Origin of the sequence: Nocardioides endophyticus (genome assembly GCF_039543845.1) — a bacterium.
Lineage (GTDB): Bacteria > Actinomycetota > Actinomycetes > Propionibacteriales > Nocardioidaceae > Nocardioides > Nocardioides endophyticus.
The window spans coordinates 1-57,671 of the sequence record NZ_BAABKN010000043.1; the positions used below are offsets into that span (position 1 = coordinate 1).

Sequence of the window (57,671 nt, forward strand, 5' to 3'; positions counted from 1 at the left end):
GAGCTGGCCGGGCGCAGGCAACACCGGCGTACCCGCAGGCACGAGCCTGACCCGCTACACCGGTCCGTGCACGATCACCCGGCCGACCACGATCACCGCCGTGGATGCCACCTCCTGCGGCGCGATCCTGGTGCGCTCGCCGGGCGTCGTGATCTCGAAGTCCCTGCTCCCCCGGGTCGACGCCACCGACGGCGGTGACGACGCCGTGACGCTGACCGACTCCACGGTGCGCGGTGGCTCCTGGGTCGACGGCGCGATCTGGGGCTACAACATCACCGCGACCCGGGTCGACGTGACGGGCGGGCAGCACAGCTTCCACTGCGCTGACCACTGCACCGTCACGGACTCGTGGCTGCACGACCAGTACAACCCGGCCGGGCAGAGCTACCACAACAACGCGTTCATCTCGAACGGTGGCAACGCCATGCTGGTCCGCCACAACACGCTCGCGTGCACCCCACAGGTCAACAGCAACAACGGAGGCTGCACCGCAGACCTGTCGTTGTTCGGTGACTTCGAGCCCATCCGCGACGTCCGGATCGAGGGCAACCTGTTCGTGGCCAACTCCACCGGCATCAGCTACTGCCTGCACGCGGGCTACAACCCGGGCAAGCCCTACGGCAGCAACCCCACCGGTGTCCAGGTCGTCGACAACGTGTTCCAGCGCGGCAGCAACGGCAAGTGCGGGGTCTGGGGAGCCGTCACGTCGTTCCTCACCTCGGGCGCCGGCAACGTGTGGTCCGGCAACACCTGGGAGGACGGGACGGCGCTGCGACCCTAGGGCAGGTCCAGCACTTCTGGCACGCGCGGCGGCCAAGCAGACATCGTCGACCAGCTGACGCGAGCGCGGCGCCCCTCCTCCTCAACGTCGTTGAAGGAACCCGCTACGTGATCCGCGTGCGCAGCCTCGGCGCGTCAACCCCAGGCGCGTCTTTCCGCTGCTCCAGGAGCGTCTCGTGGAGTGGTGGACATCCGAGGTCCAGCGCGGCGACGTGAAGGAGGGGGCCATCGGCGGGACCCTTCAGCCCGAACGACCAGTCACCTGGTGGCCAGCCGGATGACATTCATGTTTCGGCGAGCGGGGCCGCCGCGCGGATACGTATTTGTGCCGACGCAACCTGCTGACGCTCGCTTCTAGGTTCCTGGGCAACCGGGCGCTGACCCGGCCTAGAACCGAAGGAGCGCACAGCCGATGGACAACCTGACCGGGCGGGTGGCACTCGTCACTGGCGCCGCGCAAGGGATCGGGCACGCGGTCGCCACCGCGCTGGCCGCTGCTGGGGCCGAGGTCACGGCGACCGATATCCGGGACCAGTCCGACCTGGGCGACCACATCCGGACCCGCTCGCACGACGTTACCGACGATCGACGGTGGCGAGAGATCGTGGCCGAGATCGAGGCCGACCACGGCCGCCTGGACATCTTGGTCAACAACGCCGGGGTGTCCGGGTATGACGACCTCCACGACTTGTCCCTCACGGAGTGGAACCGGATCGTCGGCATCAACCAGACCGGCGTGCTGCTCGGCATGCAGCACGCTCTGCGACTGATGCGGGCCCAGCAATCCGGCTCCATAGTGAACATCTCGTCGATCTGCGGCGCGGTGTCGGTGCCTGGGGTCGCGGCGTACCACGCGTCGAAGCACGCCGTGCTCACGATGACCAAGAACGCCGCGGTCTCCTACGCACGTGAGGGCATCCGTGCGAACGCTGTCCTGCCCGGCTGGATCCGGACGCCGCTCACCCTCGGCCAGACCGGCGAGCTCAACGGCGTGTTCCTCGACGCAACCCCGATGGGTGTGGGCGGCGAGCCGTCCGATGTCGCGGACGCGGTCTGCTTCCTCGTCTCCGACCGGGCCCGCTTCGTCACCGGCGTCGACCTGCCGGTCGACGGCGGCTATCTGGCCCGCTGACCGCCGAGACCACGCACGAACACCCGAGACAGGGAGATCCGAGATGAACCGTCTGACCGACAAGGTGGCCGTCGTCACCGGCGGCGCCATGGGCATCGGCCTGGCGACCGCCCAGCTCTTCGCCGACGAGGGCGCTACCGTCGTCGTCGCCGACCTGACCAAGCCCGACCTCGACGCGCTGGGCCCTACGGTGGAGTACGCCGAGCTCGACGTCACCGACGAGGCGGCGTGGGCCGGTCTGGTAGCCGACGTCACCAGCGAGTACGGCCGCCTCGACGTGCTGGTGAACAACGCCGGCGTCATCGACTACGCCGGGATCGCCGAAGTGACCCCGGAGGACTGGGCCCGGGTGATCGGCGTCGACCAGACCGGGGTGTTCCTCGGGATCCGCGCGGCACTCGGGCCGATGCGGGCGCAGCGCGCCGGGTCGATCATCAACCTGTCCTCGGCCTGGGGGGTCGTCGGCTCGGAGGGCGTCGCCGCCTACCAGGCCGCCAAGGGTGCGGTGCGCGGGCTGACCCGCAACGCCGCGATCACCTACGCCACTGACGGGGTCAGGGTCAACACGGTCATCCCAGGCTGGGTCACCACCCCGCTCACCGACCGCCAGCCGCCGGAGAAGAACGCCGAGGTCATCGCCCTGACCCCGCTGGGCTACGGCGCAGCCCCACGCGACATCGCCTGGGGCTGCGTCTACCTCGCCAGCGACGAGTCCCGCTACGTCACCGGGAGCGAGCTGGTCATCGACGGCGGGCTCCTCGCCCGCTGACCGCGTCCTCGACCACCGCTCGCACCATCCCCGATCCACCCGATTCGAAGGAAATGATCCTCATGTCCCGCACCCTGACCGTCGCCGCCGCGCAGTTCGAGGTGCGCGCGGTCGACTCGTTCGACGCGTTCGCCGACCAGGCCCGTCTCCTGCTCGATGACGCCTCCGGTGCCCGCCTGGTCGTACTTCCGGAGCTCTTCACCGAGGCACTCTTCACCGTCGACCCGCAGTGGCGGTCCCACGAGATCGCCCAGCTGACCCGGATCAGCGACTACACCGGTGACTACGTCGCGCTCTTTTCCGCCGAGGCCGCGCGCCGCGACCAGTGGATCCTCGCCGGCAGTCACCTGGTGGCCACCGAGCGCGGCCACGAGAACGTCGCCCACCTCTTCGGCCCAGCCGGTGAGATCCACTCCCACTCCAAGACCCACATCTTCCCGGCCGAGGCGGACTGGGGCACCGCCGAGGGCGACGAGCTCGCCGTGCACGAGATCGACGGCGTCAAGGTCGGCATCGCCATCTGCTACGAGGCCGAGATCCCCGAGGTCTGCACCGCCCTGACCGCGCTCGGAGCCGAGGTGCTGCTCACCCCGTCGTACACGTTCACGGAGGCCGGCTTCTGGCGGGTGCGGCACTGCGCGGCCGCCCGTGCCATCGAGAACCAGGTGTACGTCGTGCACTGCCCGACGGTCTCCCACCTCGAGGCACCGCTCTCTCCGGGCTGGGCCCGCGCCTCGGTCCTCTCGCCCTGCGATCTGGCCTTCCCCGCGAACGGCGTACTGGTCGAGTCCGCCACCAACACCCAGGACGTCGTCTCCTACGAGCTCGACCTGGACCTGCTGCACGAGAACCGCCGCACTGGCGCCGCAACCACCTTCCGCGACCGCGGTCGACGCAAGGACCTCTACACCAAGTACGACCACGCCTCCCTCTGACCGCCGCATCCGCGAAAGGACCGTGCCATGCCACTCAACCTCCCTGCCGGCAAGAACATCGCCGTCAACATCGGCGCCGACTTCGACGCCCACTCCGTCTGGATGGGCACCTTCGGCAAGACCTCCCCGAGCTACCTCTCCCGGGGCGAGTTCGGAGCAGAGGTCGGTGTGCCCCGCCTGCTCGCGCTCTTCGAGAGGTACGGAGTGCAGGGGACATGGTGCACCCCTGTGCACTCGATGGAGACCTTCCCAGAGGCCTTCCGCACGATCGTCGACGCCGGGCAGGAGATCGCCGCGCACGGCTGCTTCCACGAGTCGGTGCCGAGCCTCGACCAAGAGACCGAAATCCGGCTGATGGAGAAGACCATCGAGGGCCACCTCAAAAACGTCGGCGTGCGCCCCCGCGGTTACCGCTCACCGGCGTGGGACTTCACTGAGCACACGCTCGATCTGCTCGAGAAGGTCGGCTTCGAGTGGGACTCCTCGCTGATGGGCCGCGACTTCCAGCCCTACCACCCGCGACCGGTGGAGGTCCGGTGGGAGGAGGGGTCGGTCTTCGGCCCGCCCAGCCCGCTCCTGGAGTTCCCGGTGTCGTGGTACCTCGACGACTTCCCGGTCGGGGAGTACATCCCCGGCGTCAACCAGGGCCTGGGTTCCAGCGAGGTCATGTTCCAGCGCTTCCAGGACCACTTCGACTACGCCTACGCCCACGAGACCAACCCGGTGCTGGCGATCACGGTTCACCCGCAGACCATCGGCCGCGCCCACCACATCCTCGGGATGGAGCGGTTGCTCGACCACATGGCGGGCCACGAGGGCGTGTGGTTCGCCTCGTTGAGCGACATCTATGACACCTGGACCGACGACTGAACCAGCACCGATCCGCCTCGCTCATCCGCCCAGCCCATCCGCCTCATCATCCGCCTCATCATCCGAAGGAACAGCCATGAAGACACGACACACCCTCGGTGTCGCGGCCCTCGCCGTCACCGCGTGCCTGACCGCCACTGCCTGCTCCACTGGCGTCAGCGACTCAGCCACGGCCTCGGACAAGATCATCGACGCCCCCGTCTCGGACCCGGCGGACCTGAAGATCGCCTACTTCTCGGCCGGCACCAGCAACTCCTACCTCCAGGCATCCATCGACGAGGCCAAGAAGGTGGCCGACGAGATCGGCGCCGACCTCGATGTCTTCGACGGCGAGTTCAACGCCCAGACCCAGTTCGACCAGATGCAGCAGGCCCTGACCAGCGGCAAGTACAACGCCTTCGTCGTCGAGCCGAACGACGGCAACCTCGTCTGCGACATCCTGACCCACGACGCCCCCGACGAGGACGTCCTGGTCTCCGTCTTCAACCTGCCGATCTGCGGGCGAGCCACCAAGCTGGGCGAGGACACCTACCAGCCGGGCACCGTGACGTACGTCGGCGGGCAGACCCTCGACGTCTACCAGGCCTGGGTCCAGGACGTCATCGACGCGCACCCCGACGGCGCCAAGATCGGGCTGATCTCGGGGCCGGACCTGAACGCGAACACGATCTGCTTCCTCGAGGCCGCGAAGGCCTTCGACGACGCCGACGGCTTCGAGGTGGTCGCCCAGCAGGCGACCGACTACACCACGCCCAAGGCGTTCGACGCCGCCCAGACGATGGTGCAGGCCAACCCCGACATGGACATCATCATGTCCAACTTCTCGGGCATGACTCGGGGCGTGGTGGAGGCCGTCGAATCCAAGGACATCGAGATCTACGACTTCGGCGGCGACGAGTGGGCCCTGGGCCAGGTCGAGAGCGGCGGACTCGCTAGCTCGGTGATGATGCTGCCGCGCCAGGAGACTCGCGAGGCCATCGAGGCGGTCGCCGACTACGTCGACGGCAAGGACGTCGCCGCCTTCATCAACCTCACCAAGTCCGACGAGCTGCCGGGGACACCGTTCGCCACCGCTGACAACGTCGGCGACTTCACCGCCGAGTACTGAGTCCGATCCCCGGCCTGGAGGCTGACATGAGCAAGACCCCCGCACACGCGATCGTCTGCCGAGGAGCCCGCAAGGTGTTCAGCGGGGCCGTCGCTGTCCACGGCGCCGACTTGGAGGTGCGCACCGGTGAGGTGCACGCCCTCGTCGGAGAGAACGGCGCCGGCAAGTCCACCCTGCTCGGTCTGGTCAGCGGCCGGCTCGCGGCCGACGGGGGCACCGTCGAAGTGTTCGGGCACCGGACGCACGGGGGCAACCCGCGCGAAAGCCGCGAACGCGGGCTGGTCGCGGTCTACCAGGAGCTCACGATGGTCCCCGGCCTGTCCGCGGAGGCCAATGTGTTCCTCGGGCAGGTCCAGACACGGCGCGGGCTACTGGACCGGCGGCGCATGCGCCGACGGTATCTCGAGCTCTGCGACGAGCTCGACATCCAGATCCCGCCGACCACCCTCGCCCGGGACCTCTCGGTCTCCCAGCAGCAGATGCTCGAGATCATGCGCGGCGTCGAGAGCGACGGCCGGATCCTGGTGCTCGACGAGCCGACCGCGGCCTTGGCCGAGCACGAGCGGGAGACGCTGTACCGGGTGCTGCGCACGCTCACCGCCCGCGGCACCACGATCGTCTTCGTCAGCCACAACCTCGACGAGGTGCTCGCGCTCAGCGACACGATCACGGTCCTGCGAGACGGGCAGGTCGTCCGGAGTGCCGCGCGTGTGGAGTGGACGCGGCCCACCCTCATCGAGCACATGGTCGGCCGCACGGTCGACCAGCTCGCCGAGCGCGGGACCCACGATGCAGGCGAGGAGGTGCTGCACGCCGAGGGGGTGAGCCTGCACGGCGTGCTGCACGACATCGCGGTCACGGTTCGGGCGGGAGAGATCGTCGGGCTCTGGGGCCTCGTCGGCTCCGGTCGGACGACCTTCCTGCGCTCCCTGGCCGGGGCCGAGCCATCCTCAACAGGTCGTCTCCGCCTGCACGGCAAGCAGCTGCCCTGGCCCCGCGCCGTACGCCGGGCCATCGCCGACGGCATCGTGATGGTCCCCGAGTCGCGCAAGCAGGCGCTGGTGATGGGGATGGACGCGACCAGCAACTACTGGCTGGGGCGCACGACCGGGCGCGGTCCCTTCCTCGACCGGAGCCGGGAGCGCACCGAGGCGGGCGACACCGGCGCCTTCTTCGCGTTCCGGCGGGCCCGTCTCGGCGAGCCCGTACGCAACCTCTCGGGCGGCAACCAGCAGAAGGTGCTGCTCGCCAAGTGGGCGGGCCACCGGCCGGCGGTCTTCCTCGTCGACGAGCCAACCCGGGGGATCGATATCGGCGCCAAGGCCGAGGTCCTCTCCTCCCTGGTCGAGCTCGCCCGCGAGGGCGCCGCGGTGGTGGTGACCTCCTCGGAGCTCGAGGAGGTCCTGGCCGTCGCGAACCGCCTTCTCGTCTTCGCCCACGGCCGAGTCGTCCGCGAGATCGCGGCCGACGATCCCGAATTCGCCGTCGACGCCGTCGTGCGTCACGGCTTCAGCACAGGAGCGACCCATGAACCAGCCCACTGACCTCACCCCGGCGCTCGCAACCGGCACCGGAGCAGAGCCCGACAGGGCGGCGCCAGAACCGCAGGTGCTCTCGCGCTTCGCGATGATCGGCGTGCTCGTTGCGCTGGTGGCCCTGGCGACGATCCTCTACCCGGGGTTCCTGTCACCGGAGAACCTTCGCGACATCCTCCTGCAGAACACGGCCGTCGGCATCGTGGCGCTGGGGATGACCTTCGTGATCATCTCGGGCGGCTTCGACCTGTCGGTCGGGGCGACGTACGCCCTCGGCGCCACGGTCTCCGCCGGAGTGACGATCTCGACCGGCTCGCCCAATGTCGGCCTCCTGGCCGCGATCGGCGCCGGAGCGGTCTGCGGCGTCGTCAACGGCCTCCTGGTGGCCCGGCTGAATATCAACCCGTTCGTCGCGACCCTGGGCAGCGCGTCGGTGATCTCCGGTATCGCCTACCTCTATTCCAACTCCGCCCCGTTCATCGTGTCCGACCCGAACTTCAAGGTCCTCGCCCGCTCCAGCATGGCTGGGATCCCGACACCGATCCTGATCCTTGCCGTCACCTTCGTGGTCGGCGGCGTGCTGCTCGCGATGACCCGCTATGGCCGCAACATCTATGCCATCGGTGGCAACCACGAGGCCGCCTGGCTCTCGGGCCTACGGGTCACCGACCTCACCGCCAGTGTCTACGTCATGACCGGGCTGCTCGCCGCCTTCGCCGGCACGCTCGACGCCTCGCGGCTCGGTGTCGGCCAGGCGGACGTGGGGGCCAACATCGCCCTCGACGCGATCGCGATCGTGATCGTCGGAGGCACATCGCTGCGCGGTGGCGAGGGCGCGGTCTGGCGCTCGGCGGTAGGCCTCTTGATCTTCGCGACCCTGACCAACCTCTTCTACAGCCTCAACCTCTCCCAGAACTGGCAGCTGATCGCCAAGGGAACCATCGTGCTCCTCGCCGTCGCCCTGGACTCCTGGTCGCGCAACCGCCGCGCATGACGTTACGGATGCAGCACCCTTGCATCTCAACCTCCCGCGCCGCTCGGAAGCCTGGTTACGCTGGGAACCCGGGCCTAGGTTCTGTCCCACTTCCCTGAGAAGGGATGACCTCATGAGCGGCGCTGCTCCACGACCCACCGCAGTCCACGAGATCGTGCTCGACCACGAGGGCGTCCTCTCGAGCGTGCGCGGGATCGAGTCCGCGGATGTGTCGGGTCGGCTGGACGACCTGGTCGAGCTCGCCCGTCGAGCGGGCCGGCTGGCCGGGCAGCACGAACTCTCGTTCTACTGGCGAGACGAGCGGCGACACCTGGTCTTCGCGACGGTACGCACCCTCGGGCACCAGTCGCGGACCTCCCTGTCCTGGACCGAGGACACGGTCGTGCCCCACACGGTCACGCCGCGCGAGCTCGAGGTGCTCACCCTGCTCGCCGGAGGTCTGAGCAACGCCGACATCGCGAAACGGCTCTGGACGAGCCCGCGCACCGTCACCACGCACGTCGAGCGGATCCTCGCCAAGCTCGGAGTCCGGTCCCGCGCTGCAGCAGCCTCGGTGGCCATCGAGGAGAGCCTCCTGGTGCTGCCGGTGCCGGGCGGCCCCGAAGGCTTCGAGCGACTGCTGATCGGCATCCTCAGCACCTCGGAAACCGAGCACTCCGGACCGTCGACGCCACCGCGGTTGCCGGCCTTCGGAGCCGGGTCACGGGTTCCCGGGGTGCCCGGAACCGGCCGACGATCGGTCCGGCGCCCGATCCTTCTCGGCAGTGCCTTCCCAGTGACCGGGGAGATCGCGGAAGACGGCAAGGAGATGGTGCGGGCCAGCCAGCTGGCCATCGACGAGGTCAACGCCCGAGGCGGGGTCAACGGCCGCCCGGTCGAGCTGGTCAACGTCGACCTGAACATCAAGGACGGCACATCGATCTCGCGTGCCTTCGAGGACCTGGCCGGCCACGACGTGGACGCGATGGTCTCGGGCTACCTCGGCGACCAGGAGGTCGCACACGAGATCGCCGCCGAGCACCGGGCGCCGTACCTCCACGCGGCGACCCTGGACTCGATGGTGCGCCTCGTCCAGGACAACCCCGGGCGCTACGGCAACATCTTCCAGATCTGCCCGAGCGACACGAACTACGGGCCGGGATTCGTGCAGGCGATGACGTTCCTGCGAGACAGCAGACAGCTCCCCCGACGGTCTCGATCGCTGGCGATCGTGCGGGGACGCTGGAAGCTCGGCGACCTCGGGATCGAACGCTCGGTCGAGCTGGCCGAGCGCAGCGGCTGGCGCCTCGACTACGTGGCCGACGACGTGGCCGGGACGGAGGCCTGGCGCGAGCAGGGCAGTCGGGTCGCGGAGCTCGCTCCTGCTGCCGTGATGATCGGCAGCTACTTCGTCGATGAGACGGTTACTTTCATCCGCTCCTTCCGGACCAACCCGTCCCCCACGGTGCTCTACGCTCTCTACGCGCCATCGATTCCGCGCTTCCGGGTCGAGATGGGGCCCGAGGCCGAGGGCCTGCTGTGGGCTACCACGACCGGGACCTACTCGGACCAGGTCGCGAAGCGATTCACGGACCGCTACCGCGATGCCTGGGCGGTCAGCCCTGGACGATCGCACGCGGGGATCGCCTACGACCGGGTGCGGATCTTGGCCAATGCCTGGTCGGCGGCCGACTCCCCACGGGACTTCGCCTCGGTGGCCGACTCGCTGCGCCAGGGGGTGCATCGGGGGGTCAACGGCGCCTACAGCTTCGCCGGGGCGGGCCAGTCCGCGCTCGCCTATCCGCTGTCGACACCCGACCCGTCCATCTCGATGGCCCACCTGGTCTTCCAGATCCAGGACAACCGGCAACGGATCGTACATCCGGCGCCGTACACCGAGGCGACGTTCCGGCGACCGCCGTGGTGGCCCGCCTGACCGGTCCTCAGGAGGCGAGCTCGTCGTCGCTGTCCTTGAGCTGGACCCCGGTGGCTCTGAGCCGTCGGGCTCCGCCGATGAGCGCGGCGAGGGTCCGTGCCGCGGTGGCGTGATCCAGGCCGTGCGGCGGATGGATGTTGGAGACGCAGTTGCGGGCCGAGTCGGGCAGGCCGGGCCGCGGGGCCCAGGTCAGGTAGGCGCCCAGGCTGTCGTGGCTCGACAGGCCCGGCCGCTCGCCCACCAAGACGACCACCATCCGCGCAGCCAGCGCCTCACCCACGTGGTCGCCCAGCGCAACCCGCGCCTGGGTGGCGATCACCGGTGCCGCCAGCGTCGTGCCGGCGTCGAGCAGCGGGAGCAGCTTGCCCACCAGCGGTACGGCGTGCCGGTGCACCGCCTCGGCCGACAGCCCGTCGGCGAGCACAACCGCGAGATCCACCGGCCGGCCTACCCGCTGCAGCGGCTCCGCCGGCCGTCGGCCGAGGTCGGGGCGACTCAGGTAGGTTGCCCGGTCCGGCGCGGCCGAGGGCACCATGATGGGCTCGCCGAGACCGATTCCGTACAGCCCGGCGCGCAGTGCGGCGACGTCGAGCGGTAGGTGGACGGCGTCTCGGGCGATCGCATGGGCGGCGCCCAACCTCAGAACATCGCTGGTGGAGACCGCGTTCCCGCGCCGCGCCAGGCCGATCCGGGCCGGCGTCGTGGCCCGCAGCTGCTCCCAGAAATCACTCACGAGGCCAGCTCGCGCAGCAGCGTGGACGCCGGGTCGACGGAGCGGACCCCTCCTCCGGGCTCGAGCAGGCCGATCCGGTCGAGCCATGCCTCGAACTCGGGCGCGGTGCGGCGGCCGAGCACCTGACGGGCGTAGAGCGCGTCGTGGAAGGAGGTGCTCTGGTAGCCCAGCATCACGTCGTCCGCGCCCGGCACCGCGATCACGAACGTGCAGCCGGCCACTCCCAGCAAGGTCAGCAGCGAGTCCATGTCGTCCTGGTCGGCCTCGGCGTGGTTGGTGTAGCAGACGTCGACGCCCATGGGGACGCCAAGCAGCTTTGCGCAGAAGTGGTCCTCCAGACCGGCCCGGATGATCTGTTTGCCGTCGTAGAGGTACTCCGGGCCGATGAACCCGACCACGGTGTTGACGATGAACGGGTCGAACGCCCGCGCGACGCCGTACGCACGCGCCTCGAGGGTCTGCTGGTCGACCGGACGCCCGCCCGTACCGAGGTGGGCACCTGCGCTGAGGGCCGACCCTTGACCGGTCTCGAAGTACATCACCTGGTCGCCGACCGTCCCCCTGCCAAGGGAGACCGCCGCCTCCCGGGCATCGGCAAGCATCGACAGCTCCACCCCGAAACCAGCGTTGCCTCCCTGGGTCCCGGCGATCGACTGGAAGACGAGGTCGACGGGCGCACGGCGGGCGATCAGGTCCAGTGTGGTGGTGACGTGGGTGAGGACGCAGGACTGGGTAGGGATGTCGTAGCGCTGGCGCACCTCGTCGACCAGGTGCAGCAGGCGGCCGACCGTGCGCGGGTTGTCGGAGGCGGGGTTGATGCCGATGACGGCGTCGCCGCAGCCCAGCAGCAGCCCGTCGAGGATCGCCGAGGCCACGCCCGCGTGGTCATCGGTGGGGTGGTTGGGCTGGAGTCGGGTCGACAGCCGGCCGGGGAGGCCCAGGGTGGTCCGGAAGCCGGTCACCACCCGGGTCGCGGCCGCCACGGCGATCAGGTCCTGGTTGCGCATCAGCTTCGACACCGCCGCGACCATCTCAGGGGTCAGCCCGGGCGCCAGGGCCGTGAGCCGAGTCGGTGCCTCCGGCCCCGAGGCCACCTCGAGCAACCAGTCCCGGAAACCGCCGACGGTCAGATGCCGCACCGGGGCGAAGGCCGCGACGTCGTGCTGCTCAAGAATGAGCCGGGTGACGTCGTCAGTCTCCGCCGGCACGAGTTGCTCGTCGAGGAAGACCGCCAGGGGCACGTCTGCCAGCGCCCAGCGCGCCACCGCCCGCTCGGCGTCCGAGGCGGCCGCACACCCCGCCAGTAGGTCACCCGAGCGCAGTGGCGACGCCTTTGCCATGAGGTCAACCAGACCGCGGAACTCGTACGTGCTACCATGCAGCTGCTGGGTGTACCTCACAGTGCCTCCCGGCGACGTCGGAGGCACGACCGTATGTCGGCCCCTCATTCGGCCGCGTCCGTAGTACGACGTACGCCCGCAACTCCCAAGTCGCGCTCCGCGAATCGATCACTGGAGTCTGCACTGCGGCCTGATCGCGACACCATGTAGGCAGTTCGGTCGCCATAGAACGGCTGAGCACCTCTTCATCACGAGTCCGTCGGCGACTAGTGGACGCTGACCTCCGTGAGGATCGCGACCTGAACATCGTGACGGTCGCCGCGTGGGGCGCACTAGGTCGAGCGCCTCGCGCGCGTGGGAGTGGCTGAGCGCCCACGATGCGGCCCGGTGCTCTCTTGCAGAAGGTCGTGCTGCCTGACGAGCCGAAGCCGAGAGCAACCCTTGGTCCCAGTTCAGGCGGCGTTCTGCTGCTTGGCGGTCACGAAGGCGGCGAGGCTGCCGAGGGTCTCGAAGACCTCGCCGGTGAACTCGCTGTCGTCGATCGCGATCCCGAAGCGCTCCTCGATCACGACGACGAGCTCGACGAGCGCGAGGGAGTCGAGCTCGGGGATGCCACCCAGCAGCTCGGTGCCCGCGGAGAGGTCGGCGCGGCGCTCCTCGATGCCGAGCGTGGTCACGACGACGTCGATGAGGTCGGTCACGGTGGTGTCGATGGTCTCCATGGGTTCTCCTTCTGAGGTGGTCACACGAGGACCTCGGCCGGGTGGGGATGGCCGAGGAAGGCGGTCGGGCTGGCGGTGAGTCCGTAGGCGCCGGCCTGGAAGATCACGACGAGGTCGTCGACCTCGATCTCCGGCAGCGGCAGCTTCGACCCCATCAGGTCCAGCGGCGTGCACAGGGAGCCGACGACGGTCACCGGCTCGACGTCCTCCGTCGCGACGTCGAGCGCGCCGAGCCGGTTGCCGACGACGAGCGGGTAGTTGCGCCGGATCACCTGCCCGAGGTTCCCGGACGCGGCGAGCTGGTGATGCATGCCGCCGTCGACGACCGCGAACCGCTGCCCGCGCGAGACCTTGGTGTCGACGACGCGGGTGACGTAGACGCCGCACTCCCCCACGACGTACCTCCCGAGCTCCACGATCGTGCGGGCCTGGGGCAGCGCGGGACGCAGGCGCTCATCGAGCAGGCGGCCGAGGTTGTCCCCCAGCCGAGCGATGTCGAGCGGCTGGTCCTTCTCGAAGTAGGGGATGCCGAATCCGCCGCCCAGGTTGACGTAGCGGACCGGTGCCGGCGCGAGCTCGGCCAATCGCAGCACGAGGTCGACCGTGCGCTGCTGGGCCTCGGCGAGGATGTCGGCGTCCAGGTTCTGCGACCCGGCGAAGACGTGGAAGCCGGCCAGGTCGATGTCGCGTCCCGCGAGCGCCGCCATCAGGTCCGGCACCTGCTCGGCGTCCACGCCGAACTGCTGCGGGCCGCCGCCCATCCGCATGCCGGACCCCTGGACCGCGAAGTCCGGGTTGACCCGGATCGCCGCGACCGGCCGGACGCCGACCGTCTCTCCGGCCGCCAGCAGCCGCTCGGCCTCGCCCCGGGACTCGACCTCGACCACGACCCCGGCGGCCGCGGCCTGGCGCAGCTCGCCCTCCGTCTTGCCGGGCCCGGCGAAGCTGATCGAGGCCGGGTCGGTGCCGGTGTCGAGCGCCACGCGCATCTCGCCCGCGGAGGCGACGTCGAGGGAGTCGACCAGCCCGGCGAGGTGCTGGACCACCGCCGGCATCGGGTTGGCCTTCACGGCGTACCCGAGGTGGAGGCCCGTGGGCAGCGCGGCGCGCAGGGCCTCCACCCGGGCAGTCAGGAGGCGTCGGTCGTAGGCGAAGAACGGCGTGGACCCGACGCTCGCGGCCAGCCGCTCGAGCGGCATCCCGCCGACGACGAGCTGGCCGTCCTTGACCCCGAAGGCCTCGACGTGGCGCTCGGCCCTCATCGGTCCAGCTCCGATCGGATCAGGGCCCGGTCGAACTTGCCGTTCGGCGAGCGCGGCAGCTCGCGCCGCACGACGACCTCGGCCGGGACCATGAACGTCGGGACCGCCCGGCGGTACGCCGCCTGCAGCGCCATCGGCTCGAACATCTCGGGATCCGAGGGCGCGACCACCAGCACGATCCGCTGGCCGAGCCGGTCGTCGGCGACCCCGACGGCGACCGCGTCGCGGACCAGCCCGGACTCGTAGGCGACCTCCTCGATCTCGGTGGGGCTGACCCGGTATCCCGACGTCTTGAGCATGTCGTCGCGACGCCCGACGAAGTAGAGGAAGCCCTCCTCATCGGCCCGGACGGTGTCCCCGGACCACACGGCGAGCTCAGGCTGCCGCCACGCCGGTTGTGCGCCCGGCGCCGGGCGGAACCGGGCCGCTGTCTGCTCGGGGGCGTTCCAGTAGCCCATCGCGACGAGCGGCCCGCGGTGCACGAGCTCGCCCTCCTCGCCCGGGTCGCACGCCGAGCCGTCGGGTCGGACGACGAGCACCTCGGCGTCCGGGATCGCCTTGCCGATCGAGTCTGGTCGCCGGTCCACCTCGACGGGGTCCAGGTAGGTCGAGCGGAACGCCTCGGTGAGGCCGTACATCAAGTACGGCGCGGCCTGCGGGAAGATCTCCCGCAGTCGACTGAGAGTCGCCTGCGGCATCCGGCCACCGGTGTTGGCGAAGTAGCGCAGCGAGTGCCGCGCCTCGTCGGGCCAGTCGGCCTCGGTGAGCTGGATCCACAGCGGCGGCACACAGGTCAGCGCGGTGACGCCGTGGCGGGCGCACAGGCGCGGCACCTCCGCGGGGAACAGGTAGTTCATCAACACCACGTGGGCGCCCACGTGGAAGGAGGTCGTCAGCTGGCTCAGACCCGCGTCGAAGCTGATCGGGAGAGCCGCGAGGACCACGTCGTCCGGAGTGTTCTCGAGGTAGCTGCTGACGCTGTCGGCACCGACCAGCAGGTTGCGGTGGCTGAGCACCACGCCCTTCGGCCGTCCCGTGCTGCCGGACGTGTAGAGGATCGCTGCCGGGTCGAGGTCGACACCGGGAACCGGCACCGGAGGCCCGGCGGCCGCGAGCAGGTCGTCGTAGCGGCACAGCTCGACGCCCTCCACCTCGGGCCCCTCGCCGGCGCCGACGAGCACCACGGCGACCAGCTGCTTGGCGTCGCCGAGCAGGTCCGCGAGCAGCGCCCACCGCTGGGCAGTGGTCACCAGCACCCGCACCTCGCAGTCGAGCAGCACGTGGGACGCCTGCTCCGGCTTGAGCACGGGGTTGACCGGCACGAACAGCCCGCCGGCCGCCGACGAGCCGAAGATCACGGTGACCGCCTCGATCCGCTTCTCCAGGTAGATCGCCACCCGGTCGCCGCGGCGTACGCCGAGCTGCTGCAGGCCGCCGGCCACGGCGGCGGTCGCCGACCACAGCTGCCCGTAGTCGACGGTGGTGTCCTGGTAGCTCAGGGCGGGCGCGTCGCCGCGCTTTCGGGCCTGCTCGCTGAGCAGGTGGTGGAGATGGGTCCTCATCGGTCTGCCTTCCTCATGGGGCCGTTCACCAGGGCACATTCGTGAGCTCGCTGTACAGGTCGTCGATGTCCTCCGGCGCCGCCCCGGCGCCGCGGTACATCTTGGGTCGAGGAGCGGAGAGGCGGCGCGAGAGCCGCGGGGCGTGCTGGATCACGCGGAGCTCGGCGAGCAGCACGACCACCCCGTGGCGCAGCAGGTGCCGCGAGATCGCGCCCAGGTGGCCACGGAGCAGGTCCGGGTCGCTGACGTGGAGCAAGGTCGCGAAGCCGCGGTGTCCCTTGCGGCGCACCTTCCGGAACATGACGTAGCAGTGGGCGCCGCCGACCGCGAGCACCACGTGCTGGGCCGCCGCCGCTTCGCGGTGGTCGCGGTAGATCTCGCGGTCACGACCGTCGAGCATCGCGTCGATCTGGCTCGGCCTGGTCACGACCCGGACGCCAGGAGCCGGCAGCGGGACGCACGGCACCACGACCGTGGTGGTGTCGAGGTCGGTGAAGCCGAGGCGCCGGTTCAGCTCGGGCACGCTGCCGCTCGGGGAGAGGTCGGTGAAGACGACGTCCTTGCGGGCGAGCTGGGCGCGCAGCAGGCGCACACCGTGGGCACGGTGGCTCTCGAGGACGCACCACGCTGCCAGGTTGCAGACGTGGCGCCGCTCCCCACCGACCATCCGCTCGGAGTGGAGCGCCAGGTAGACCCCGACCACCCGATCGCCCTCCGCGAGCAGGAAGCCGTGGTCGTCGACCGGCGCCTGCCAGGACGGTACGGCGGCGCTCGCCCAGGTCTCGGCGGACACGCGCGGGTCCAGGTGCTCGTGCAGGAACCGGCCCACGCGGTCGAGGTCGCTGTCCGCGATCGGCGCGACGACGGTGCGAGGTGCCGGTGCTTCCTGCTTCACTGGCATCGCACAACCAGGATCGGAGCCCGCATGACGACTCGCACGGTCAACCTCTGCTTCCACGGGATCGGCGCGCCCGACCGGGACCTCGAGCCCGGGGAGGCGCCGTACTGGATCTCCGCCGACCTCTTCCACGCGGTGCTCGACACGGTCGTGGGCCGAGACGACGTCCGTCTCAGCTTCGACGACAGCAACAGCTCCGACCTCGAGATCGGCCTGCCCGCCCTGCTCGACCGCGGGCTGCGCGGGACCTTCTTCGTGCTCGCGGGGCGCTTCGACTCCCGTGGCAGCCTCGACGAGGACCAGGTCCGCCTGCTCGCGGAGAGCGGGATGGACATCGGGACGCACGGCATGGACCACCTGCCCTGGCGCGGCCTGGACGAGGCCGCCCGGCGCCGGGAGCTGGTCGAGGCCCGCGACGCGATCGCAGCCGTCGTCGGCCGGCCGGTCGACGAGGCCGCACTCCCGCTCGGCCGCTACGACCGCTCCCTCCTGCGCGAGCTCCGCGCGCTCGGCTACGCCAAGGTGCACACCAGCGACCGCGCGCACGCCAGGGCCAGTTCCTGGCTGCAGCCGAGGTTCAGCCTGGTCGGCACCGACACCGTGACGGGGGTGCAGGAGGAGGTACTCGGCCGGCAGCCGGTACGCCGGCGCGCCGAGCGTGCCGTCATCGGGTTGGCGAAGCGCCTGCGCTGACGGGGTCATACCCGCTCCAGCCACTCGGGGCCGCGTGGCGCGGCCAGCAGGGACGGTCGCACGAGGACGCTGACGGCGCTGCGTGCGATCGCGTGGCCCAGCACCGAGCGAGAACCCTCGCGGAGCACGGCGGCGAGCCAGAAGAGTGCCCCGCCCAGCGCCGAGTGACGGCGACGGAAGAGCCGCAGGCGGTTGGCGACGAGCAGCGACCACAGCCGGGGCGAGCTGGCCGAGGCGCCTTCGAGGTGCACCGCCCGGGCGGTGGGGACGTAGCGGATGTCGAAACCCAGGTCGCGCGCGCGCAGGTGGTAGTCGGTCTCCTCCGAGTAGAGGAAGAAGGACTCGTCCCAGCCTCCGCAGGCAGTCCAGCACGTGCCGTCGATGAGCTGGGTCGAGCCCTCGGCCCAGTCCGGGCTGCCGGCCACGTCGTACCTCTCCGGGTCGGAGACGACCTCGCCGAGTGCGGCGATCCGGCCGGCGCGGGTGGCGCCGAGCAGCGCGTCGGCGTATGCCCGGACCAGGGTCGGCTCCCGCCGCATCGAGAGGATCAGCTCACCGTGCGAGTCCTCGAGGCGGGGTACGCAGATCCCCGCGCGCGTCGTCCGCAGGACCCGCAGGAGCTCCGGCACACAGCCGGCGGTGAGCCGCACGTCCGGGTTCAGTACCAGGACGGCGCTGAACTCGCCCGCCGACCGAACGGCCGCGTTGATGCCGGCGGCGTAGCCGGCGTTGCGGCCCATCTCCAGCACGACGGCCTGGGGTGCGCGGCTGCGCAGGAGGGTCACGGTGTCGTCGGCGGAGTCGTTGTCGGCCACGACCAGGGTCCAGTCGAGGCCCTCGAGTCCGAGCGGCAACGACTCCAGGAGACCGGGTAGCACCGCGGCGCTGTTGAAGGTGACGACCACGACGGCCACGCGCTCACGCACCGCGCACCTCCTGGAGCTCGAGCCGGCGCGGGAGGGCGGGAGCCGTGACCGCCCGGTCCTCGTGGGAGAGCCGGGCCGCGGCACCGGCCATGCCGACGAGCAGGAACGTGAGGCCGGCGGCCTGTGCGAACCCCCAGGCGTCGAAGGTCACCGACGCCGCGAGCATGCCGGCGATCGCAGCCGCTATCGCGAGCGAGACGTGCGAGTCGCGGGGATCGAGCGCTCGGCGCCGGGCCCCGAGCGCGCTGCCGACCGAGCCGATGTAGAGCAGCAGCACGGCGACGAGGCCCACGGCGCCGAGCTCGACGAGCACCATCAGCATCTGGTTGTCGAGGATCCGGTAGTAGCCAGGCACGAAGGTGAACAGGCCCCGGCCGAACCACGGCTGGTCCTGGTAGAGCGACATCACGACCCCGTAGTCGTCCGTGCGGCCGGTGACGCTGGGGTCGGTGGCGATGCCGCGGAAGAGCGAGTAGATGGTGCCGACCAGGCCGGGCACGGCGACCCGCAACGCGACCACGGTGAGGGGTCCGACGACGAGCGCCTTGCGGCGTACGGCGGGAGGCCAGTAGCAGAACATGATGATCAGGGAGAGCCCGATGGCGAGGATGCCCGAGCGGGACACAGCGAGCGGCATCGCGAAACCCAGGATGAGCACGGGCAGCAGGTCGCGGCGGCGGCGCCGGTGGATCGCGAGGTGCAGCGCCAGCGGGAGCACGCACGCGACCACGACGGCGAACTCGATGGGGTGCGAGGCCGTGCTGGACACCCGCTCGAGGACCGATCGGGTCAGCGAGGCACCGACGACAGCGTTGGCGCTGAGACCCGGGACCTTGATGTAGGCGGCCAGGTTGGTGCCTGTGTAGAACTGGTAGATGCCCACGGCGGAGTAGACGGCGGTGGTCCAGCACAGCATCCGGACGAGCACGTCGAGGTCGCGCCAGCTGCGCAGACCGTCGATGGTCAGCAACGCGATCCCGAGCCAGGCACCGAAGCTGAGCAGTCCCCGGTCGGCGGCGGTGACCATGGCCACGTGGACCTGGCTGACGGTCGGGAACACCAGCGTCCAGACGTCGTCGGTGCCCTGGCGCATGTTGGACGGGGCGTACCACCCGCCGAGCATCCCCGAGACGTACGCCGCGAGCACCGCGACCGTGACCCCGCCCAGCAGCAGCCGCACCGGCGAGACGCGGCGCGGGGTGAAGCTGCCGAGCCGAGCCGCGCACCACCAGAGCAGCGCGCCCAGGCCCACCATGTTGGCGAGCGTCCCGGGTGCACCCAGCGGCCGGAAGATCAGCTGGGCGGGGACGACCAGGAGCAGCACCACGTAGGCGCTGACGAAGGTCAGCGCCGGAAGGTGCGGGAGGCCCGCGAACCAGTCCCTAGCGCGCCGCATCCCGGGCCTTCCCTGGTCGACGGTCGTCGTCGACGTCGACGTCGACGTCGCTCACCGAGCGGGCCAGCTTGAGCCGGTGGTGCTCCTCGGTCTCGGCGGGGTCCGGCTCGACCTGCTCCGCCGTACGCCGCCGACGGAAGCGGCGGGCGATGCGATCCACGAGGAAGACGATCAGGATCGTGGCGACGAGGCCGCCACCTCCGATCACCGCGCAGGCCCTGATCTTGGCGCCCGGGACCGCCTCGGCCGGGCGGCTCGAGTCGCTGCGGCGCGAGTAGACGCGCTGGGTCTCCGGCACCTCGAGGCCGCGCTGCAGGGTGTCGAGCTGCTGGGTGACCCGGCGGATCACCTCATCGCGGGTCGCCGCGGCCTCTTCGGGAGCGATGTCCTTGACGGTGACCAGCAGCAGCGGGCCGGTGTCCGGGCTGACGCCGATCGCGTAGTCCGACGTGAAGCCGGCCTTCTCGACCTCGCGGTGCACCGGCTTGGAGTTGAGCTCCGACGCGGTGATGGTGGCCATCGTCGTCAGGCCCGGTTGGAGGTTGAGGTACGGGTTGCTCGGCGTGCCCTTGCCGGTGGCCGTGGGCGGCAGGAGCAGCAGCACCTCGCCGCTCGCCTGGTACTGCGTCGGGACCTCCTTGACCGCGAGGAAGAGTCCCCCGGTCACGGCGATCCCGCAGATCAGCACCACGTACCAACGACGGACCAGGACAGCGAGTGCCTCAGTGAAGTACACCGTCCTCACCTCCTCTTCCGACCTGGATCGAGGCCGCGAGCGCGACCCTGTCTTCGCGGACGCCCGAGACTCGGGTCTCGGGAGGTAGCGGCCGCAGTGCGTTGAACGGGACAGCCCGACCACTCAGCCAGGCGGGTGGCAGCCGGTCGACGGCGACTCCGGTCAGCAACCAGACGTCGGACTCGTGGATCCCGACGACCGCGTCGTCGCCGACCACGCCGGCGGCGCCGAGCCCGGCGAGGTCGTCGATCGTCAGGTTCGTGCACAGCAAGGGCCCCGGAGTCTCGGACCTCAGGTGCGCGAGCAGCTCGGCGGGGTGGTGGACGGCGACGAGCTCGAACGGCGCTCCTCGTCGCGTCAGCTCGAGCGGGTCGCCGGCGACGGCGGAGAACGCGCCGGTGCGGTCGACGTTGACGACCCGGAAGCGCTCACCGGGCACGAGGACCACGTCGTCCACGTCGAGCCTCACGTCGGCGAGGACGGGTCGGCCGGCGCCGGCCCGGTGCCGGGCCCGGCGCGCGGTCAGGGACTCGGCCAGGCCGCGACGGCGCCACCCGTGCCGCCGTACGACCGTCGACGAGCGCAGCCAGCCCGACTCCGCACCGACGACACCGCAGGTAGTCCGCACGGGCACCGCTGCCGGGTGCAGCTCGGCGACCCGGTGGTGCGCCTCGGCGAGCCGGGCGAGGTTGACGGTCAGGCTGTTGTGGGTGATCGCCAGGTCCACGGCACCTACCCGCAGGCCGAGCTCGCGCAGGCGTACGCCGTACTCGACCGCATAGGCGTGCCAGGCCAGGTCGGCATCCTCGGCGAGCGACTCCCGGAGCACGAGCTCGCGCCGTGCCAGGAACAGCACCTCGTCCAAGCTGTCGACCTCCACGGGCTCGACCGCACTGGCCCCGATCAGCTGGACCCGGTCGCGGAGCAGTCCGACGACCGCACCGCCGGCGTCGATCCCGGCCGCACCCAACATGCCCCAGTCCCCGGGGCCCGACCCGAGCTCGTCGGCGACCTCCAGCAGGCGCGACATCGAGTGCAGGTAGACGTCCTGGTGGACGAAGCCGACGACGTCGTGCCGGGCGAGGCGGGCACCGTGGTTGAGGGCAGCGCCGGCCGTGGCGAACCGCTGGCCGGTGTTGTCGACCGCGATCAGCTCGATCCGCTCCGGGTCCGCCCGGGCGACCGAGCGGTCGAGGCACTCCTCACGCACGGCCTGGTTGTTGAAGACGCAGACGAGCGAGATGCTCATCGGGCCACCACCTTCTGGAGAGTTCGTTCGAAGTCGGCGCCCGAGAACTCCGACAGGACGCGGCGCCGGGCCAGGTCGCCCAGCTCCCGGCGGGCCACGGGGTCCAGCACGAGCCGACGGATCGCGTCCGCGAGACCGGCCACGTCGCCCGGCCGCACCACGACACCGGCGTCGCCGATCTGGTCGGGCACCCCACCGACGCCGAAGGCCACGACCGGGACGCCGAGGAGCATCGACTCGAGCACGACCAGCGGGAACGGGTCGTCACGCGAGGGCAGGGTGGCGATGTCGAAGGACGCCATCGCCGGGTAGGGGTTGTCGCTCGGACCGGCGAACCGGATGCGCGAGTCGAGCTGGGCGGTGGGCACCGGGCCGTCGCCCACCCAGACGAAGCGGACGGAGGCGTCCGGTAGCTCCGCGAGCACCTCACGAGCGGCGCGCAGCCAGAGGTCGACGCCCTTGCGGTGCTCCACGCTCCCGCAGCAGCCGACGACGACCTCGCCGATGGAGGGCGCGGCCCCGGCTCGTCCGGCCAAGCCGAACACCCGGTCCTCGTCCGGCACCGAGACCAGGAGCGCGACCTGCTCCTCGGGCCGGCCGGCCAGCCGCACCAGGTCGGCGTGCACGCTGGGCGAGCAGGCGACGAGCTCGACGTCGTCCGGGATCCGCCGCACCCCGGCGCCGGCCAGGAGGTCCGTCAGCACGGCGGCCGACTCGTGGACGTGCAGGATCGTCCGGCGCCGCGGCCACCACCGGGCGGCGCGCACGTACGCCCCGGCGGCACCGGAGTTGACGTAGACCAGGTCAGCTCGGTGCCGGAGCAGATCGACCCACGCACCCACGACGTCGAGCTCGCGTCCGACGTGGTGCAGCCATCGCGACCCGGTCAGGCGGCGGCGCACCCGCGGCAGCACCGCGACCGACGTCGGCGCGAGCGCGGCGAACTCCGGGAGGAGAGGGCCCGGTCGGCAGGACAGCACCGAGACGGCGTGCCCTTCGCGAGCCAGCGCCCGGACCACCATCTGCGCCACCCGGGGCGCACCGCTGCGCGACGCCTCGTGGGTCACGACGAGGACCCGCATGGGAGAGATCCCGCCGCGGCTCACGAGGGGGCTCCCGTCAGGACGCCGTCGCCGGTGCGGACCGGCGAGCGGCCGAACGCCGCTCGGTAGGGGCGGATCATCGACCGGGTCAGCACGGCGTACGCCGCGACCGCGAGGGCGCCACCGACGACCATCACTGCCGCGGGGCGGTCGAGCAGCAGCCGGCAGCCGAGCGCGCACCCGCCGGCGACCAGGGCGGCGGTGACCGGCCCGACGACGGCGCGCGGCAGTCCGCGCAGGTCCAGGCCGGTCGAGCGGTGTACGGCGACGACGTACAGCGGCATGGTCACGACCACGATCGTCACGACGTGCGCCCAGGCCGCACCGACCAGGCCGTCCACGCGGATGCCGACGACCATCGCCGGGACCAGCACCGCGACCCAGACCGCCTGGATGCCCAGCAGCTTCCCGGTGGCGCCGACCGCGACGAGCACGTTGGCGAACAGCAACGAGACGGAGAAGAGCGCGCCGTACGCCGCGAGGACGGAGAGCACCGGAGCCGCGTCGAGCCACGTGGGGCCGAAGACGGTCTCCACCAGCGGACGGGCCAGCACGACTGTGACGACGCAGATCGGGGCCGTCACCAGGGCGACCAGGCGCACGGCCGACTCCAGGGCCGACCCGAACAGCTCGGCGTCGCCGAGCACCCGCCCGAACGACGGGACGACGACACCGTTCAGCACCGAGCTGAGGACCGTCGTCGACCAGCCCGCCACGGTGAAGGCGATCATGTAGACGCCGACCTGGGTCTCGGTCAGCAGCCGGCCGATGATCACGTAGTCGGCGTTCAGCAGCGACCAGTTGACCAGGTTGGCGAGGGACAGCGGGAGCCCGAACACCAGGAGCGGCACGACGACGGCGGGGCGCCAGCCCGGCCGGTAGCGACGGTGCAGGCAGGCCACCATCACCGCGCCGGTGACGATCTGGCCGAGCACCCGCGACCAGGCGAACGACGTGGCGCCCCCGCCGTCCAGCGCGAGGCCGATGAGCAGCGCGTTGGCCGGCAGGAAGCCCGCCGCGGTGGCCAGGAAGATCCGGTCCTGCCGGAACTCGCGGGTGAGCTGCGCACCCGGGACCGCGAAGAAGCCGGTCAGGACGAGGCAGATCGACAGGACCCGGATGGGGTCGGCCGCGGCCGGCACGCCGATCAGGGTCGCCACCGGATCGGCGAGGGCCACCATGGCCGCGCCGAGCAGGAGGCTGACGACGATGGACAGCGTCGTCACGGTCGGCGCGATGTCCTCCGGCTCGTGTGCCGAGCGGGCGACCGCGGACCCCATGCCGAGCTCCGCCAGGCTGCCGACGACGACGTGCACCGCCAGCGCGACCGCGAAGACCCCGAAGTCCGCAGGCGAGAGGATCCGGGCGATCGCGGCGGTGACCACGATCCCGGCGATGCGCACGACGATGTTGCCGGCCGCGGCCCAGACGGCCCCGGTCCCGGCCCGTCTCGCCAAAGAGACGGTGTCGTCGGTCAGCTCGGCCACCGGACCGCCTCCACGAGGACGTCCGCGACGCGCTCCTGCTGCTCGGCGGTGATGCCCGGGAACATCGGCAGCGAGAGGATCTCCCCGGAGGCCCGCTCGGCGACCGGGAACTCGCCCAGGCGGTGGCCCAGGTGAGCGAACGCGGGCATCCGGTGGATCGGCGCCGGGTAGTGGATCCCGGTGCCGATGCCGGCGGTCTGCAGCCGGTCGAGCACGCTGTCGCGGTCTCGCACCCGGACGACGTAGAGGTGGTGGACGTGCTCGTTGCCGGGCAGCGTCCGCGGGGTCCGGATGCCGACGACGCCGGCGAGCAGCTCGTCGTACCTCTCGGCCGCGCAACGGCGCTCGAGGTTCCAGCGGTCGAGGAGCGGGAGCTTGGCGGACAGGACCGCGGCCTGCAGCCCGTCCAGTCGCGAGTTGCGGCCGATCTCGAGATGTTCGTAGCGGACGATGCCACCGTGGTTGCGCAGCGCCCTCGCCTGGTCGGCGACCACGGCCGAGTGGGTCATCAGCGCCCCGGCGTCGCCGTACGCCCCGAGGTTCTTGCCTGGGTAGAAGCTGGTCGCGGCGACATCGCCGAGAGCGCCGGCGCGCACGCCTCGACGGGTGGCGCCCTGGGCCTGGGCGGCGTCCTCCACGACGAGGACGCCGGCGCCCAGCGCGTCGCGGAGCTCCTCGACCGGCGCGATCTGGCCATAGAGGTGGACGGCGATGACCGCGCGGGTACGCCGGGTCGCTCGGTCCGCCACGGACTCCGGCGAGATGAGGAAGTCGTCGTCGCAGTCGGCGAGCACCAGGTCGGCCCCGACGCGCACCACCGCCTCGGCGGTGGCGACGAAGGTGTTCGCCGGCACGATCACCTCGTCGCCCGGCCCGATGCCGGCACTGGCCAGCGCGATCTCCAGCGCGTCGGTGCCGTTGCCGACCCCGACCACCTCCGAGACGCCGCAGTACGCCGCGAAGGCCTCCTCGAACCGCGTCACCTCGGGTCCGAGCACGAAGCCGTTGGTGCTCAGCACGCGCTCGAAGCCGGCGGCGACGGCGTCGGCGACCTGGGCGTTCTGCAGCGCGAGGTCGACGAAGGGGACGGCGGCGACGGTGACGTCGGTGGCGGTGTCGGTCACGGGGGTGCTCCTCGCGGTAGGCATCGGGTCGAAGGTCTGCTCGGCGGTGCTGCTCGTCGTCGCGGTCATCAGGTCCCCACCAGTCGCCAGCGACGCGACCGCGCCGACCACCGCAGTGCATGGGAGCGGGTCAGCACCCGGTGCTCCAGACCGGCAGCCGGTCCGGAGGGGTCCCGGTGGAGAGCCCGCCAGCCACGGGTCCCGGTGACCGGCGGGTACGCCGTGCGGGCGAGCTCGGACAGCCCGGCGACGGTTGCCGCGTCGCCGGAGGCCCTGGCCAGCCGCGCCTCGCGCACGGCCTCGGTGGCGATCGCCCGAGACGCGGTCAGCTGCAGGTCGGTGCGTCCGGGGCTGGCCGCGAACAGCTCCTCGAAGGCCGCGCGCACGTTGCGCTGGTTGGCCAGCACGCCGGCGAAGTCGGTCGTCGTCATGTTCTGCCCGTGCACCCGGTAGAGGGCCTGGTGCGCGCCGTTGACCCGGCCCACGTCACCGCGTTGCGCGGCCTGCATCCACAGCAGCAGGTCCGCGGCGAAAGGGTGACGGGCGTCGTACCCCCCGATCTCGTCCATCACCGAGCGCCGCAGCACGACCTCCGGGTTGACGATCGGGTTGCGTGCGGTGGCGCAGACCCGGCGCAGCCAGGAGTCGCCCGACCACAGCGACCAGCCCGTGACGCGGGCGCTCGGAGTCGGCGGGGTCCCGGTGAAGCTCACGGGCAGCCCGTAGGCGAGGGCCACGGAGGGATGACGCTCGAGCAGCGCGACCGAGCGGGACAGCGAGTCGGGCGTCAGCAGGTCGTCGGCCGAGAGGAGGACGACGTAGTCGCCGCGGACCTCCGCGAGGCCGTCGTTGTACGTCGCGATGTGTCCCTTGTTCTGCGGGTGGGTCAGCACCCGGACGCGCGCGTCCGCGGCGGCGAGACGTCGCGCGACGTCGGCGCTGTCGTCGGTCGATGCGTCGTCGACGACGAGCACCTCCATGTCCAGCCCGCTCTGGTCGAGCGCCGACGACACCGCGTCGGGAAGGAAGTGGCCGTAGTTGTAGCAGGGCACGACGACCGACACGGTCGGTCGGGTCCGCAGGGGCACCGGTCGGGTGAGTCGCACGTCAGGCCCCTTCCATCCGGTACGCCGTCGCGATCGGCCGGGCCGGGACACCGACCCAGGTGGCACCGGGCGGCAGCGGCTCCAGGAGGGCGGCACCCATGCCGAGGGTCGCCTCCGCGCCGACCTCGCCGCCCTCGCGGACGCACGAGTTCATGCCGAGGTAGGCGCCCTCGTCGACCCGAACGCTGCCGCCGAGACTGACGCCCGCGCAGAGGGTCACGTAGTCGGCGACGACGTCGTCGTGGGTCAGCGTGGCCTGGGGCATCGCGACCACGTGGCGGCCGACGGAGACGTTCGCGGTGGCGACGACCCCGGCCAGCACGATGCTGCCGCGGCCGACCGTGGCGCCGCTGATCGCCGCTGCGGGGTGGATCACCCGGCAGTAGCGGTCCTCTCCGACGCCGAGGCCCGCCAGGCGCTCGACCAGCGACCGACGCGTCGCGCCGCGGCCCGCGCAGACGACGACGTCGTGCTCCGGGTAGCGCGCGACGTCCTCGACACCGCCGACGACCTCCACGCCGTCGAGCGCAGTGCCCCAGCGCGCGCTGTCGTCGTCGAGCAGCCGGACGTCGTCGTACCGCCCGACGGCCCGCTCGACCGCGATGGCCTCGCGCGCCAGTCCACTGGCGGCGACGAGCACGAGCCCCCTGGCCCACCTGATGTGTGGCACGTTCCTATCCCCCACTAGTGATCTGCGTGTCGCGGGTGGGCGGCTCCCCCGGCGGGCGCCGCCTACCCGTCTCGGTCATGGCGTCGCGTACTTGAACACCACATCCACGAAGTAGTTCGTGCTGTTCCACGAGCTCGTCAGGTTGCCGATGTCGGAGCCGTACCGGTAGCGACCGTTGTCCCCGGCCGGCGCCGTGAGCGGGCCGGCGGTCCAGGCCTGGTTGAAGAAGGCACCGCTCACCGAGTAGTGACCGTTGGGCGCCAGGTAGGAGACCATGTAGGTCCGGCCGGCGACGACCTGTACCGGCGTCGCGAGTTGCGCCGTCTGCCAGCCGCTGGCGGTCTCGTTGGTGAAGACGACGTCCGGTCCGATCTGGTCCCCGTCGCTCGTCCACAGCGCACCCAGGTGGGTGCCGGTGTTGCCGGGTCCCTTGTAGAAGCGGATCGCGGTGATCGTGCCGTCCACGGACGGGGTGAACCTGGTGCCGAGCTGCACTGCGGAGCTGTCGTCGGCGGCGGCCGTCGCTGGGGTCACCCCGTCGAACAGCGACGCGTTCGCGGTGGTCGTCTGCGCCGGCGCCGTGTGGAAGCTCCAGCTCTGGTTGGGCAGCGTCGCCCCGTTGGCGCCCGTGATGCCCGTGATCGTGACCTGGACGTCCGCGTCCGCCGGCAGGCTGCCGGTCGGAGTGAACGTCAGCGTCTTCTGGTCGCCGGAGAGCGCTGCGCTGCCGGCGACCGGCGAGCCACCGCTCGAGGCGGTCATCGCCCATCCCGACTGCAGCGCTGCCGTGAAGGTCATCGCCGGCTTCGTCGTACGGGGCACGTCCGTGGCCCCGGAGACAGGCGTCCTCGAGCTCACCGCGACGGTCGGCGCGTCAGCGACGAACCGCACGTCCACGAAGTAGTTCGAGGCGGCGTGCGAGTACGTCGGGAACCCGCCGCCGCTGCCGTACAGGTAGCGGCCGTTGTTGGTGGCGGGCGACGTGAGGTCGCCGGACACCCACGGGCTGGTGAAGAAGTTCTGGCTGAAGGAGTAGTGCCCGTTCGGCGCCAGGTAGGACACGACGTACTGCGACCCGCCGTTCACGGCCAGGGGGGTCGCCAGGTTGGCGGTCTGCCAGCCCGACGCGGTCTCCCCGGTGAACGTCACCGTCGCCAGTCGCTGGCCGGACGCCGACCACACCGATCCCGTGTGGGTGCCGGTGTTGCCGCCCCACTTGAAGAAGCGGATCGCGGTGACGGTCCCGTCCTTCGCGGGCGTGAACGCTGCCCCGAGCTCGACTGCCGAGCCGTCGTCGGTCGCCTCCACGTTCTGCGGCAGCTCGGAGCCGAACATCGTCTGAGGTGCGTCGACGGTGTCGGCATCGACGGTGCGGAAGGTCCAGGTCGTGGTCGGCAACGTCGCGCCGGCCGTCGACTTCACTCCCGTGAGGCTGACCGTCACGAGGGCGTTGCGCGGGAGGGCCGCTGCCGGGGTGAAGGTCAATCGCTTCCCGTCGCCGCTGAGCGCGACAGAGCCCGTGACCGGAGTGCCGCCGACGGACGCCGTCATGCTGTAGCCCGACTGCAGCGGGCTCGTGAACCACGCCCGGATCGTCGAGCTCCGAAGCACGTCCACGGCACCCGGCGCGGGGTCCTGGGCGGCGACGGCGATCGTCGGCGCCGGCGGCTGGAAGACCGGGTCCACCAGGTAGTTGCTGGCGGAGCGGGTCAGCGGTGCGCCGCTGCCGTAGGTGTACATCCCGGCATCGGAGCCGACCTTCAGCGGCGAGCGCGACAGGTTGCCGGCCGCGAACGCGTTGGGCGTCGCAGACCACCGGCCGAGCGGCGCGCGGTAGGACGCGATGTACTCGACGTTCTTGGCGATCGTGACGGGGGTCGCGAACGTCAGGGTCTGCCACCCGCTCGTCGACTCGTTCGTGAACGTGCCGGTGGCGAGCTGACCGCCGTCGGCCGTCCAGAGCGTGCCGGTGTGGGTGCCGATGTTGTTGGTGCCCTTGTAGAACCGGATGCCGGTGATGGTGCCGTCCTGCTCGGAGCTGAACCGCACCCCGAGGGTGACCGGGTCGTCCTCGGCCGCCTCCAGCATCGTCGGCACCGTCACGTCGTCGAAGAGCGTGCACGGGCAGACTCCCGGCGCTGCCGGGGGCTTCGCGGTCGTGAAGGACCAAGTCTTCGCGCTGTTGACCCCGTTGCCGAGGCTGTCGGTCCCGGAGACCGTCGCCGTGTAGCCGACGAACCCGCTGAGGGCCGCTGTCGGAGTGAAGGTGATGACCCGCGTCGTCGTGTTGTACGACGTGGTGCCGGGCACGGTCGCTCCTGCCTGGTCCTTGAGGACCAGGCCCTGCGAGCCGGCCGCGATCGGCTTGGAGAACTTCGCCGACACCGTCGTGGTCGACGGGACGCTCGAGGAGCCCGGGAGCGGCCAGCGGTCGGTCACGGTGAGGGGCGAGGTGTCGGTCGTCGTGAAGGCGACGTCGACGAAGTAGTTCGAGCCCTGGTAGCTGAGGTTCGGGAAGGTGCCCGTGTTGCCGTAGACGCCGCCGGGCTGGCTGCCGAAGCCGCCGGCCACCGAGAGCGGGGTCGCGTTGATGCCCTGGCTCGAGAACTCGAACTGGTCCATCGCGTAGTGCCCGTTGGGAGCGGTGTACGACGCCACGTAGGTCTGTCCCGCGGAGACAGCCACCGGGTTGGAGAAGCTCGCCGTCTGCCAGCCGCTCGCCGTCTCGTTCGTGAAGGTCACGGTGGCGAGCTTCTGGCCGCCTGCACTCCAGAGCGAGCCGACATGGCTGCCGGAGTTGCCGGTGCCCTTGTAGAAGCGGACGCCGGTCACGAAGCCGTCGGTCTGCGGCGAGAAGCGCAGGCCGAGCTCGACCGCACCAGCGTCGGTCACCGCCGTCGTCCCGGGCGTGGTCGCACCGAAGACGCTGCACGGGCAGTTGACGGTCAGGGCGCGCGTCACCGTGGCACCGATGTTGGCGCTGTCGTCCATGGCCCGCACCTTCAGCGGCGTGCTGCCGATGCCGTTCTGGACGTAGGTGTAGCTCCAACTGGTGGTGCCGTTGGCCGGGTGCCAGGTGGCGCCGTCGTCGGTCGAGACCTCGACGCCGGCGACCCGGCCGCCGCCGGTGTCGGTGGCGGTGCCGGTCGCCGTCACGGACGCGCCGTTCGCGACCGTCGCGCTCGCGGCCGGCGACGAGATGGTGACCGTCGGTCCGGCGGTGTCGGTGGACTTGGCGGTTGCGAAGAGACCGCTCATCAGGGTCGTCGGCTGCGCCGACATGTCCGCCATCAGGTTGACCATCGACTGCTGCATGCGGATGTCCGCGGGCTCGGGGTCGTACGGGCTGTCGTGCACCTCGTCGAGGCCCCACGTCCACTGGATCGACCCCGCACTGAAGACGAGCGCGCCACTGCTGGCGCGGTACATCGTGAGGTGATGGGTCGTCGTGCCGGGGATCAGGTAGTTGCCGAAGTCCTGCAGCAGCTGCGGCGTCGGACCGACGGTCGTCGACAGCCGGACCAGTCCGGCGGGCCGGAAGCCGTTGTCGACGTCTTCGTTCGACTCGTAGCCGACGGTGTGCGGCGCGAGCGTCGCCGTACCGCTGCTCATGCTGGCGAGGCTCGTGTTGCGCCACAGGCGGTACTTGCCCTCGGCGGCGGACACGGTCAGGGCGAGATCATCGTCGTTGACCATGTACATGGTGCCGGTCAGGGCGTTCTCCGGAACGCCGCCGCCCTGACTCCTCGGGGCGAACCTCGGATCACGCCAGGTGCCGGTCCACTCGGCAGACGGGTCGATCTTGGCGTTCGCCCAGGTCTCCTTGTACGACACGAGCGTCCGGTACGCCGTCTGGCTGGCGTCGGCCGAGGCCTCCCAGCGGGTCCGCCAGTACATCTCGTTGCCGCTGAGGAAGGCCAGGTTGACGCCGGCGTCGCGGGCGGCCTCGACGTTCGCCCGGGCGGCGCCGCTCCAGTACTCGTCGTGGCCCACGGACAGGAAGGTCTTGTGGTTGCGCAGGAGCGCGCCGTTGCGGGCCGTGTCGACACCCGAGATGTAGCTGATGTCGTAGCCGTTGCGCTCCATGAAGCGGACCGCCGGGTACTCGTTGGACATGAAGAAGTCACGCCCACCGGTGCCGCTGCGGGTGAGCACCGGGCGGTTGTAGCTGATCTTGTACGCGCGCCCGTGGTCGGCACCGACGTAGAAGTCCGACCCGCCGTAGTCGTTGTAGGCCTGCCAGGTGGTGTCGGAGGTCTGGAAGACCACGGCCGACGTGCTGCTGTCGTCGCGGACCACGAAGGTGATGTGGCTCGACGCCTGTTCGTCGGCGCGGTAGAGGCGCGCGATGTAGACCCCGGACACCGCGGTGCTCGGCACGTTCCACGACGCCGAGACGCCCCAGTTGCCGCAGTCGTAGAGCTCGGTGTTCACGTCGGTGATGCACTGCGGCTGCCGCTGCGGGAGCGTGGCCGACGGCGTCACGTTCTGGATGAACCGGGCACCGTCACCGCCGTAGTAGCCCAGGCGGAAGATCTGGACGGTGTAGCTGCGCGCGTCGGTGTCGATCTTGAAGTCGATCTTCTGCCCCACGTTGACGCTCATCTGCGTCGCGAAGCCCTGGATCGACGCGTCACCGGCCCGGTCGATGTCCCACTCGTCCTGGGGCGTGCCCGGCTTGCTGTTCTCGCAGGAGATCTTGTTCCCTTGTGCGCCGCACGGGTCGATGGCGCCGTACGCCGGCAGGTCGAGGCCGGGCATGGCCGCGAGTGCCAGCACGGCGGCGATCACGGACAGCAGCGAGACCACCGTGCGCTGGGAGCGACGACGACAGATCAGCGTGGACATCATGAATCCTCACTCGGGCGGCGAGCCGCCCCGGCTTGTTGGACCCCGAGATCCAGGAAGAAGGACCGGCTAGGCACGAGAGCTCTCGTCCCTGAGCCAGCTCGTGAAGTCACCCGCACGAACCGCGCGGCGAGCGCCGATCCGCGCTAGCAAGGTGACACCGAGGAAGATCGGCAGCTGGGCGGCCAGCCGCGGGCTGCGGCGAGCGGTCCGGCCGACCTCGGCGAGCGGCACACCGCCGCCAGCACGCAGACCCAGCGACGCGGCCTGGGTGTTGCCCGTGGCGACCCGGACCCGCCGTCGGAGCAGGTCGCGCAGGGTCCGCGGCGGCCGGACGGTCACGACGGCCTCGTCGACGATCCGGTACTCGCCCGCCGCGAACACCGTGTCGACCCCGAGGTCGTCGTTGAGCATGGTGGGCAGCTCGGAGACTCGGCGCTGCCCCTCGACCGAGAGGGCGAACGCCCCACGCCCGAAGAGGCCGGACCGTACCCGGGGCAGCTGCTCCCAGAACCCGTAGTACCACCGGACCGTCCGCGCGCAACCGGCCGTCGGCTGCACCCGCCGCGGTCCGGCGGCCAGGAGCCCGTCCTGGTCGATCGCCCGGACCAGGGCGACCACGTCGCGGCCGGTCAGCTCGACGTCGGCGTCCAGGTGGATCCGAGGGAAGAGCGACGCGGCGGCGTTGCCGACCCTGACGGCCTCCGCCTTGGACGGCTGGGGAATCTCGATCACGCGAGCCAGCGGCGCAATCGTGCGCGCCACGACGGCGGTGTCGTCGGTGCACCCGTTGCACACCACGACGACCTCGAACGCATCGGGACGGACCCCGCGGGCGAGAGCCACGAGCGTCCGAGCGATCACCGCCGCCTCGTCGTGCGCGGGGATCACCACGCTCGCGATCGGCCCGGTGCCCCCCACGGTGGGGCCCTCGGTGTCAGTCACCATCTCTGCTGCTCCTCGACCGGCCCACGTCACCGTGTGCCACACCCTGAGATGCCGTCCGGCATCCTGCTTCGAGAATGCGCGCGTGCTCCGTCTGGGACCGGAGAGCGCGGGTCCAATGCCTCAATTTGGGGACGCCCATTTCGAGCCGTGCCCTAGCCCGCGACCGCGACGGCCGGGTGCCGCCAGCCGCTCGGGGCCAGGGGCTGCAGCTCCCCCGCCTGGCGCAGGCTGCGCCCGGCGGCCTCGAGGACGTCCAGGATGCGCAGTCCGGCGGTGCCGTCGGTGCGAGGTTGACGGGCGCCGCGGATGCTCGCGGCGAACTCCTCCACCATCGAGCGGAGGGCCTCCTTCTCGTCGAGCGCGGGCGACCAGGTGTCTCCCACCCGGTAGGCGATCGTCCGAGCCGTGCGCTCGTCGCCGCTCGACGGCCGGTCGATCAGGTCGACACCGCGGTCGAAGACGCTCACGCGTTGGACCAGGTTGAGATCGTCCCAGACCAGCGTGCGCTCCGTGCCGCCGATGACCATCTGGCGGATCTTGGTCGGGCTCATCCAGTTGACGTGGACGTGCGCGAGCGCCCCGCCGACGAGGGGGAGCGACAGGTAGCCCACACAGGACTTGCCGGCCCCCAGGGGATCGGCTCCCTGGGCCGAGACCCCGAGCGGCTGCAGGCCTCCGGGAAGTACGAAGTCGAAGACGGAGAGGTCGTGGGGGGCCAGGTCCCACAGCACGTCCACGTCGGGCTGGACCAGCCCGAGGTTGATCCGCACCGAGTCGATGAAGAGGATCTCCCCGAGCGCGCCGTCCGCGACCAGCTCCCGGATCTTCGAGACCGCCGGCGTGTAGCAGTACGTGTGGTCGCACATGAGGACCAGGCGGTTCTCCTGCGCGAGCGCGACCATCTCCCGGCCTCGCTCGGAGGTGTCGGCGAGGGGCTTCTCGACCAGGACGTGCTTGCCTGCACGGAGGGCGGCGAGGGCGATGCCGTGATGGGTCCGGGCCGGGGTGGCGATGGCGATGGCGTCGACGTCGTCGTCCGCGAGCAGCATGTCGAGGCTGGACTCGATCCGGACCCCGGGCATCTGCTGGGTCACGCGCCGGGCACGCTCGACGTCGAGGTCGCAGACCGCGACGAGCTCCCAGTCGTCACTGGCGGCGAAGTTGCGCACGAGGTTGGGACCCCAGTAGCCGGCACCGACGACGGCGACCCGCAGGCGATCTGTGGACACGATGAAACCTCCGGATTGGGTTGTTCAAAGACACGAGGTGGTGAGAGGCACTGGTGGTCAGAGGCACTTGGCGAGGGCCGCCACGACCTGGTCCTGCTCGTCGTCGGTGAGCCCGACGAACATCGGCAGCAGGATCGTGCTCGCGGCGGCGGACTCTGTGGCCGGCAGCGACGGGCTCGCGATGTCGCGGTACGCCGGCTGGTCGTGGATCGCGAAGATGCGACGGGTGGAGACGCCGAGCTCCAGCATCGAGCGCATCACGTCCTCCTGGGTGCGCGACGTCCGCAGGCGGACGTTGTAGGACTGGTAGACGTGCTCGAACCCGGCGGGTTCGTACGGCGTCTCGACGCGGTCCTCGGTGGCCAGCAGCTCGTCGTACCGGCGCCCTAGCCGCCGGCGCTCGGCGACGATCTCGTCGACCCGCCCCATCTGCACGACGCCGACGGCGGCCTGGATGTCGGTCATCTTGTAGTTGAAGCCGACCTCGGGATAGGTCTCGAGGATGATCTTCGCGGCGCGGTCGCGATCAGCGGTCGACACCGAGGCGGCGTGCGCGCGGAGGAGGCGGATGTGCGCGGCGACGTCGTCGTCGTCGGTGGTGACCATCCCTCCTTCTCCGGTGGTGAGGATCTTGCGCGCGTCGAAGGAGAAGCAGGTGATGTCGGAGATCGCACCGAGGCGCCGACCGTGGATCGCCGCACCCAACGAGGGCGCGGCGTCCTCGACCACGGACAGTCCGTGCCGGGCGGCGATCGACATCAGTGGCAGCAGGTCCGCCGGAAGCCCGATCTGACTCACCGGCAGGATCGCCTTGGTGCGCGGGGTGATCGCGGCCTCGACCAGGTCGGGGTCGATGTTGTAGGTCAACGGGTCGATGTCGACGAAGACCGGGGTCGCTCCGGCGTAGCGGATCGAGTTGGCGGTCGCGATGAAGGAGAACGACGGGCAGATGACCTCGTCGCCCGGACCGACGCCGGCCGCCAGCAGACCCAGGTGCAGGCCGGTCGTGCAGCTGCTCACGGCGATGGCGTGCCTGGCGCCGACGTAGTCGGCGACGAGCGACTCGAACTCGGTCGTGCGTGGTCCGTTCATCACCCAGCCGCTGCGGACGACGTCGGCGGCCGCCGACGCCTCGGCCTCGCCCAGGGTGAGCCTCGTGATCGGGATCATGAGCGCACCGCCTCGGCGGGCTCGGTGCGGCCGGACCACACCGGGCCGAAGTCGGGGTTGTCCAGGTAGTCGCGGAGCGTAGGTGCCCCCGCGTCCTTGGCCGATGTCACGGGCGCGTCCACCGGCCAGTCGATCGCGAGCAGAGGGTCGTCGTACCGCAGCGCCCGCTCGGCGACGCTGTCGTGGAACTGGGTGCACTTGTACTGCACCTCCGCGACGTCGGCGGTGACCGCGAACCCGTGTGCGAACGACGGAGGGATCAGGAGCTGACGGCGGTTCTCGGCACTCAGGGTGACCCCGATCCACTGCCCGAAGGTCGGCGAGGTGACCTCGATGTCGACGACGACGTCGAAGATCTCGCCGACCGTGCACCGCACCAACCGCCACTGCTCGCTCGCCGGCGCCTGGTAGTGCAGGCCACGGACGACGCCGCGGCGCGACCGCGAGTGGTTGTCCTGGACGAAGTGCAGGTCGATCCCCTGCTGGGCGAAGGTGCGTTGGCTGTGGGACTCGTAGAAGAATCCCCGGTCGTCCTCGAACGCCTCGTAGTCGATGACCCGGACGCCGGGGAGGGCCGCCTCGGAGACCGTGGTCCTCATCGGACCCAGTTCCTGTCCTCGATGGCCGCCAGCATCTCCTGCGGCGACTCCGGCCTGTTGGCGAACCACCAGACCAGCTCGGCGATGCCGTCCTCCAGCCGGACCTCCGGCCGGAAGCCCGTCAGCGTGCGCATCAGGGTGTCGTCAACGAGGAGCCGGCGTACGTCGCCCGGACGGTCCTCGAGCCGCTCGACGCCCCCGCAGTCCGGGCCGACCGCCCAGTGGATGGCGGTGACCAGATCGTTGATCGTGGTCTCCGCCCCCGAGCCCAGGTTGACCGTCTTGCCGACCGCGGCCTCGCACGACGCCAGCGCGATCAGCCCGCGGGCGGTGTCGGAGACGTGCATGAAGTCCCGGGTCTGCTCACCGTCACCGAAGACGATCGCCGGCCGGCCGCACAGGGACCGCACGATCGTCCGCGGGATCACCTCGCCGCTGTCGCCCTCGAAGTGGCTGCGGGGCCCGTAGGTGTTGAACGGGCGGGCGACGATCACCGGCAGCTCGTAGGTCCGCCAGTGTGCCCGTGCGTAGGCCTCACCGGCGAGCTTCGACCCGCCGTACACCGTCTCGGGCCAGGTCGGGTGCAGCTCGTCCATCGGCGTCGTCTGCGCGGTGCCGAACACCTCGCTGGAGCTGACGTGCACGAACCGACGCACCCCTGCCGTCAGCGCTGCCTGGAGCAGCAGCAGAGTGCCCTCCGCGTTGACCGAGTGGTTCTCGACCGGGTCGTGCAGGCTGTGCCGAACCCCGAGGCACGCCAGGTGGAAGACGACGTCGACGCCGTCCAGGACCGCCCGCATCGCCGCGCGGTCACGGATGTCGGCGACCACCACGTCGGTGCGTGGGTCGGCGAGGGCCGCCGCGAGGTTCTCCCGCCGGCCGTTGACGAAGTTGTCGACCACTCTCACCTCGCGGACCCCGGCGGACAGAAGCCCGTCGACGAGGTGGCTGCCGATGAAGCCGGCACCGCCAGTCACTAGTACCGTCGAGTCCTGCAGGCCGCCGTTGTCGTGCACGAAGTACCCCCGAATGAATGCTGTGTCGCCCCTGGTGGGCACGCCGAGGATGTCCAGATCCGGTGGGTGCGGACGACTGCCCGGCGCCCGGTTCCCCAATATTGGCGAGGGGCACGGGTGTTTGCGGGTCGTGGGCGGGGGCCATCCTCACCACGTCCGACCCCCGAAGTGAACGAGTTCCCATGCCCTACCCGACGTCCCAACGTCCTGCCCTGCCCAACTCCCCGATCCGACGCCTTGGGGCCGTTGCCCTCGCCGCGATCGCGGCGATCACGGTCCTCCCCGCCGCTCTCACCGCGGCCCCCGCGTCGGCGCGTCCCGCCGTCATCGAGGCCCGGACGACACCGGCCACGGCCGCTGCTACGCCCGAACGCAAGGCCAAGAAGGCCTGGCCGGGTCCCAGCAACACGGGTGTGCCCGCGAGGATCAAGCTCCGTGCCTACACCGGCCCGTGCACGATCTCCCGTCCGACGACGATCTCCGGCGTCGACGCCACCGGTCGCTGCGACGCGATCCTGGTCCGAGCACCCGGCGTCGAGATCCAGGACTCACTGCTTCCCCGCGTGGACGCCACCGACGGTGGCGCCAGCTCCGTGACCCTGATCCGGTCGACCGTCCTCGGTGGCACGTGGAGCGACGGCGCCATCTGGGGCTACAACATCACCGCACGCCGGGTCGAGGTGACGGGCGCTCAGCACAGCTTCCACTGCGCCAGCAACTGCCGCGTGATCCGCTCGTGGCTGCACGCGCAGTACAACCCGGCCGGCCAGAGCTACCACAACAACGCCTTCATCTCGAACGGCGGCAGCAAGATGGTGCTCCGGGGCAACCGGCTGGCGTGCACGCCCCAGGTCAACAGCACCGACGGCGGCTGCACCGCCGACCTGTCCCTCTTCGGCGACTTCGACCCGATCAGTCGGGTGCGCGTCATCCACAACCTGTTCGTCGCGAACTCGGCCGGGATCTCCTACTGCATGCACGCGGGCTACAACCCCGACAAGCCGCACGGCGAGAACCCGACGCACATCATCGTGAAGGACAACGTCTTCCAGCGCGGGACCAACCGCAAGTGCGGTGTCTGGGGCCCGGTGACGTCGTTCGCGCGCAGTGGCGTCGGCAACGAGTGGTCCGGCAACCGCTGGCAGGGCGACGGCAACGCCGTGCGCGCCCGGTGATCGGCGCCGACGACGCGAGGAGCCGGGTCTGAGGAACCGGGTCTAGGAACCGTCGGCGACCGCGACGATCGACTTGGTCACGCCGAGCGCGCGTTCCCGCAGGACCTGGGACCCGGGGAAGTAGGCCCGGAGCTCCGCAACGCCGATCAGCTCGGTCCACTGCACCTCCGACATGGCCTGCGCTGCGGAGTCCGGCTTCGTGTGCGCCATCGGCCACACCGCCGCGACCCGTGCGCGCAGGCCCATCGGCAGGAACTGCAGGCCCGGGAAGAGCCAGTGCGGCTCCACCGGGAAGTAGCGGTACGGCGTCTGCACCCAGTGGCGCGGAGCCAGCTCCCGGACCTCGGCGGCCAGGGCCGCCCGCTGAGCGTGTCCCCCGACGTGCTCGATCAACGAGTTCGAGAAGACCAGGTCGTACCGCTGCGAGCGTCCTGCCCTCGCGAGTGCCGCCCCGGCCGCGCACGCATCGCCGGTGACCGGCACGATCCACGGCTCGTCGGCCTCACCCGGCTCGAACAGGTTCACCACCGTCACGCGGGCGGGGCGGACCGGGGCACGTCGCCACGCCTCGGCCGTGCCGCCGAGGTCGACCACCTCCATGCGTGCGAGGTCGGGAAAGCGCGCGGCGACGAGGTCCCAGCGCCGGGCGCGGTGCCGCGCACCCACCGACGTCGGCGAGTCGACCAGCATCCGCCGGAGCCGTCCCGACCCGATCGATGCAACCGTCACGTGAAACCCCCTTGTTGGCGGGGATCGGCGGTCCGACCCCCGGCCCGACCGATCCCCGCACTCCGAGCATCGCCATCGGCGGCGGGCGTACCGCGATCTGGCTAAAGGGTTCCCCCAACCTGGGTATCCGCGGGCGACGATCCCCGGCGCAGCACCGGCCCGGCGCTTCATGGGGCCATGAGCGTGACACCGGACGACGACGCGCACACCGGTCGCCACAACGTCCGCAATGCCTTGATCGGGCTGCTGGTCTGCTGCGCGGTGCTCGCGGCGGTGCCGGCCGGAGCGATCCTCTACCTGGAGCACCGCCTCTCGGAGAACGTCACGCGCATCCCGGGGGTGTTCGACGGCCTCGACGACCGGCCGAGCCGACCGGCCGGACCGGCCGGTGACGCCCTGAACGTGCTCGTCGTCGGCACCGACCGGCGTTCGGACGTTCCCACGACCGGGAGCGACGCGCGAGCGGCGTCGTGGATCCCGGGGGCGCAGCGCAGCGACGCGCTGATGATCCTCCACATCTCGGCGGACCGGCGTTCCGCGGCGATCATCTCGATCCCGCGGGACACGTGGGTCAACGTGCCGGGCTACGGCATGCACAAGATCAACGCAGCCTTCTCCTTCGCCGGGCCCTCACTGACGATCGCGACGGTGGAGCTGCTCACCAACGTGCGCATCGACCACCTCGCCGTCATCGACTGGTCCGGCTTCGAGGCACTGATCGACGCCGCTGACGGCATCACCGTGACCGTGCCGGCCACGGTGACGGACTCGGTACGAGGCATCACCTGGACCGCGGGCGAGCACCACCTGAACGGCGGGCAGGCGCTCGACTACGTGAGCCAGAGGCACGGGCTCCCGCTCGGCGACCTGGACCGGATCGAGCGTCAGCAGGTCGTGCTGCGCACCCTCATGGAGGACACGCTGCACCAGGAGATGCGCAAGGACCCCCGCATGCTCTATGGCTTCCTCGACACCGTCAGCCAGCACCTGTCCCTCGACAGCGGCTGGTCGACGAAGGAGCTGGTCGCGTTGGTGGTCTCGATGCGCAGCTTCGAGACGGCAAACCTCCGCTACCTGACGATGCCCGTCGCAGGCTTCGGCACCGAGGGAGCCGAGAGCGTGGTGTACGGCGCGCGCCGCCAGGCTCGCGGGCTGTGGGGCGCCGTGATCGCGGACGAGGTCGAGGCCTGGGCCGCGCGGCACCAGGATCGGCTGACGCCGCCCACCGTGAGCTAGTGTCGCGCGCACGAGTCCGTCCTGACTATTGGGTATCCGTGCCCGCCCCCGACCACTCTCGCGGCTTCGGACCCTCTAATGAGCACCATGTCGATCACATCGTCACCTCGGGTGCAGGCTTCGGCCGACGTCGACCACCGCGCGACGGTGGGCCAGGACACCGTCGTGTGGCATCTCGCCCAGGTCCGGGAGAACGCCATCGTCGGCGACAGCTGCGTGATCGGCCGCGGTGCCTACATCGGCCCGGGTGTGGTGATCGGCGACCGCTGCAAGATCCAGAATCATGCACTCGTCTACGAACCCGCGTTCGTCGAGAACGGCGCGTTCATCGGTCCCGCGGTCGTGTTCACCAACGACTACTTCCCCCGGGCCGTACGGCCCGACGGTCAACCGAAGTCGGCCGAGGACTGGGAACCGGTCGGCGTCCACGTCGGCGAGGGAGCATCGATCGGCGCCCGAGCCGTCTGCATCGCGCCGGTCAGTATCGGCCGCTGGGCGATGGTGGCCGCGGGTGCCGTGGTGACGCGCGACGTCCCCGACTTCGCGCTGGTCGCGGGCGTGCCTGCTCGCCAGGTCCACTGGGTCGGGCGAGCCGGCGTACCCCTCGAGCGGGTGGCGGGCGGGACCTTCCGGTGTCCCACCACCGGCCACCGCTACTTCGAGTGGAAGGGCCGACTGAGGGAGGACGTGCTCACGGAGGCGGCCGCCCTCACCGAGCTCGAGGATGCCCCCGGCCGGAGCGCGCGGCGATGACCGACGCCCGCTCCCGGCAGACCCGCTGAACTGGCTCGCCAGCCGACCGCACCTCCCACATCTGGTCCACGCCGACCCGACGGTCCACCCCCACGCCCCCACAGGGTGCCGCTGTTGTCGGGCAGGACACGCGCCTCGGCCCGGCACCGAGCGCGTTGGGAGGCGATCGGCTGGCGAGCCGCTCGTCGCAGGGCTCGCCGGACCACCGCCCCCAAATTGCGGTATCCGTGCCCCGAAAACGTGACGCCGCGCATCGGGGGCCGAGCAAGGTGCTCGTGTGATGGGGGAGACGATGAACACGAAAGACTCGCTGACACACGACCAGAGTGGGACTGCCATTGCCATGGCGCCATCTCGGCCAACCGCTGCCGCACGGACCGGCCGCAACCGCTCGCGGCTGCGGGTGCTGATCCTCGACGACCACGCACTGTTCGCCGAGTGTCTCGACCTCGCGCTCACGACCAGTGGGCACGACGTGCAGAAGGCGGAGCTGCCGATGAACCCCGCCAGATCGGCGAGGTTGCTCGCGAGCGTCGTACGGTCCCGACCCGACGTGGTCGTCCTCGACCTCGACCTCGGGGCCTTCGGCGACGGCGCCCGGCTGATCCCGTCGCTCGTCCAGAGCGGTGCCGCCGTCGTCGTCGTCACCGCTGACGAGGACCACGCCCGGTGGGGCGAGTGCATGCGCTACGGCGCGCGCAAGGTGATGAGCAAGTCGGCGCCGCTCAATGAGATCGTCGCGACGCTGCGACGCCTGGGGGACGGCCTGACGGTCCTGAAGCCCATGGAGCGCGAGGAGCTGCTCCAGCGGTGGCACGAGAACCGGGTGCAGGAGCAGGCCCTGCGCGCCCGGTTCAACCAGCTGACCGTCCGTGAGTCCGAGGTCCTGGGACACCTGACGCACGGTCGCACGGTTCGCGACATCGCCACGTCCTCGGTGGTCTCGGAGGCGACGGTCCGGACCCAGGTGAAGTCGATCCTGTCCAAGCTCGGCGTCTCGTCCCAGATCGCCGCGGTCGCCGTGGCACACCAGGTCGACTGGCGGTCACCGGTCGACTGACGCCCGCGGCGCGAGCTAGTCGAGCCCGTGCCGCCGGACGAACTCCACGATCTGCTCGGCCAGCTCCGGGCGACACACGATCAGGTCGGGCAGGTAGACATCGTCCTGGTTGTACTCCAGTGGCGAGCCGTCGACCCGTGAGGTGAACAGCCCTGCGGCTCGGGCGACCGCGACCGGCGCGGCCGAGTCCCACTCGTACTGGCCGCCGGCGTGCACGTAGGCGTCGGTGAGGTCGCGCGCCACCGAGATGACCTTGACGCCGGCCGAGCCCATCGGGACCAGCTCGGCGTCGATCTCCTTGGCCAGCGCGTGCACGAACTCGGGCGGACGGCTGCGGGAGACCGCGATCCGGGGCCGCGCCGCGGTGCTCGGTGGTACGACGGGTGGCCGGCCGGTGTCGAACGTCTCGCCCTGGGCGGGCAGGGCGACGGCACCGGCGGTCAGGTCGCCGTCCTGCCACAGCGCGACGTGGACGGCCCAGTCGTCGCGCGGCACCTCGGAGAACTCCCGAGTGCCGTCGAGCGGGTCGACGATCCAGACCCGGCTGTTGGTCAGCCGCGCCTTGTCGTCCTTGCCCTCCTCGGACAGGACGGCGTCCGCTGGCCGGTGCTCGGCGATCAGGCCCATCAACAGCTCGTGGGCCGCGCGGTCGCCGGCGTCCTTGAGCTCGCGACCCTCCAGCCCTTCGCGGCGTACCTCGAGCAGGCGCTCCCCCGCGACGGTGGCCAGCCAGGCGGCGAGCACGTGGTCGTCGGTGGCGGCAGCAGCGGGCGGGGTTCCGGGTGCGAAGTTCACGCGGGCCACCCTAGCGATCAGGAGTTGAACTTCTGCTGGGTGCGCTCGAGGCCGTCGGAGATCAGCGTCTCCACGGCGTCCGCGGCCGTGTCGACCTGGAACGGCAGGATCTTCTTCTCGGCGGACGAGTAGTTGGACAGCACGAAGTCGGCGACGTCCTGGCGACCCGGCGGGCGGCCGATGCCGACGCGCACCCGGTGGAAGTCACCGGTTCCGAGCGACGAGCGCATCGAGCGCAAGCCGTTGTGGCCGTTGTCGCCACCGCCGAGCTTGACGCGCATGGTGTCGAACGGGATGTCGAGCTCGTCGTGGATCGCCACGACCTGCTCCGTCGGGACCTTGTAGAACGAGGCGAGCTGCTTGACCGGCCCGCCGAGCTCGTTCATGTAGCAGCGCGCCTTCATCAGGACGACGCGTGGGGCGTCGGCGCCCGGGGCACCGAGCCGGCCCTCGACGACGTCGGCGCGACCGGACTTGTGGGCGCGGAACGGCGAGCCCATCCGCGAGGCGAGCTCGTCGACGACGAGGTAGCCGATGTTGTGCCGATGGCCGGCATAGGTCGGGCCGGGATTCCCGAGCCCGACCACCAGCCACACGGGCGTGGTGGAGTCGGTCATGGAATCCCGGCCCTTTCTGTCGAACAGGTGGCCCAGCAACGGGCCGAGCATCACTCGGCGGCGGGGGCCTCGGTGCTGTCCTCGGCGCCGACCTCGTCGACGTCCTTGTCGGTCTCGTCGCGCTCGATGCCGGCCTCGGCCTCGGCCTCCTCCAGCTCGGCCTCCAGCGACGCCTGCGACTGCATCTCCGTGATGTTCACGATCAGCGTGTCGGCGTCGAGCAGCAGGGTGCTGCCCGAGGGGAGCTTGAGGTCGGACGCGTGGATCTGGGTGCCGGCGGCAGCGCCCTCGATGTCGACCTCGATGAACTCGGGGATGTGGGTGGCCTCGGCCTCGAGCTGGATGGTCGAGGTCTCGGTGACGACCAGGGTCTCGCGGGCGGCCTCGCCGTTCAGGTGCACGGGCACCTCGACCGTGACCTTCTCACCCTTGACGACGGCGACGAAGTCGACGTGCTCGAGGTGGCGCTTGATCGGGTCGACCTGGACCTGCTTGGTCAGCGCGAGCTGGGTCTTGCCGTCGATCTCGAGCTCGAGCAGCGCGTTCGCGCCGCCGTGCTTGAGGGCCATCATGGTGTCGTGGCCCGGGAGGGTCACGTGGATCGGGTCGTTGCCGTGGCCGTAGATGACCGCGGGCACCTTGTGCTCGCGACGGATGCGGCGGGCGGCACCCTTGCCGAACTCGGTGCGGGTCTCGGCCTGGATCTTCTCGCTCATGCGCTGCTCTCCTCGTACGTGCTGGCTGTTTCTGAGTCCTGGGGCCTCGGCTCGACGCTCTGCAATCGTCGGGGGCGCATCCGGAGGATCAGCCAGCCCTGTCGATCACGGAGAGCCGGGAACTCTCCCTCGCCGAGGCAACCGCACTAGCCTAACGGCGCTGCGCGCTCAGGGCGAATCCGTACTGTCGGACCCGTGGCTCTCACCTTGGTCGAGGCGCGCATCCGCGCCGCCCAGCTCTCCGAGGTCTCGTACGACGTCGCGCTGGACCTCCGCGACCCGACGTCCTCCACCTTCGGCTCGCGGACCACGGTGCGGTTCCGTTCGAGCGCTCCCGGCACCTTCCTCGAGCTCGCGGCGGCCAGCGACCTGTCCGTCGTCGTCAACGGCGAGACCGTGCACCGGTCGTACGCCGACGGGCGGATCCACCTCACGGAGCTGCACACCGGACTCGGCCCCGACGGCGTCAACGAGGTCGTCGTGGAGGCCCGGCTGCCCTACGTCAGCGACGGCGACGGCATGCACCGGACCGTCGACCCGGCCGACGGCGAGACCTACGTCGGCGCCTACCTCGGCATGGACGTCGCCCAGAAGGTCTTCGCGTGCTTCGACCAGAACGACCTCAAGGCGCCGATCACGACGTCGGTGCAGGCCGTGCCTGCCTGGACCGTGCTGGCCAACGGTCTCCCCGTCGAGGGCGAGGCCGGTGGGGGCGGCCACTGGCGCTTCGCCACCACGCCACCGATCCCGGTCGCCCTCCTCGTCGTCGTCGCCGGCCCGTGGGCGTCGCAGCGGTGGGAGCACGCCGGACTCCCGTTCGGGTGGCACGCGCGTGCCTCCCTCGCCGGCGAGCTCGAGCGGGACTTCGCGGAGCTGCGTCGCATCACCGTCGACTGCTACGACCACTTCGCGGCGATGTTCGACGAGCCGTATGCCTTCGACTCCTACGACCAGGTCTTCGTGCCGGGTCTCAACTGGGGAGCCCAGGAGATGCCGGGCTGCGTCACCTATCGCGACGAGCTCCTCCCCCGCGGTGCCGTCCCGGGACCCGTGCGGGACCTTCGGGCGTCGGTGATCGCGCACGAGATGTCGCACATGTGGTTCGGCGACCTGATGACGATGACCTGGTGGGAGGACACCTGGCTCCAGGAGTCGTTCGCCGACTACATGGGCTACCGGGTGGCGGGCGACGCCGCCGGCTTCGCCGGATCGCTGGTCGGGCACGAGGTCGGCCGCAAGCCGTCGGCGTACGACGCGGACGAGCGTCGCTCCACCCATCCCGTGGCCCCGACACCCGAGGACGTGCCCGACGTCGACTCGGCCGCGACGATCTTCGACTCGATCTCCTACAGCAAGGGCAACTCGGTGCTCCGGCAGCTGGCGACCTGGCTCGGCGACGACATCTTCCTGCGGGGTGTGAACACGCACCTGTCCCGGCACCGCTTCGCCAACGCGACTCTCGCCGACTTCGTCGACGCCCTCGACGAGGCCGCCGACCGCGACGTCCGTACCTGGGTCGAGCAGTGGTTGCGCAGCACGGGCTTCGACACCCTGCGCGTCGACCTCGACGGCGACGTCCCGGTGCTGCACCGCGTCGGCACGCGTCCGCACCGGGTCCGCGTGACGGCGTACGACAACGCCTGGGTCGCCGTCGGGTCCGAACTCGTCGACGTCGCCGACGAGCCGGTCCCGCTGCCGGCGTACGCCGGTCGGGTCGTGGTGCCCAACTCCCACGGCGAGACCTTCGCCCGGATCGTGCTCGACGAACGTTCCTGGGCGGCGGTCGACGCCGGGCTGTGCCGGATCGAGGACGACCTCGTGCGGGCCGTCCTCTGGACGATGCTCGTCGACCGGGTGCACACCCGCGAGCTCGACGCCGCGGCGTTCGCGGACCTCGTCGATCGGCACCTGCCAGGCGAGCGCAGCGCCACCATCGTGACTGCGGTGCTGACCCGTACCGTGACCCGGGTGCTGCCGCTGCGCACTCCAGGCGCGGCAGCACCCGACCTCGTCGAGCAGTTGGCCGCGGCCTGCGGCACCGGCCTGCTGCACGCGACCTCGCCCGAGCTGGCGCTCACGTTCGCGGACGGGTTCGCCACCGGGTCCCACGACGTCGCGACGCTGCAGGGCTGGGTGGCGGCCAACGCCGTCGGGAGCCTCCCGCTGCCCCCGACGCTACGCTGGCGCGCCGTACGCCGCCTGGCCGAGCTGGGCGCGTGGGACGCCGAGGCGATCGAGGCCGAGCGCGTCAGGGAGCCCGGGTCGGACGCCGAGGTCGGCGCCGCTGCGGCGCTGGCGGCCCGCCCGAGCGAGGCCGCCAAGCAGGCAGCGTGGTCGGCCGCCGGTGACCCCGCGGTCGACAACCGGACCTTCGAAGCGCTGATGGCCGGGCTCTGGTCGCCCGAGCAGCCCGACCTGCTCGCGCCGTACGTCGAGCGCTACCTGCGCGACGCCCCGGTCTGGGCCGCTCGCGGGCAGGCCTTCGCTCTCGTGGTCGGTCGTGCACGACCGGCGCTCGCCCTCACCGACGACCAGGTCGCCCGGCTCGACGAGGCACTCACCGCCGAGCTGCCGACCGTGCTGCGTCGGCAGTGGGAGGACTGGCGCGACGACCTGGGACGCGACGACTGACGTCGGCGTCATCAGTCGACGTACTCAGTCGATCGCAGCAGCGCCACCGCCGCGAGCTGGGACCGCACGCCGAGCTTGTGGAGGACCGCGCGCACCTGGCTGCGGACCGTGGACTCAGAGAGGCCGAGCCGGGTCGCGATGGAGCGGACGGGGACGCCGCTACTCAGGAGGTCCAGGACCTGCAGCTCACGCGGCGTCAGACGGTTGAGCCGGCGTTGCAGGCCCGCGACCCGCTCCTGGGCCACCTGCCAGTCGCCCAGGAGTCGATCGAGCTCGTCTGCGCACGGGGCGGCCAGGCCCTCCGAGAGCATCACGATGAGCGACTCGATCTCGTCCAGCCCGGTCAGGTTGGGACGGACCGAAGCGGCACCCGCCTCGCGGAGCCCGCCCCAGGACGCTCCGCGCGGCACGCCGGTGAGCACCACCCACGGGCCGTCCCACTCGCTGATCAGCGCGGCCGCGCCCGCCATCCGGATCGGCGTGTCCGCGTCGTAGATGAGCAGCGCGACGTCCGGACCGACCCGAGCGAGCTGACGGTGGACCGGATCGTCTCGCGACAGACCGGGCCAGGTCAGGATCGTGACGTCGATCCGCCGACTCACGAGCGCCGCACGGACCGCCTCCGCGATCAGCGACAGGTCCGACGCGAGCGCGACCTGCACTTGACGCCTCGCGTCGGTCCGAAGCGACGACTCAGGGACTTCGCCCGAGCTCGAGGTCGTGACCGTCATCGCTGGCGATTGTCCGGCTACGGCTGCGTACGGCGGGGGCCGCGACCTCCGATCTCCCCTACATTCGGGACGACAGCACTGCCCCGAGGCACCGCGCCGACCCCTGCCGCTCACCGTTTCCGTCCCCAAATTGTGGTATGACCACTCGATCCGGCTGCGAGGGTGCGATCGGGCCCCGGATATTGCTGTTTGTGCCATCCTGGCGAGCAGATCGCGGGAAGGTCTGAACTCGGTCGCACCTTGTCGTTGATCCGCGAGCGGGAAGGGGAACGCGCCAAGCGCCGGGGAGACGCCGATGCCGCAACTACAGGCAACGCTCAGAACGACCGACGGCCGACAACTCGGCCTGCCGACCGCCACCATGATCGTCGTGCTCCTCGTCCTGCTCGGGCAGGACGTCGCCGGACCGGAGCTCGGACTCGCGGCGGTGGCGGTCATGAGCGCGCTGTTCGCCGACATCGGGGTGCTGTGCGCCGGCATCCTCCTCTACGCCCACTGGAGGGTCGGCCTGGCTTCGACCACCGCCTGGCTGGTGACGGCCGTGGTCGCGTTCTCGTTGCAGGGACTCCACTGGTTCGTGCTGACGCTCGGCACGGGTCCGCCGCTCGCCGAGCACGCGGCCTGGGTCGCCGGCTACCAGATCGTCGCGACCCTGGGGCTGTGCCTGCTCGTCACCCAGTCGGAGGAGCTTCCCGGGGGACGGGACCCGCTCGTCCTCGGCCTGCTCGTGGGGCTGCTCGTCACGACCGGGCGCATGCTCCTGCTCGAGCTGCCGCTGTCCGCCCCGCCCCGGGGCGCGTACGTCGCGGCGGGTGTCGGTCTGACTCTGATCTGCGTCGTGAACGCCGTCGCGCTGGCGCGCTCCCGCGCCTTCTCGCCCTGGCTCCGCCGCCGACTGTGCGCTGCGACCATCCTGCTCGGCCTGGGTCAGGCGGCCGCGTTCCCCGAGCAGGCGCCGGCCTGGCTGACGATCGTCAGCATCGCCACCAACCTCGTGGGCGCCGCCGTCCTCGTGGCGGCCGCCTTCATGCTGGCCCGCCGCTCGGCCCAGAACGAGGAGGAGGCGATCGCGGTCCTGCACCGTCGTCTGGAGGTGGCCGAGATGGACCACCACGACGACCAGGCCAGGCTCCACGAGGTGCGCGCGACGGTCGCCGGCCTGTCCTCGGCCACGCGCCTCCTGCACCATCACTCGAGCATCAGCGAGCTGCGTCGATCCCAGCTCGAGCAGATGATGGAGGCCGAGTTGGACCGGATGACGAGACTGATCTGCGGTCGACCGACGACGCCGCCGGGCCCGGTCGACCTCGACCGCGTGCTCGAGCCCGTCGTCGTACGCCACCGCGCGGCCGGCCGCCGGATCGACTGGGAGCCCACCGGGGCGACGGCTCTCGGCCGCGCCGACGACATCGCCGAGATCGTGAGCATCCTTCTCGCCAACGCGCAACGGCACGCCGCCAGCAGCAGGGTGGAGCTCCTGGTCCGTACGGCGCACGGCTCGGTCGAGGTCGTCGTCGGCGACGCGGGTCCAGGCGTCGACCGCCAGCTGCGACGCGCGATCTTCGAGTGGGGCGGGCGCAGTCCGTCCTCGAGCGGGGAGGGCGTCGGCCTGGCGTCCGCCCGGCTCCTGAGTCTGGATCTCGGTGGATACTTGAAGCTCGACGACCGAGCCGGGCCCGGTGCGACGTTCGTCCTCGGCTTGCCGATGGCAGAGGAGGCCCTGCGTGACCGCGCCCGCACCGCGTAGACAGCTCAAGGTCCTGATCATCGAGGACCACGCCCTGTTTGCGGAGTCTCTCGAGCTCGCCCTCAATCTGGACGGTTACGACGTCCGGAGGCTGCCCATCCCGGAGGGGGGCGGCACCCAGACCCTGCTGTCGTCCGTCATGCGGCTGCGCCCCCGCATCGTCCTGCTCGACCTCGACCTCGGCCGGTTCGGTGACGGGGTCCGGCTGATCACGCCGATGGTCAGGGCCGGCACCAACGTCGTCGTGGTGACAGCCTCGACCGACCGAGCGCGCTGGGGAGAAGCCCTGCGCAACGGCGCGCGCAAGGTGCTGAGCAAGTCCCAGCCACTCAACGAGATCCTCTCGACCGTGCGCCGGATCAACCAGGGCTTCCCGGTGATCGACGTCGAGGAGCGCGAGGCGCTCATCGCCCTGTGGCACGAGCAGACGAAGGAGCGGGGCGCCCTGCAGTCCCGCCTCGCTCTGCTGACCCCCCGCGAGGAGGTCGTGCTCGGCGAGCTGATGCAGGGCCACACGGTGAGCGACATCGCGGCCGGCAGCGTCGTGTCGGCGGCCACCGTGCGCACGCAGGTGAAGTCGATCCTGGCCAAGCTGGAGGTCTCCTCGCAGCTCGCGGCCGTCGGCCTCGCCAACCAGGCGTCGTGGCGCCCGCCCGCCGAGCGCAAGCCCTCGCATCCGTCCAACTGAGCGGGACGGCATTGCGCTTCTGCCGCTATTGCCCCATATGAGGCATGCCACCGGCGTCGTACGTCCCTAGATTCTTGGCACCATCTGGATTCGTCGGCGTCGGCCGACCCGAGGCCGAGGAGCGGTGGCGTTGGCATCGTTGACACCCTGGGTGACGCGGACGGCAGGAGCGCTCCCGGAGAACGGGCCTGAGCCGCTCCAGCTGGTGACGCTGTCTCCGGCCGGGATCGACGATGACAACGCGGCCCGTCGCACGTTCGGAAGGATCCCGGGGGCGCTGAGCTCTCCCCGGATCCGGCTCGCGGCCGCAGACCTCCTGGTCACGGGCTCGCTTCTCGCCGTAGTGGTCGGCCAGGGCGGGGTCGCGTCGGTCGGCCCGACGACGGTCGTCCTCATCGCCGCCGTCTGGTGCGCCGCACTCGGCGCCTCGGGCGGCTGGTCCGCCAACGCCCACGCCGTGAGCCCCCGCGTCGTGCTCCGAGCCGTCGTAGGCGTCGGCCTCCTGTGCTGGACGGCCGATGCCGCGTTCGACCTCCCGGTGACGGCCGGGCAGCTGGTCGCCCTGACCGCAGCCCTGGCGGTGGCCGCACTCCTCCCCCGGCTGGCCCTTCTCACCGCGATCCGCACCCGGCCCCCGGTCCGGCTCGCACTCGCAGGCGACGGCCACGACGTACGCCGGCTGCTGGGCGACCTCGACCGCGGACCCGAGTCACGCTGGCAGGTCACGGCGATCTGCGCCGATGACGAGGACGCCGACGCACACGCAGCGGCGCGGGAGCACGCAGTACCGATCTACGGGGACGTCGACGAGGTCGTGGCAGCCGCGGCGGCCACCGGCGCGACGGCGATCCTGCTGGCACCGGGCCGGATGCTCTGCCCGGCGACGGCACGCCGACTGTCGTGGCTCGCCCACGACGCCGGCCTCGACGTCTTCCTGGGCACCGGCCTGCTCGACGTCGCAGCGACCAGAGCCACGCTCGTCCCGGGAGGCGACCTCGGCCTCGTCCACCTGCGGCCGACGACCGCTCCGTCCCTCGCCCGCCTGGTCAAGGCGGTCACCGAGCGCTTCCTGACCGCTCTCGCGCTGCTGGCCTTCCTCCCGCTGCTCGTGGCGATCGTCGTGGCGATCCGCGTCGACTCGCGCGGCGGTTCCCTGTTCCGCCAGACCCGAGTCGGTCGAGACGGCACGACCTTCACGATGTACAAGTTCCGCACGATGGAGGTCGACGCCGAGAGTCGCGTCGACTCGCTCGCCGATGCCAACGAGAGCGACGGCGTGCTCTTCAAGATGCGCCGCGATCCGCGCATCACCCGCGTCGGCGGCGTGCTGCGGCGCTACTCCCTCGATGAGCTCCCTCAGCTGGTGAACGTGCTCATGGGCCAGATGTCGCTGGTCGGCCCGCGCCCCGCGCTGCCCCAGGAGGTCGAGCGGTACGACGTCGACCCGCGCCACCGCCTCGCCGTCAAACCCGGCCTGACCGGTCTCTGGCAGGTCTCTGGACGCTCGGACCTGTCGTGGGAGGAGTCCGTTCGCCTGGACCTCCACTATGTCGACAACTGGTCGCTCGCGATGGACGCGGACATCGTGCTGCGCACCGTGAGAGCCGTCCTGAGCCATCGGGGCGCGTACTGACCTGACAGTGGTCCGGACCTTTCCCTGACCCGATCGGGCCAGGTTCCGTAGTCCCTTGTAGTCATCTTGCTCTGGGGCCATGGCGAGCCGGAAATATCGGTGCTCGACTCGATGTCCTCACCCACGAGTCAGGGGACGCGAATGAGTGAGTCTGCTCTAGCACCACGCCCGGCCAATGCCCGCGGTCGACACAACCGCAGCGCCCGCGCTGTCGATCGCGCCGCGGGGCGCAAGCGCCGACCACGCGTGGCCGTCGTCGAACGGCACGCGCTGGTCGCCGAGGCGATCGGACTGACGCTGGCCGGCACCTTCGAGGCGATCCCGGTCCCCCTTCAGTCCTTCACGACGACGGCCGCCGCACGAGACGCGGTCCTCCGGTCCCGGGCCGACGTCGCCGTCCTCATCCTGTCGCCGGGCGGCGTCGTCGACACGCTGACCCTGGTCGAGCAGCTCAGCGCGCACGGCGTCAGCGTGCTGGTGTCCGGCGACGAGCTCGACCGGGAGAGCGCCGAGCGCTACCTCTGCGCCGGCGCGGCCGCGTTCTGGCACACCGGAGGGGTCGCCGACGTCGTCCGGGCGGTCACGCGCGAGGCAGAGCGACGCGCGCAGCAGCTGCTCTCCGGGGGCACCCGGCCCACGCACGCTCCGCGCACGACCCCACCGGACGTCGACCGGCACGGCGATGACCGCCGCACCCGCCGTGATCTCACGAACCTCACGCCCGCGGAGGCGAGGATCCTCTGGGCCCTGATGCGGGGACGGTCGGCCGACGACATCGCGCGCGACCATGTCGTGTCGATCGCGACCGTCCGCACCCAGATCAAACAGGTGCTCGGGAAGCTCGGCGCCACATCACAGCTCTCGGCCGTCGCACTCGCGTGGCGGGTCGACTGGACCCCCGGTGGGGACCTCGGGAAGCTGTGACCCGCTCCAGCGTCAGACTCAGGTGTGCCCGTCGAACATCGAGGTGACCGAGCCGTCCTCGAACACCTCACGGATCGCCCGCGACACGAGCGGCGCGATCGACAGGCAGGTGAGCTTGTCGAACTCCCGGTCCGGCGACAGGGGCAGCGTGTTGGTCACGACGACCTCGATGGCCGGGCAGTTCTTGAGCCGGTCGACCGCGGGGTCGGACAGGATCGCGTGGGTCGCGGCGATGACGACGCCTGCGGCCCCGTCGGCCATCAGCGCGTCGGCGGCGTTCGCGATCGTGCCGCCGGTGTCGATCATGTCGTCGACCAGCACGCACATCCGGCCGGTGACGTCACCGACCACCCGGTTGGCCACGGTCTCGTTGGGCCGGTCGGTGCGACGGGACTTGTGGATGAAGGCCAGCGGGGCGCCGCCGAGGCGGGCTGACCAGCGCTCAGCCACCTTGATCCGACCGGCGTCCGGGGAGACGATCGCGAGCGGCTGGTTGCCGTACTTCACCTTGATGTGGTCGGCCAGGATCGGCAGCGCCATCAGGTGGTCGACCGGGCCGTCGAAGAAGCCCTGCACCTGGTCGGCGTGGAGGTCGACGGCGATCAGCCGGTCGGCGCCCGCGGTCTTGAACAGGTCGGCCATCAGGCGGGCCGAGATCGGCTCACGGCCGCGGTGCTTCTTGTCCTGGCGGGCGTAGCCGTAGAACGGCATGACCACCGTGATCCGCTTGGCGCTCGCCCGCTTCAGGGCGTCGACCATGATCAGGTGCTCCATGATCCACTCGTTGATCGGAGCCGTGTGACTCTGGATCACGAAGGCGTCGCAGCCGCGGACGGACTCCTCGTAGCGGACGTAGATCTCCGAGTTCGCGAACTCGTACGCCGACGTCGGCACCAGGTCGGTGCCGAGCAGGGTGGCGACCTCCTCGGCCAGCACAGGGTGGGCCCGGCCACTGAAGACCATCAGGTTCTTCTCGGTGGTCTTCTTCATTCCGGTCACGGCTTGTTGCTCCTCGGTCGCCGGAGTGGTGTCAGTCTGATTCTGCCACGCGCCGCGCATCGTCTGGACCACTGCCCAGACCGTCTGCCAGCGCGGCCTCGGCGGCCTCCGCCTGGGCCGTGCCCGGACGCTTCGTGAGTGCCCATCCCTCGATATCGCGCTGTGGCCCGCTCGACACGGCGAGGGCGCCCGGAGGGACGTCGTGGCGTACGACGGTGCCGGCGCCGGTCGCGGCCCCGTCGCCGATCTCCACCGGCGCGACGAACGTGTTGTTGGAGGCGGTCCGCGCGTGCTTGCCGATCTTCGTGCGGTGCTTCCGCACCCCGTCGTAGTTGGCGAAGATCGTGCCCGCTCCGATGTTGGTGCCCTCGCCGATCTCGGCGTCCCCGACGTACGACAGGTGCGGGACCTTCGCGCCGTCGCCGATCACGGCGTTCTTGGTCTCGACGAAGCCGCCGATCTTGCCGCGGGCGCCGAGGACGGTGCCGGGGCGCAGGTAGGAGAACGGCCCGACAGTGGCGTCCCCGCCGATCACGGCGAGCTCACCCTGGGTGCGGACCACGCGGGCGCGCGGGCCGACCTCGCAGTCCTTGAGCGTGGTGTCCGGGCCCACGACGGCGTCCTCGCCCACGACGGTCGCCCCGAGCAGCTGGGTGCCGGGCAGGATCGTCACGTCGGCGCCGAGCACGACGTCGGCGTCGATCCAGGTGGTCGCCGGGTCCATCACCGTGACGCCCTCGCGCATCCAACCCTCGACGATCCGGCGGTTGAGCTCGGCGCCGATGCGGGCGAGCTGGACCCGGTCGTTGACGCCCTCGGTCTGCATGACGTCGTCGATCGCGTACGCGCCGACCGTGAGGCCGTCCTCGCGGGCGATCGCGATCGTGTCGGTGAGGTAGTACTCGCCCTTGGCGTTGTCGTTGCCGATCCGCGGCAGGGCCCTGCGGAGGAACTCGGCGTCGAAGGCCAGGATCCCGGAGTTGATCTCGCGCACCTCGCGCTGCTCGGCGGTCGCGTCCTTCTCCTCGACGATCGCCTCGACGTCGCCCTCGTCGTTGCGGAGCACCCGGCCGTAGCCGAAGGGGTCGGTCACGATGCCGCTCAGGATGCTGACCGCACGCTGCGCGGCCTCGTGCTCGTCCGCGAAGTCGCGCAGGGATTCGCCGCGGAGCAGGGGCGTGTCGCCGTACGCGACCACGACGGTGCCGGTCATCCCGGCAGCGGCCTCGACCGCCATCTGTACGGCGTGCCCGGTGCCGTGCTGCTCCTCCTGCACGGCGAGCACCACGTCGGGGAACGACTCGTGGATGTGCGCGCCGACCGCCTCACGCTGGTGGCCCACGACGGCCACGACCTGCTTCGGGTCGAGCGCCTGGGCGGCGACCAGGACGTGCCCGATCATGCTGCGGCCCCCGATCGGGTGCAGCACCTTCATGGTCTTCGACTTCATGCGGGTGCCGCCACCCGCGGCCAGCACGATGACCGTCAGCTCCTTGCTCATGCTCCCCGGGTAGGAGTCGAACCTACGTCGCTAGTCCTGATTCAAAGTCAGGCGGGCCCTGCCGGCAGACCAACCGGGGATTACGTCCCCTCGAGGGACGCCGACAGCCTAGAGCCCTCCAGCGGACGTCATACGAATCGAGGGTCTGGAGCCACCATTCGTATGACGTCCCACACGGGCTCAGAAGCTGGCACGGTACTGCGCCAGCACCTCGCGGACGCGCTCCTCGTCACGGTCGTCGACCAGCACGAGCAGCTCGGCGACGACGTCGGTGAGCTCGGCGATGCGCCGGTTGAGCTGCCGGCTCTCCTGGATCTCCTCCTCGAGCGCGGCCAGCCGGGCGTGCACGCCGAAGGGCCGGCCCCGCAGCCGCCGGTAGCGATCCCGCACGACCCGGGCACGGGTCCGGGCGCGAGCGAGGAGCGGACTGGTCTTGACTTCGCTGTTCACGACTTCCTCTGTACGTCGGGGCCCACCGGGCGGGTCCAGCGGACCCGCATCCGGCAGACAGTGGGGTCCAGGTTGCCCAGGACGTCGGTGCCGGCCCGGAGACGTTGACGCTCCACCACGCCGCCGGCCGCCTCGATCTCGCGGCGTACGACGGCCGGGTCCAGCCTCCGGACCAGTCCAACGGGCGCCGGGGGCGGGGCGTCGTCGCCGACGTCGGCGCTGAACTCGAGGAACAGGTTGCCGCCGCCGCGCAGCGCCATCCGGCACAGCAGCCACAGCTGGTCGCGCGCGCGATCGTCGAGGCAGCCCACCAGGTGCCGCGCCGTCAGGTGGTGCGGGTCCCGAGCGAGCTCGGCGCCGGAGACGAGCACGGTGCGCAGCTCGTTGAGGATCAGCGCGCGCACCTGGACGTGCAGCCGTCGCCGGCGCGCGTTGCGGATCACGGTCGCGCGCGCAGCGCGGGAGAAGTCGAAGGCGACGACAGGGCGCCCTCGGCGCGCGAACCAGAGCGCGTCCCGGCCGGTACCGCAGCCGAGGTCGGCCACCGCCGCACCCCGGGGCAGCTGCCGGTCGACCCACTTCGCGAAGCCCGACCGGCGGCCTCCCGAGAGAGCGCGCCCGGCGCCCTGGTGGAACTCGGTCCAGCGCCCCATGTCGGTGCGGAACCCACGCAGCCAGCCGTCGAGGCGGCGTACGCCCCGCACCGGGTCGGTGTACTTGAACGACGGGTCGGGGACCCGCCAGCCGGGTCCGTAGATGAACTCGAGCATCGCCTCAGGATCGGCCGGTGCCGGGAAGTCGACGCCGTGCAGCGTGATCGTCGAGACCGGCACGATCACCGAGTCCGGGAGGAGGCCGCTGCGGTTGCCGAGCTGGTAGAAGGTCCCGTCGACCCGGAACGCGACGAAGATGTCGATGTGGCAGAGCCGCCCGTCGCTGAGCGGGAGCAGCACCTTGATGTCGCCTCCGGACATCCGGAGCAGCGTCCAGCCGAGCTTCTTCAGCGTCCGCTGGATGGCGTACGACTCGATGATGAGGTCCGCCGGCGACGTGTGGCGGCTGAGGTAGCAGACGTCCGTGTCCGAGTCGTGCGCGATCATGGCGCCGTCGCGCACGGCGCCGAGCAGCGCGCCGTAGTTGAGGTAGGCCTCGACGTCGCACACCTCGCGGAGGTCGTCGAGCAGGCGTCGAGTGCCGGTGAGGATCTCGGCGCGTACGCCGTCCTCGGTGTCGTCGAACGCGCGGCAGAGGTGGCCGACCTTGTCGACGGCGAGCGGGAAGCCCTGGTGGTCGACGACCTCGACCCGCGCACCGTCCGCTCCGCTCCCAAGCGCGACCTCCTCGTCGAGGAGGACCTGGCTGCCCGCCACGTCGGCGACCCGCACCCGCACCACCCCGTCGAGGAAGCGGCGCAGCACCGGGGGCCACTCGACGAGGAGTCCGCCCGAGACGATCCGGCCGTCGCGCGGCGCGGTGAACGCCCAGATGTAGCGGCCGTCGAAGCTCACCACCTGCACGTCGGCGGGAGCGTCGCGCAGCAGCAGGCCGTCCTCGGAGACGACGACAGCAGGTGCGGCGGAGTCGACCCTGCTCACGAGGCCGCGATGACGCGCCGCAGCTGCGTGCTCGAGGTGTGCGCGGTGTACGGGAAGTAGACGACCTCGGCGCCGACGATGCCGACCTTCAGCTCGAGCTCCCGACCGCGCGCCGTGTCCCGCCAGTCGTCGCCCTTGAAGACCCGGTGGAAGCCCACCTCGCGCCAGGCATCGAGCTTGTCGGTGGTCAGCTCGGCGTACGTCGCGTCCACGATCCCGATGGCGTCGACGATCGCGAGCCGCTCCTCGAGCGGCACGAACGGCCGCAGCCCCTTGACCTGCTCGCAGACCTCGTCCGACACGACACCTGCGACGAGTACGTCGCAGAGCTCGCGCGCCTGGCGCAGGGCGTTGAGGTGCCCGATGTGGAACAGGTCGTACACGCCGGGCACGTAGCCCACCAACGGACTCATCGAGCCCTCTTTCCTAGTTATCTTTACTGAGTTACAGCACTTTAGCGGTTCACTCTCTTCCCAGGTGCAGAACCCGCCGTGTCGGGGCGTTGTCGGAGTCAATACCGACAAGGGTGACGGCTCGAAGGATGAACGGTGCGACCGAACCGGCGACCTGCAGCGCCAGAAGGACGTGCACGGCGGCGTGCGCATACAGGGCCGGGTTGTGCACCATCAGGGTGTCGGCGATGACGGGCTGACGGTGTTGACCCGGATTCCCCGCCGAACTGTGACGAGATGGACCGAGAGCGCGCCGTGGCGGATCGAACCCATCGACCTCCCCCCGGGGGGCCTGGAATATTTTCTGACTACGCTCAGTTATGAGCGTAGTCAGCACCTGCACAACGCCGTTCACCACTGCCTGTCGGTGGCCTGGGCTGGTCT

General features: G+C 70.9%; 50 protein-coding genes and 1 tRNA gene. 19 read left to right on the forward strand and 32 right to left on the reverse strand.

The annotated features are described in order from the left end of the window. From ABEA33_RS26970 to ABEA33_RS27010, 9 genes are all read left to right on the forward strand, one after another. Positions 1–781 (forward strand): right-handed parallel beta-helix repeat-containing protein (locus tag ABEA33_RS26970; RefSeq protein WP_345530249.1); only part of this gene is annotated, 781 nt, incomplete at its 5' end. A gap of 411 nt (positions 782–1,192) precedes the next feature. Next, on the forward strand, positions 1,193–1,912 hold the full coding sequence (locus ABEA33_RS26975; RefSeq protein ID WP_345530250.1) for an SDR family NAD(P)-dependent oxidoreductase: 720 nt from the start codon (positions 1,193–1,195) through the stop codon (positions 1,910–1,912). A gap of 43 nt (positions 1,913–1,955) precedes the next feature. Further along, positions 1,956–2,681: an SDR family NAD(P)-dependent oxidoreductase gene (locus ABEA33_RS26980; protein ID WP_345530251.1), complete on the forward strand. Its 726-nt coding sequence runs from the start codon at positions 1,956–1,958 to the stop codon at positions 2,679–2,681. 62 nt (positions 2,682–2,743) lie between these two features. Next, the gene (locus ABEA33_RS26985; protein ID WP_345530252.1) at positions 2,744–3,616 is read left to right on the forward strand and encodes a carbon-nitrogen hydrolase family protein; all 873 of its coding nucleotides are present in this window, start codon (positions 2,744–2,746) and stop codon (positions 3,614–3,616) included. Between the two features lie 27 nt (positions 3,617–3,643). Then, a complete protein-coding gene (locus tag ABEA33_RS26990) occupies positions 3,644–4,486 on the forward strand; it encodes a polysaccharide deacetylase family protein (protein ID WP_345530253.1) in 843 nt (280 codons plus the stop codon). 76 nt (positions 4,487–4,562) lie between these two features. Further along, positions 4,563–5,594: a sugar ABC transporter substrate-binding protein gene (locus ABEA33_RS26995; protein WP_345530254.1), complete on the forward strand. Its 1,032-nt coding sequence runs from the start codon at positions 4,563–4,565 to the stop codon at positions 5,592–5,594. Between the two features lie 26 nt (positions 5,595–5,620). Further along, positions 5,621–7,138: a sugar ABC transporter ATP-binding protein gene (locus ABEA33_RS27000; protein WP_345530255.1), complete on the forward strand. Its 1,518-nt coding sequence runs from the start codon at positions 5,621–5,623 to the stop codon at positions 7,136–7,138. Next, positions 7,122–8,123, forward strand: coding sequence for an ABC transporter permease (locus ABEA33_RS27005; protein WP_345530257.1), 1,002 nt, complete (start codon positions 7,122–7,124; stop codon positions 8,121–8,123). The genes ABEA33_RS27000 and ABEA33_RS27005 overlap by 17 nt, the downstream gene beginning before the upstream one ends. Before the next feature lie 112 nt (positions 8,124–8,235). Further along, positions 8,236–10,038 (forward strand): ABC transporter substrate-binding protein, encoded by a 1,803-nt coding sequence (locus tag ABEA33_RS27010; protein WP_345530259.1) that lies wholly within the window; start codon positions 8,236–8,238, stop codon positions 10,036–10,038. A gap of 7 nt (positions 10,039–10,045) precedes the next feature. On the opposite strand, the gene eutC is transcribed toward ABEA33_RS27010, so the two are convergent. The 6 genes from eutC to ABEA33_RS27040 all read right to left on the reverse strand — a co-directional run bounded on the left by eutC (position 10,046) and on the right by ABEA33_RS27040 (position 16,558). After that, complete coding sequence (gene eutC / locus ABEA33_RS27015; RefSeq protein ID WP_345530261.1) at positions 10,046–10,771, reverse strand: ethanolamine ammonia-lyase subunit EutC; 726 nt, start codon at positions 10,769–10,771, stop codon at positions 10,046–10,048. Further along, positions 10,768–12,219 carry an ethanolamine ammonia-lyase subunit EutB gene (locus ABEA33_RS27020; protein WP_345530264.1) on the reverse strand — a complete coding sequence of 484 codons (1,452 nt, stop codon included), beginning with the start codon at positions 12,217–12,219 and terminating at the stop codon, positions 10,768–10,770. Before ABEA33_RS27020 ends, eutC begins: the two co-directional genes overlap by 4 nt. Before the next feature lie 344 nt (positions 12,220–12,563). Then, positions 12,564–12,833 carry an acyl carrier protein gene (locus ABEA33_RS27025; protein ID WP_345530267.1) on the reverse strand — a complete coding sequence of 90 codons (270 nt, stop codon included), beginning with the start codon at positions 12,831–12,833 and terminating at the stop codon, positions 12,564–12,566. A gap of 20 nt (positions 12,834–12,853) precedes the next feature. Further along, entirely contained in the window at positions 12,854–14,095 is a 1,242-nt protein-coding gene (locus ABEA33_RS27030) for a pyridoxal-dependent decarboxylase, exosortase A system-associated (protein WP_345530269.1), read from the reverse strand. Then, positions 14,092–15,657, reverse strand: coding sequence for an acyl-CoA ligase (AMP-forming), exosortase A system-associated (locus tag ABEA33_RS27035; RefSeq protein ID WP_345530271.1), 1,566 nt, complete (start codon positions 15,655–15,657; stop codon positions 14,092–14,094). The genes ABEA33_RS27030 and ABEA33_RS27035 overlap by 4 nt, the downstream gene beginning before the upstream one ends. A gap of 25 nt (positions 15,658–15,682) precedes the next feature. Further along, complete coding sequence (locus ABEA33_RS27040; RefSeq protein ID WP_345530273.1) at positions 15,683–16,558, reverse strand: GNAT family N-acetyltransferase; 876 nt, start codon at positions 16,556–16,558, stop codon at positions 15,683–15,685. A gap of 24 nt (positions 16,559–16,582) precedes the next feature. On the opposite strand from ABEA33_RS27040, the gene ABEA33_RS27045 reads away from it, so the two are divergent. Further along, positions 16,583–17,248 (forward strand): polysaccharide deacetylase family protein, encoded by a 666-nt coding sequence (locus ABEA33_RS27045; RefSeq protein WP_345530275.1) that lies wholly within the window; start codon positions 16,583–16,585, stop codon positions 17,246–17,248. Between the two features lie 5 nt (positions 17,249–17,253). On the opposite strand, the gene ABEA33_RS27050 is transcribed toward ABEA33_RS27045, so the two are convergent. From ABEA33_RS27050 to ABEA33_RS27120, 15 genes are all read right to left on the reverse strand, one after another. After that, entirely contained in the window at positions 17,254–18,174 is a 921-nt protein-coding gene (locus ABEA33_RS27050; RefSeq protein WP_345530277.1) for a glycosyltransferase family 2 protein, read from the reverse strand. After that, the gene (locus tag ABEA33_RS27055) at positions 18,167–19,570 is read right to left on the reverse strand and encodes an O-antigen ligase family protein (RefSeq protein WP_345530279.1); all 1,404 of its coding nucleotides are present in this window, start codon (positions 19,568–19,570) and stop codon (positions 18,167–18,169) included. The genes ABEA33_RS27050 and ABEA33_RS27055 overlap by 8 nt, the downstream gene beginning before the upstream one ends. Further along, positions 19,557–20,306, reverse strand: coding sequence for a YveK family protein (locus tag ABEA33_RS27060; RefSeq protein WP_345530281.1), 750 nt, complete (start codon positions 20,304–20,306; stop codon positions 19,557–19,559). The genes ABEA33_RS27055 and ABEA33_RS27060 overlap by 14 nt, the downstream gene beginning before the upstream one ends. After that, a complete protein-coding gene (locus ABEA33_RS27065; RefSeq protein WP_345530283.1) occupies positions 20,293–21,555 on the reverse strand; it encodes a hypothetical protein in 1,263 nt (420 codons plus the stop codon). Before ABEA33_RS27065 ends, ABEA33_RS27060 begins: the two co-directional genes overlap by 14 nt. After that, positions 21,552–22,637: a glycosyltransferase family 4 protein gene (locus ABEA33_RS27070; protein ID WP_345530285.1), complete on the reverse strand. Its 1,086-nt coding sequence runs from the start codon at positions 22,635–22,637 to the stop codon at positions 21,552–21,554. The genes ABEA33_RS27065 and ABEA33_RS27070 overlap by 4 nt, the downstream gene beginning before the upstream one ends. 20 nt (positions 22,638–22,657) lie before the next feature. After that, a complete protein-coding gene (locus tag ABEA33_RS27075) occupies positions 22,658–24,145 on the reverse strand; it encodes a lipopolysaccharide biosynthesis protein (protein WP_345530287.1) in 1,488 nt (495 codons plus the stop codon). Continuing rightward, a complete protein-coding gene (locus tag ABEA33_RS27080) occupies positions 24,133–25,269 on the reverse strand; it encodes a DegT/DnrJ/EryC1/StrS family aminotransferase (RefSeq protein ID WP_345530288.1) in 1,137 nt (378 codons plus the stop codon). The genes ABEA33_RS27075 and ABEA33_RS27080 overlap by 13 nt, the downstream gene beginning before the upstream one ends. A gap of 68 nt (positions 25,270–25,337) precedes the next feature. Continuing rightward, a complete protein-coding gene (locus ABEA33_RS27085; RefSeq protein ID WP_345530290.1) occupies positions 25,338–26,375 on the reverse strand; it encodes a glycosyltransferase family 2 protein in 1,038 nt (345 codons plus the stop codon). Position 26,376: 1 nt separating this feature from the next. Continuing rightward, positions 26,377–27,045, reverse strand: coding sequence for an acetyltransferase (locus ABEA33_RS27090; RefSeq protein WP_345530292.1), 669 nt, complete (start codon positions 27,043–27,045; stop codon positions 26,377–26,379). Positions 27,046–27,120: 75 nt separating this feature from the next. Beyond that, entirely contained in the window at positions 27,121–31,893 is a 4,773-nt protein-coding gene (locus ABEA33_RS27095) for a DUF4082 domain-containing protein (protein ID WP_345530294.1), read from the reverse strand. 69 nt (positions 31,894–31,962) lie between these two features. Continuing rightward, the gene (locus tag ABEA33_RS27100) at positions 31,963–32,838 is read right to left on the reverse strand and encodes a glycosyltransferase family 2 protein (protein WP_345530296.1); all 876 of its coding nucleotides are present in this window, start codon (positions 32,836–32,838) and stop codon (positions 31,963–31,965) included. A 155-nt stretch (positions 32,839–32,993) separates the two neighbouring features. Beyond that, complete coding sequence (locus ABEA33_RS27105) at positions 32,994–34,070, reverse strand: Gfo/Idh/MocA family protein (protein WP_345530298.1); 1,077 nt, start codon at positions 34,068–34,070, stop codon at positions 32,994–32,996. A 57-nt stretch (positions 34,071–34,127) separates the two neighbouring features. Beyond that, positions 34,128–35,240 carry a DegT/DnrJ/EryC1/StrS family aminotransferase gene (locus ABEA33_RS27110; protein WP_345530300.1) on the reverse strand — a complete coding sequence of 371 codons (1,113 nt, stop codon included), beginning with the start codon at positions 35,238–35,240 and terminating at the stop codon, positions 34,128–34,130. Then, positions 35,237–35,839, reverse strand: a complete 603-nt coding sequence (gene rfbC / locus ABEA33_RS27115) for a dTDP-4-dehydrorhamnose 3,5-epimerase (RefSeq protein WP_345530302.1) — start codon at positions 35,837–35,839, stop codon at positions 35,237–35,239. Before rfbC ends, ABEA33_RS27110 begins: the two co-directional genes overlap by 4 nt. Next, a complete protein-coding gene (locus ABEA33_RS27120; protein WP_345530304.1) occupies positions 35,836–36,855 on the reverse strand; it encodes a dTDP-glucose 4,6-dehydratase in 1,020 nt (339 codons plus the stop codon). Before ABEA33_RS27120 ends, rfbC begins: the two co-directional genes overlap by 4 nt. A 182-nt stretch (positions 36,856–37,037) precedes the next feature. Here ABEA33_RS27120 and ABEA33_RS27125 point away from each other — a divergent pair, with 182 nt between their 5' ends. Then, a complete protein-coding gene (locus ABEA33_RS27125) occupies positions 37,038–38,030 on the forward strand; it encodes a hypothetical protein (protein ID WP_345530306.1) in 993 nt (330 codons plus the stop codon). 42 nt (positions 38,031–38,072) lie between these two features. Here the strand turns inward: ABEA33_RS27125 and ABEA33_RS27130 are convergent, their stop codons facing one another. Continuing rightward, entirely contained in the window at positions 38,073–38,759 is a 687-nt protein-coding gene (locus ABEA33_RS27130; RefSeq protein WP_345530308.1) for a hypothetical protein, read from the reverse strand. Between the two features lie 177 nt (positions 38,760–38,936). On the opposite strand from ABEA33_RS27130, the gene ABEA33_RS27135 reads away from it, so the two are divergent. The 3 genes from ABEA33_RS27135 (at position 38,937) to ABEA33_RS27145 (ending at position 41,808) form a co-directional block, all read left to right on the forward strand. After that, complete coding sequence (locus tag ABEA33_RS27135; protein WP_345530310.1) at positions 38,937–39,995, forward strand: LCP family protein; 1,059 nt, start codon at positions 38,937–38,939, stop codon at positions 39,993–39,995. An 87-nt stretch (positions 39,996–40,082) separates the two neighbouring features. Then, positions 40,083–40,748 (forward strand): acyltransferase, encoded by a 666-nt coding sequence (locus ABEA33_RS27140; protein ID WP_345530312.1) that lies wholly within the window; start codon positions 40,083–40,085, stop codon positions 40,746–40,748. Between the two features lie 343 nt (positions 40,749–41,091). Continuing rightward, positions 41,092–41,808, forward strand: coding sequence for a response regulator (locus ABEA33_RS27145; RefSeq protein ID WP_345530314.1), 717 nt, complete (start codon positions 41,092–41,094; stop codon positions 41,806–41,808). A 15-nt stretch (positions 41,809–41,823) separates the two neighbouring features. On the opposite strand, the gene ABEA33_RS27150 is transcribed toward ABEA33_RS27145, so the two are convergent. From ABEA33_RS27150 to ABEA33_RS27160, 3 genes are read right to left on the reverse strand one after another with little or no spacing between them, the layout of a single operon-like run. Further along, positions 41,824–42,603: a 3'(2'),5'-bisphosphate nucleotidase CysQ gene (locus ABEA33_RS27150; protein ID WP_345530316.1), complete on the reverse strand. Its 780-nt coding sequence runs from the start codon at positions 42,601–42,603 to the stop codon at positions 41,824–41,826. Between the two features lie 17 nt (positions 42,604–42,620). Further along, entirely contained in the window at positions 42,621–43,220 is a 600-nt protein-coding gene (pth, locus tag ABEA33_RS27155) for an aminoacyl-tRNA hydrolase (RefSeq protein ID WP_345530318.1), read from the reverse strand. A 50-nt stretch (positions 43,221–43,270) separates the two neighbouring features. Further along, on the reverse strand, positions 43,271–43,936 hold the full coding sequence (locus tag ABEA33_RS27160; RefSeq protein WP_345530320.1) for a 50S ribosomal protein L25/general stress protein Ctc: 666 nt from the start codon (positions 43,934–43,936) through the stop codon (positions 43,271–43,273). Positions 43,937–44,131: 195 nt separating this feature from the next. Here ABEA33_RS27160 and pepN point away from each other — a divergent pair, with 195 nt between their 5' ends. After that, positions 44,132–46,567 carry an aminopeptidase N gene (gene pepN / locus ABEA33_RS27165; RefSeq protein WP_345530322.1) on the forward strand — a complete coding sequence of 812 codons (2,436 nt, stop codon included), beginning with the start codon at positions 44,132–44,134 and terminating at the stop codon, positions 46,565–46,567. An 11-nt stretch (positions 46,568–46,578) separates the two neighbouring features. Here pepN and ABEA33_RS27170 read toward each other — a convergent pair whose 3' ends face one another. After that, positions 46,579–47,229, reverse strand: coding sequence for a helix-turn-helix transcriptional regulator (locus tag ABEA33_RS27170; RefSeq protein ID WP_345530324.1), 651 nt, complete (start codon positions 47,227–47,229; stop codon positions 46,579–46,581). Between the two features lie 364 nt (positions 47,230–47,593). On the opposite strand from ABEA33_RS27170, the gene ABEA33_RS27175 reads away from it, so the two are divergent. From ABEA33_RS27175 to ABEA33_RS27190, 4 genes are all read left to right on the forward strand, one after another. Continuing rightward, positions 47,594–49,045: a sensor histidine kinase gene (locus tag ABEA33_RS27175; protein WP_345530326.1), complete on the forward strand. Its 1,452-nt coding sequence runs from the start codon at positions 47,594–47,596 to the stop codon at positions 49,043–49,045. Beyond that, positions 49,023–49,733 (forward strand): response regulator, encoded by a 711-nt coding sequence (locus ABEA33_RS27180; RefSeq protein WP_345530328.1) that lies wholly within the window; start codon positions 49,023–49,025, stop codon positions 49,731–49,733. The genes ABEA33_RS27175 and ABEA33_RS27180 overlap by 23 nt, the downstream gene beginning before the upstream one ends. A 151-nt stretch (positions 49,734–49,884) precedes the next feature. Continuing rightward, on the forward strand, positions 49,885–51,366 hold the full coding sequence (locus tag ABEA33_RS27185) for an exopolysaccharide biosynthesis polyprenyl glycosylphosphotransferase (RefSeq protein WP_345530330.1): 1,482 nt from the start codon (positions 49,885–49,887) through the stop codon (positions 51,364–51,366). A gap of 141 nt (positions 51,367–51,507) precedes the next feature. After that, entirely contained in the window at positions 51,508–52,290 is a 783-nt protein-coding gene (locus ABEA33_RS27190) for a helix-turn-helix transcriptional regulator (RefSeq protein ID WP_345530332.1), read from the forward strand. Between the two features lie 18 nt (positions 52,291–52,308). Here ABEA33_RS27190 and ABEA33_RS27195 read toward each other — a convergent pair whose 3' ends face one another. The 6 genes from ABEA33_RS27195 to ABEA33_RS27220 all read right to left on the reverse strand — a co-directional run bounded on the left by ABEA33_RS27195 (position 52,309) and on the right by ABEA33_RS27220 (position 57,248). Beyond that, positions 52,309–53,289 carry a ribose-phosphate diphosphokinase gene (locus ABEA33_RS27195; protein WP_425577483.1) on the reverse strand — a complete coding sequence of 327 codons (981 nt, stop codon included), beginning with the start codon at positions 53,287–53,289 and terminating at the stop codon, positions 52,309–52,311. A gap of 31 nt (positions 53,290–53,320) precedes the next feature. Further along, on the reverse strand, positions 53,321–54,790 hold the full coding sequence (glmU, locus tag ABEA33_RS27200; protein WP_345530335.1) for a bifunctional UDP-N-acetylglucosamine diphosphorylase/glucosamine-1-phosphate N-acetyltransferase GlmU: 1,470 nt from the start codon (positions 54,788–54,790) through the stop codon (positions 53,321–53,323). Between the two features lies 1 nt (position 54,791). Then, positions 54,792–54,870, reverse strand: a tRNA-Gln gene (locus ABEA33_RS27205). 100 nt (positions 54,871–54,970) lie between these two features. Further along, entirely contained in the window at positions 54,971–55,240 is a 270-nt protein-coding gene (locus ABEA33_RS27210; protein ID WP_345530337.1) for a DUF6752 domain-containing protein, read from the reverse strand. Beyond that, positions 55,237–56,835, reverse strand: coding sequence for a methyltransferase domain-containing protein (locus tag ABEA33_RS27215; RefSeq protein WP_345530339.1), 1,599 nt, complete (start codon positions 56,833–56,835; stop codon positions 55,237–55,239). The genes ABEA33_RS27210 and ABEA33_RS27215 overlap by 4 nt, the downstream gene beginning before the upstream one ends. Further along, positions 56,832–57,248 (reverse strand): FAD synthase family protein, encoded by a 417-nt coding sequence (locus ABEA33_RS27220; protein ID WP_345530341.1) that lies wholly within the window; start codon positions 57,246–57,248, stop codon positions 56,832–56,834. Before ABEA33_RS27220 ends, ABEA33_RS27215 begins: the two co-directional genes overlap by 4 nt. Positions 57,249–57,671 lie beyond the last annotated feature (423 nt).

Coding starts and splice junctions, on each gene's coding strand:
- ABEA33_RS27020 (WP_345530264.1), bottom strand. CDS start 12,219: ATGAGGGGCCGACATACGGTCGTGCCTCCGACGTCGCCGGGAGGCACT.
- ABEA33_RS27035 (WP_345530271.1), bottom strand. CDS start 15,657: ATGAGGACCCATCTCCACCACCTGCTCAGCGAGCAGGCCCGAAAGCGC.
- ABEA33_RS27110 (WP_345530300.1), bottom strand. CDS start 35,240: ATGATCCCGATCACGAGGCTCACCCTGGGCGAGGCCGAGGCGTCGGCG.
- ABEA33_RS27095 (WP_345530294.1), bottom strand. CDS start 31,893: ATGTCCACGCTGATCTGTCGTCGTCGCTCCCAGCGCACGGTGGTCTCG.
- ABEA33_RS27140 (WP_345530312.1), top strand. CDS start 40,083: ATGTCGATCACATCGTCACCTCGGGTGCAGGCTTCGGCCGACGTCGAC.
- ABEA33_RS27030 (WP_345530269.1), bottom strand. CDS start 14,095: ATGAGGGCCGAGCGCCACGTCGAGGCCTTCGGGGTCAAGGACGGCCAG.
- ABEA33_RS27070 (WP_345530285.1), bottom strand. CDS start 22,637: ATGCGGGTCCTCGTCGTGACCCACGAGGCGTCGCGCAGCGGTGCGCCC.
- ABEA33_RS27010 (WP_345530259.1), top strand. CDS start 8,236: ATGAGCGGCGCTGCTCCACGACCCACCGCAGTCCACGAGATCGTGCTC.
- ABEA33_RS27065 (WP_345530283.1), bottom strand. CDS start 21,555: ATGAGCATCTCGCTCGTCTGCGTCTTCAACAACCAGGCCGTGCGTGAG.
- ABEA33_RS26985 (WP_345530252.1), top strand. CDS start 2,744: ATGTCCCGCACCCTGACCGTCGCCGCCGCGCAGTTCGAGGTGCGCGCG.
- ABEA33_RS27135 (WP_345530310.1), top strand. CDS start 38,937: ATGAGCGTGACACCGGACGACGACGCGCACACCGGTCGCCACAACGTC.
- ABEA33_RS27125 (WP_345530306.1), top strand. CDS start 37,038: ATGCCCTACCCGACGTCCCAACGTCCTGCCCTGCCCAACTCCCCGATC.
- ABEA33_RS27025 (WP_345530267.1), bottom strand. CDS start 12,833: ATGGAGACCATCGACACCACCGTGACCGACCTCATCGACGTCGTCGTG.
- ABEA33_RS27220 (WP_345530341.1), bottom strand. CDS start 57,248: ATGAGTCCGTTGGTGGGCTACGTGCCCGGCGTGTACGACCTGTTCCAC.
- ABEA33_RS27055 (WP_345530279.1), bottom strand. CDS start 19,570: ATGCGGCGCGCTAGGGACTGGTTCGCGGGCCTCCCGCACCTTCCGGCG.
- ABEA33_RS27040 (WP_345530273.1), bottom strand. CDS start 16,558: ATGCCAGTGAAGCAGGAAGCACCGGCACCTCGCACCGTCGTCGCGCCG.
- ABEA33_RS26990 (WP_345530253.1), top strand. CDS start 3,644: ATGCCACTCAACCTCCCTGCCGGCAAGAACATCGCCGTCAACATCGGC.
- pth (WP_345530318.1), bottom strand. CDS start 43,220: ATGACCGACTCCACCACGCCCGTGTGGCTGGTGGTCGGGCTCGGGAAT.
- ABEA33_RS26980 (WP_345530251.1), top strand. CDS start 1,956: ATGAACCGTCTGACCGACAAGGTGGCCGTCGTCACCGGCGGCGCCATG.
- ABEA33_RS27045 (WP_345530275.1), top strand. CDS start 16,583: ATGACGACTCGCACGGTCAACCTCTGCTTCCACGGGATCGGCGCGCCC.
- ABEA33_RS27005 (WP_345530257.1), top strand. CDS start 7,122: ATGAACCAGCCCACTGACCTCACCCCGGCGCTCGCAACCGGCACCGGA.
- ABEA33_RS27160 (WP_345530320.1), bottom strand. CDS start 43,936: ATGAGCGAGAAGATCCAGGCCGAGACCCGCACCGAGTTCGGCAAGGGT.
- ABEA33_RS27145 (WP_345530314.1), top strand. CDS start 41,092: ATGGCGCCATCTCGGCCAACCGCTGCCGCACGGACCGGCCGCAACCGC.
- ABEA33_RS27000 (WP_345530255.1), top strand. CDS start 5,621: ATGAGCAAGACCCCCGCACACGCGATCGTCTGCCGAGGAGCCCGCAAG.
- rfbC (WP_345530302.1), bottom strand. CDS start 35,839: ATGAGGACCACGGTCTCCGAGGCGGCCCTCCCCGGCGTCCGGGTCATC.
- ABEA33_RS27190 (WP_345530332.1), top strand. CDS start 51,508: ATGAGTGAGTCTGCTCTAGCACCACGCCCGGCCAATGCCCGCGGTCGA.
- ABEA33_RS26975 (WP_345530250.1), top strand. CDS start 1,193: ATGGACAACCTGACCGGGCGGGTGGCACTCGTCACTGGCGCCGCGCAA.
- ABEA33_RS27175 (WP_345530326.1), top strand. CDS start 47,594: ATGCCGCAACTACAGGCAACGCTCAGAACGACCGACGGCCGACAACTC.
- glmU (WP_345530335.1), bottom strand. CDS start 54,790: ATGAGCAAGGAGCTGACGGTCATCGTGCTGGCCGCGGGTGGCGGCACC.
- ABEA33_RS26995 (WP_345530254.1), top strand. CDS start 4,563: ATGAAGACACGACACACCCTCGGTGTCGCGGCCCTCGCCGTCACCGCG.